The organism is Rhodobacter sp. NTK016B, assembly GCF_017303295.1.
Classification (GTDB): Bacteria; Pseudomonadota; Alphaproteobacteria; order Rhodobacterales; family Rhodobacteraceae; genus Pararhodobacter.
On record NZ_JAFKOK010000009.1, the window covers coordinates 1 to 51,177 of the forward strand.

General features: G+C 64.6%; 75 protein-coding genes, 1 tRNA gene and 1 pseudogene (1 of these 77 only partly in view). 25 read left to right on the plus strand and 52 right to left on the minus strand.

Annotated features, from left to right (window positions below; genetic code table 11):
• The 10 genes and pseudogenes from JI664_RS12570 to JI664_RS12615 form a co-directional block, all read right to left on the minus strand.
• A pseudogene (locus tag JI664_RS12570) lies at positions 1-1,177 on the minus strand (hypothetical protein); the annotation flags it as partial.
• Positions 1,178-1,199: 22 nt separating this feature from the next.
• Entirely contained in the window at positions 1,200-4,439 is a 3,240-nt protein-coding gene (locus JI664_RS12575) for a phage head spike fiber domain-containing protein (protein ID WP_207014106.1), read from the minus strand.
• On the minus strand, positions 4,436-4,822 hold the full coding sequence (locus JI664_RS12580; protein WP_207014107.1) for a DUF6950 family protein: 387 nt from the start codon (positions 4,820-4,822) through the stop codon (positions 4,436-4,438). The genes JI664_RS12575 and JI664_RS12580 overlap by 4 nt, the downstream gene beginning before the upstream one ends.
• Positions 4,819-5,397, minus strand: coding sequence for a hypothetical protein (locus JI664_RS12585; protein ID WP_207014108.1), 579 nt, complete (start codon positions 5,395-5,397; stop codon positions 4,819-4,821). The genes JI664_RS12580 and JI664_RS12585 overlap by 4 nt, the downstream gene beginning before the upstream one ends.
• Before the next feature lie 107 nt (positions 5,398-5,504).
• A complete protein-coding gene (locus JI664_RS12590) occupies positions 5,505-6,206 on the minus strand; it encodes a hypothetical protein (RefSeq protein ID WP_207014109.1) in 702 nt (233 codons plus the stop codon).
• On the minus strand, positions 6,203-8,575 hold the full coding sequence (locus JI664_RS12595; RefSeq protein ID WP_207014110.1) for a hypothetical protein: 2,373 nt from the start codon (positions 8,573-8,575) through the stop codon (positions 6,203-6,205). The genes JI664_RS12590 and JI664_RS12595 overlap by 4 nt, the downstream gene beginning before the upstream one ends.
• Positions 8,572-9,120 carry a gene transfer agent family protein gene (locus tag JI664_RS12600; protein WP_207014111.1) on the minus strand — a complete coding sequence of 183 codons (549 nt, stop codon included), beginning with the start codon at positions 9,118-9,120 and terminating at the stop codon, positions 8,572-8,574. Before JI664_RS12600 ends, JI664_RS12595 begins: the two co-directional genes overlap by 4 nt.
• On the minus strand, positions 9,102-9,545 hold the full coding sequence (locus tag JI664_RS12605; protein WP_207014112.1) for a hypothetical protein: 444 nt from the start codon (positions 9,543-9,545) through the stop codon (positions 9,102-9,104). Before JI664_RS12605 ends, JI664_RS12600 begins: the two co-directional genes overlap by 19 nt.
• Positions 9,538-9,699: a hypothetical protein gene (locus tag JI664_RS12610; RefSeq protein ID WP_207014113.1), complete on the minus strand. Its 162-nt coding sequence runs from the start codon at positions 9,697-9,699 to the stop codon at positions 9,538-9,540. Before JI664_RS12610 ends, JI664_RS12605 begins: the two co-directional genes overlap by 8 nt.
• A 17-nt stretch (positions 9,700-9,716) precedes the next feature.
• Positions 9,717-10,127: an HK97-gp10 family putative phage morphogenesis protein gene (locus JI664_RS12615; RefSeq protein ID WP_286174084.1), complete on the minus strand. Its 411-nt coding sequence runs from the start codon at positions 10,125-10,127 to the stop codon at positions 9,717-9,719.
• 86 nt (positions 10,128-10,213) lie between these two features.
• On the opposite strand from JI664_RS12615, the gene JI664_RS12620 reads away from it, so the two are divergent.
• Positions 10,214-10,702 (plus strand): hypothetical protein, encoded by a 489-nt coding sequence (locus tag JI664_RS12620; protein ID WP_207014115.1) that lies wholly within the window; start codon positions 10,214-10,216, stop codon positions 10,700-10,702.
• A 72-nt stretch (positions 10,703-10,774) separates the two neighbouring features.
• On the opposite strand, the gene JI664_RS12625 is transcribed toward JI664_RS12620, so the two are convergent.
• The 5 genes from JI664_RS12625 to JI664_RS12645 form a co-directional block, all read right to left on the minus strand.
• A complete protein-coding gene (locus tag JI664_RS12625; protein ID WP_207014116.1) occupies positions 10,775-11,173 on the minus strand; it encodes a hypothetical protein in 399 nt (132 codons plus the stop codon).
• 77 nt (positions 11,174-11,250) lie between these two features.
• Positions 11,251-11,676, minus strand: coding sequence for a hypothetical protein (locus JI664_RS12630; protein ID WP_207014117.1), 426 nt, complete (start codon positions 11,674-11,676; stop codon positions 11,251-11,253).
• Positions 11,673-12,734, minus strand: a complete 1,062-nt coding sequence (locus tag JI664_RS12635; RefSeq protein ID WP_207014118.1) for a DUF3102 domain-containing protein — start codon at positions 12,732-12,734, stop codon at positions 11,673-11,675. The genes JI664_RS12630 and JI664_RS12635 overlap by 4 nt, the downstream gene beginning before the upstream one ends.
• Complete coding sequence (locus JI664_RS12640) at positions 12,731-13,189, minus strand: hypothetical protein (RefSeq protein ID WP_207014119.1); 459 nt, start codon at positions 13,187-13,189, stop codon at positions 12,731-12,733. Before JI664_RS12640 ends, JI664_RS12635 begins: the two co-directional genes overlap by 4 nt.
• 44 nt (positions 13,190-13,233) lie before the next feature.
• Entirely contained in the window at positions 13,234-13,476 is a 243-nt protein-coding gene (locus tag JI664_RS12645) for a hypothetical protein (protein WP_207014120.1), read from the minus strand.
• A gap of 92 nt (positions 13,477-13,568) precedes the next feature.
• On the opposite strand from JI664_RS12645, the gene JI664_RS12650 reads away from it, so the two are divergent.
• Entirely contained in the window at positions 13,569-13,967 is a 399-nt protein-coding gene (locus JI664_RS12650) for a hypothetical protein (protein ID WP_207014121.1), read from the plus strand.
• 25 nt (positions 13,968-13,992) lie between these two features.
• Here JI664_RS12650 and JI664_RS12655 read toward each other — a convergent pair whose 3' ends face one another.
• The 31 genes from JI664_RS12655 to JI664_RS12805 form a co-directional block, all read right to left on the minus strand.
• The gene (locus JI664_RS12655) at positions 13,993-14,406 is read right to left on the minus strand and encodes a DUF3168 domain-containing protein (RefSeq protein ID WP_207014122.1); all 414 of its coding nucleotides are present in this window, start codon (positions 14,404-14,406) and stop codon (positions 13,993-13,995) included.
• Entirely contained in the window at positions 14,406-14,780 is a 375-nt protein-coding gene (locus tag JI664_RS12660; protein ID WP_207014123.1) for a phage head completion protein, read from the minus strand. Before JI664_RS12660 ends, JI664_RS12655 begins: the two co-directional genes overlap by 1 nt.
• A complete protein-coding gene (locus tag JI664_RS12665; RefSeq protein WP_207014124.1) occupies positions 14,777-15,274 on the minus strand; it encodes a class I SAM-dependent methyltransferase in 498 nt (165 codons plus the stop codon). Before JI664_RS12665 ends, JI664_RS12660 begins: the two co-directional genes overlap by 4 nt.
• Positions 15,275-15,320: 46 nt before the next feature.
• Positions 15,321-15,500 (minus strand): hypothetical protein, encoded by a 180-nt coding sequence (locus JI664_RS12670; RefSeq protein WP_207014125.1) that lies wholly within the window; start codon positions 15,498-15,500, stop codon positions 15,321-15,323.
• An 11-nt stretch (positions 15,501-15,511) separates the two neighbouring features.
• Positions 15,512-16,129 (minus strand): hypothetical protein, encoded by a 618-nt coding sequence (locus JI664_RS12675; RefSeq protein WP_207014126.1) that lies wholly within the window; start codon positions 16,127-16,129, stop codon positions 15,512-15,514.
• Positions 16,117-16,692 carry a hypothetical protein gene (locus tag JI664_RS12680; protein WP_286174074.1) on the minus strand — a complete coding sequence of 192 codons (576 nt, stop codon included), beginning with the start codon at positions 16,690-16,692 and terminating at the stop codon, positions 16,117-16,119. The genes JI664_RS12675 and JI664_RS12680 overlap by 13 nt, the downstream gene beginning before the upstream one ends.
• A 31-nt stretch (positions 16,693-16,723) precedes the next feature.
• Positions 16,724-17,053: a head-tail connector protein gene (locus tag JI664_RS12685; protein ID WP_286174086.1), complete on the minus strand. Its 330-nt coding sequence runs from the start codon at positions 17,051-17,053 to the stop codon at positions 16,724-16,726.
• On the minus strand, positions 17,053-17,961 hold the full coding sequence (locus JI664_RS12690) for a hypothetical protein (RefSeq protein ID WP_207014128.1): 909 nt from the start codon (positions 17,959-17,961) through the stop codon (positions 17,053-17,055). Before JI664_RS12690 ends, JI664_RS12685 begins: the two co-directional genes overlap by 1 nt.
• Positions 17,958-19,310, minus strand: coding sequence for a phage portal protein (locus JI664_RS12695; RefSeq protein WP_207014129.1), 1,353 nt, complete (start codon positions 19,308-19,310; stop codon positions 17,958-17,960). Before JI664_RS12695 ends, JI664_RS12690 begins: the two co-directional genes overlap by 4 nt.
• Positions 19,303-19,470 (minus strand): hypothetical protein, encoded by a 168-nt coding sequence (locus JI664_RS12700; protein ID WP_207014130.1) that lies wholly within the window; start codon positions 19,468-19,470, stop codon positions 19,303-19,305. Before JI664_RS12700 ends, JI664_RS12695 begins: the two co-directional genes overlap by 8 nt.
• Complete coding sequence (locus JI664_RS12705) at positions 19,470-19,706, minus strand: hypothetical protein (RefSeq protein ID WP_207014131.1); 237 nt, start codon at positions 19,704-19,706, stop codon at positions 19,470-19,472. Before JI664_RS12705 ends, JI664_RS12700 begins: the two co-directional genes overlap by 1 nt.
• A gap of 61 nt (positions 19,707-19,767) precedes the next feature.
• Entirely contained in the window at positions 19,768-21,168 is a 1,401-nt protein-coding gene (locus JI664_RS12710) for a phage major capsid protein (RefSeq protein ID WP_207014132.1), read from the minus strand.
• Positions 21,169-21,221: 53 nt separating this feature from the next.
• Positions 21,222-21,809, minus strand: a complete 588-nt coding sequence (locus JI664_RS12715; RefSeq protein WP_207014133.1) for an HK97 family phage prohead protease — start codon at positions 21,807-21,809, stop codon at positions 21,222-21,224.
• Between the two features lie 12 nt (positions 21,810-21,821).
• A complete protein-coding gene (locus tag JI664_RS12720; RefSeq protein WP_211201693.1) occupies positions 21,822-23,495 on the minus strand; it encodes a terminase large subunit in 1,674 nt (557 codons plus the stop codon).
• Positions 23,495-24,055: a hypothetical protein gene (locus tag JI664_RS12725; protein ID WP_207014134.1), complete on the minus strand. Its 561-nt coding sequence runs from the start codon at positions 24,053-24,055 to the stop codon at positions 23,495-23,497. Before JI664_RS12725 ends, JI664_RS12720 begins: the two co-directional genes overlap by 1 nt.
• A 154-nt stretch (positions 24,056-24,209) precedes the next feature.
• Positions 24,210-25,040: an AAA family ATPase gene (locus tag JI664_RS12730; RefSeq protein WP_207014135.1), complete on the minus strand. Its 831-nt coding sequence runs from the start codon at positions 25,038-25,040 to the stop codon at positions 24,210-24,212.
• 223 nt (positions 25,041-25,263) lie between these two features.
• Positions 25,264-25,854 carry a transcription termination/antitermination NusG family protein gene (locus JI664_RS12735; protein ID WP_207014136.1) on the minus strand — a complete coding sequence of 197 codons (591 nt, stop codon included), beginning with the start codon at positions 25,852-25,854 and terminating at the stop codon, positions 25,264-25,266.
• A gap of 45 nt (positions 25,855-25,899) precedes the next feature.
• Positions 25,900-26,367, minus strand: a complete 468-nt coding sequence (gene ssb, locus JI664_RS12740; protein ID WP_207014137.1) for a single-stranded DNA-binding protein — start codon at positions 26,365-26,367, stop codon at positions 25,900-25,902.
• The gene (locus JI664_RS12745) at positions 26,367-26,585 is read right to left on the minus strand and encodes a hypothetical protein (RefSeq protein ID WP_207014138.1); all 219 of its coding nucleotides are present in this window, start codon (positions 26,583-26,585) and stop codon (positions 26,367-26,369) included. Before JI664_RS12745 ends, ssb begins: the two co-directional genes overlap by 1 nt.
• A 370-nt stretch (positions 26,586-26,955) precedes the next feature.
• Complete coding sequence (locus tag JI664_RS12750) at positions 26,956-27,873, minus strand: toprim domain-containing protein (RefSeq protein WP_207014139.1); 918 nt, start codon at positions 27,871-27,873, stop codon at positions 26,956-26,958.
• The gene (locus JI664_RS12755; RefSeq protein ID WP_207014140.1) at positions 27,870-29,441 is read right to left on the minus strand and encodes a DEAD/DEAH box helicase; all 1,572 of its coding nucleotides are present in this window, start codon (positions 29,439-29,441) and stop codon (positions 27,870-27,872) included. Before JI664_RS12755 ends, JI664_RS12750 begins: the two co-directional genes overlap by 4 nt.
• A complete protein-coding gene (locus tag JI664_RS12760) occupies positions 29,434-29,685 on the minus strand; it encodes a hypothetical protein (protein ID WP_207014141.1) in 252 nt (83 codons plus the stop codon). The genes JI664_RS12755 and JI664_RS12760 overlap by 8 nt, the downstream gene beginning before the upstream one ends.
• Entirely contained in the window at positions 29,682-30,695 is a 1,014-nt protein-coding gene (locus JI664_RS12765) for a ParB N-terminal domain-containing protein (protein ID WP_207014142.1), read from the minus strand. Before JI664_RS12765 ends, JI664_RS12760 begins: the two co-directional genes overlap by 4 nt.
• Positions 30,692-31,024 carry a DUF1064 domain-containing protein gene (locus JI664_RS12770; RefSeq protein WP_207014143.1) on the minus strand — a complete coding sequence of 111 codons (333 nt, stop codon included), beginning with the start codon at positions 31,022-31,024 and terminating at the stop codon, positions 30,692-30,694. The genes JI664_RS12765 and JI664_RS12770 overlap by 4 nt, the downstream gene beginning before the upstream one ends.
• A complete protein-coding gene (locus tag JI664_RS12775) occupies positions 31,021-31,221 on the minus strand; it encodes a hypothetical protein (protein WP_207014144.1) in 201 nt (66 codons plus the stop codon). Before JI664_RS12775 ends, JI664_RS12770 begins: the two co-directional genes overlap by 4 nt.
• A gap of 733 nt (positions 31,222-31,954) precedes the next feature.
• Complete coding sequence (locus tag JI664_RS24020) at positions 31,955-32,257, minus strand: DUF2829 domain-containing protein (RefSeq protein ID WP_286174077.1); 303 nt, start codon at positions 32,255-32,257, stop codon at positions 31,955-31,957.
• Positions 32,258-32,443: 186 nt separating this feature from the next.
• On the minus strand, positions 32,444-32,797 hold the full coding sequence (locus JI664_RS12785) for a dATP/dGTP diphosphohydrolase domain-containing protein (protein WP_207014146.1): 354 nt from the start codon (positions 32,795-32,797) through the stop codon (positions 32,444-32,446).
• On the minus strand, positions 32,794-33,006 hold the full coding sequence (locus tag JI664_RS12790; protein ID WP_207014147.1) for a hypothetical protein: 213 nt from the start codon (positions 33,004-33,006) through the stop codon (positions 32,794-32,796). The genes JI664_RS12785 and JI664_RS12790 overlap by 4 nt, the downstream gene beginning before the upstream one ends.
• On the minus strand, positions 33,003-33,353 hold the full coding sequence (locus JI664_RS12795; RefSeq protein ID WP_207014148.1) for a hypothetical protein: 351 nt from the start codon (positions 33,351-33,353) through the stop codon (positions 33,003-33,005). The genes JI664_RS12790 and JI664_RS12795 overlap by 4 nt, the downstream gene beginning before the upstream one ends.
• The gene (locus tag JI664_RS12800) at positions 33,350-33,811 is read right to left on the minus strand and encodes a hypothetical protein (RefSeq protein ID WP_207014149.1); all 462 of its coding nucleotides are present in this window, start codon (positions 33,809-33,811) and stop codon (positions 33,350-33,352) included. Before JI664_RS12800 ends, JI664_RS12795 begins: the two co-directional genes overlap by 4 nt.
• Positions 33,812-33,856: 45 nt before the next feature.
• Positions 33,857-34,186, minus strand: coding sequence for a hypothetical protein (locus tag JI664_RS12805; protein WP_207014150.1), 330 nt, complete (start codon positions 34,184-34,186; stop codon positions 33,857-33,859).
• Here JI664_RS12805 and JI664_RS12810 point away from each other — a divergent pair.
• From JI664_RS12810 to JI664_RS12825, 4 genes are all read left to right on the plus strand, one after another.
• Positions 34,185-34,793, plus strand: coding sequence for a S24 family peptidase (locus tag JI664_RS12810; protein ID WP_207014151.1), 609 nt, complete (start codon positions 34,185-34,187; stop codon positions 34,791-34,793). The genes JI664_RS12805 and JI664_RS12810 overlap by 2 nt on opposite strands.
• Before the next feature lie 21 nt (positions 34,794-34,814).
• Positions 34,815-35,066, plus strand: coding sequence for a type II toxin-antitoxin system HicA family toxin (locus tag JI664_RS12815; protein ID WP_207014152.1), 252 nt, complete (start codon positions 34,815-34,817; stop codon positions 35,064-35,066).
• Positions 35,063-35,461 carry a type II toxin-antitoxin system HicB family antitoxin gene (locus tag JI664_RS12820; RefSeq protein ID WP_207014153.1) on the plus strand — a complete coding sequence of 133 codons (399 nt, stop codon included), beginning with the start codon at positions 35,063-35,065 and terminating at the stop codon, positions 35,459-35,461. The genes JI664_RS12815 and JI664_RS12820 overlap by 4 nt, the downstream gene beginning before the upstream one ends.
• A gap of 157 nt (positions 35,462-35,618) precedes the next feature.
• On the plus strand, positions 35,619-35,909 hold the full coding sequence (locus tag JI664_RS12825; protein WP_207014154.1) for a hypothetical protein: 291 nt from the start codon (positions 35,619-35,621) through the stop codon (positions 35,907-35,909).
• Here the strand turns inward: JI664_RS12825 and JI664_RS12830 are convergent.
• Positions 35,896-36,123, minus strand: coding sequence for a hypothetical protein (locus JI664_RS12830; RefSeq protein WP_207014155.1), 228 nt, complete (start codon positions 36,121-36,123; stop codon positions 35,896-35,898). The two genes, JI664_RS12825 and JI664_RS12830, sit on opposite strands and share 14 nt — an antisense overlap.
• A 187-nt stretch (positions 36,124-36,310) precedes the next feature.
• On the opposite strand from JI664_RS12830, the gene JI664_RS12835 reads away from it, so the two are divergent.
• The 17 genes from JI664_RS12835 (at position 36,311) to JI664_RS12915 (ending at position 43,594) form a co-directional block, all read left to right on the plus strand.
• Positions 36,311-36,604, plus strand: a complete 294-nt coding sequence (locus tag JI664_RS12835; protein WP_207014156.1) for a hypothetical protein — start codon at positions 36,311-36,313, stop codon at positions 36,602-36,604.
• The gene (locus JI664_RS12840) at positions 36,601-36,783 is read left to right on the plus strand and encodes a hypothetical protein (RefSeq protein ID WP_207014157.1); all 183 of its coding nucleotides are present in this window, start codon (positions 36,601-36,603) and stop codon (positions 36,781-36,783) included. Before JI664_RS12835 ends, JI664_RS12840 begins: the two co-directional genes overlap by 4 nt.
• The gene (locus JI664_RS12845; RefSeq protein ID WP_207014158.1) at positions 36,780-37,118 is read left to right on the plus strand and encodes a hypothetical protein; all 339 of its coding nucleotides are present in this window, start codon (positions 36,780-36,782) and stop codon (positions 37,116-37,118) included. Before JI664_RS12840 ends, JI664_RS12845 begins: the two co-directional genes overlap by 4 nt.
• Complete coding sequence (locus JI664_RS12850) at positions 37,115-37,252, plus strand: hypothetical protein (RefSeq protein WP_207014159.1); 138 nt, start codon at positions 37,115-37,117, stop codon at positions 37,250-37,252. Before JI664_RS12845 ends, JI664_RS12850 begins: the two co-directional genes overlap by 4 nt.
• Positions 37,252-37,443, plus strand: a complete 192-nt coding sequence (locus JI664_RS12855) for a hypothetical protein (protein WP_207014160.1) — start codon at positions 37,252-37,254, stop codon at positions 37,441-37,443. Before JI664_RS12850 ends, JI664_RS12855 begins: the two co-directional genes overlap by 1 nt.
• The gene (locus JI664_RS12860; protein WP_207014161.1) at positions 37,440-37,934 is read left to right on the plus strand and encodes a siphovirus Gp157 family protein; all 495 of its coding nucleotides are present in this window, start codon (positions 37,440-37,442) and stop codon (positions 37,932-37,934) included. Before JI664_RS12855 ends, JI664_RS12860 begins: the two co-directional genes overlap by 4 nt.
• Positions 37,934-38,629 carry an RAD52 family DNA repair protein gene (locus tag JI664_RS12865; RefSeq protein ID WP_207014162.1) on the plus strand — a complete coding sequence of 232 codons (696 nt, stop codon included), beginning with the start codon at positions 37,934-37,936 and terminating at the stop codon, positions 38,627-38,629. The genes JI664_RS12860 and JI664_RS12865 overlap by 1 nt, the downstream gene beginning before the upstream one ends.
• The gene (locus JI664_RS12870; protein ID WP_207014163.1) at positions 38,626-38,823 is read left to right on the plus strand and encodes a hypothetical protein; all 198 of its coding nucleotides are present in this window, start codon (positions 38,626-38,628) and stop codon (positions 38,821-38,823) included. The genes JI664_RS12865 and JI664_RS12870 overlap by 4 nt, the downstream gene beginning before the upstream one ends.
• Positions 38,823-39,287 carry a DUF1367 family protein gene (locus JI664_RS12875; protein ID WP_207014164.1) on the plus strand — a complete coding sequence of 155 codons (465 nt, stop codon included), beginning with the start codon at positions 38,823-38,825 and terminating at the stop codon, positions 39,285-39,287. The genes JI664_RS12870 and JI664_RS12875 overlap by 1 nt, the downstream gene beginning before the upstream one ends.
• Positions 39,284-39,694: a hypothetical protein gene (locus JI664_RS12880; protein ID WP_207014165.1), complete on the plus strand. Its 411-nt coding sequence runs from the start codon at positions 39,284-39,286 to the stop codon at positions 39,692-39,694. The genes JI664_RS12875 and JI664_RS12880 overlap by 4 nt, the downstream gene beginning before the upstream one ends.
• Positions 39,691-39,897 carry a hypothetical protein gene (locus JI664_RS12885; RefSeq protein ID WP_207014166.1) on the plus strand — a complete coding sequence of 69 codons (207 nt, stop codon included), beginning with the start codon at positions 39,691-39,693 and terminating at the stop codon, positions 39,895-39,897. Before JI664_RS12880 ends, JI664_RS12885 begins: the two co-directional genes overlap by 4 nt.
• The gene (locus tag JI664_RS12890) at positions 39,894-40,253 is read left to right on the plus strand and encodes an HNH endonuclease (protein WP_207014167.1); all 360 of its coding nucleotides are present in this window, start codon (positions 39,894-39,896) and stop codon (positions 40,251-40,253) included. The genes JI664_RS12885 and JI664_RS12890 overlap by 4 nt, the downstream gene beginning before the upstream one ends.
• 2 nt (positions 40,254-40,255) lie before the next feature.
• On the plus strand, positions 40,256-40,567 hold the full coding sequence (locus JI664_RS12895) for a hypothetical protein (protein ID WP_207014168.1): 312 nt from the start codon (positions 40,256-40,258) through the stop codon (positions 40,565-40,567).
• Positions 40,560-41,876: a hypothetical protein gene (locus tag JI664_RS12900; RefSeq protein ID WP_207014169.1), complete on the plus strand. Its 1,317-nt coding sequence runs from the start codon at positions 40,560-40,562 to the stop codon at positions 41,874-41,876. Before JI664_RS12895 ends, JI664_RS12900 begins: the two co-directional genes overlap by 8 nt.
• Positions 41,869-42,036, plus strand: a complete 168-nt coding sequence (locus tag JI664_RS12905; RefSeq protein WP_207014170.1) for a translation initiation factor IF-1 — start codon at positions 41,869-41,871, stop codon at positions 42,034-42,036. The genes JI664_RS12900 and JI664_RS12905 overlap by 8 nt, the downstream gene beginning before the upstream one ends.
• Positions 42,029-42,400, plus strand: coding sequence for a hypothetical protein (locus JI664_RS12910; protein WP_207014171.1), 372 nt, complete (start codon positions 42,029-42,031; stop codon positions 42,398-42,400). Before JI664_RS12905 ends, JI664_RS12910 begins: the two co-directional genes overlap by 8 nt.
• Before the next feature lie 147 nt (positions 42,401-42,547).
• The gene (locus JI664_RS12915; RefSeq protein WP_207014172.1) at positions 42,548-43,594 is read left to right on the plus strand and encodes a site-specific integrase; all 1,047 of its coding nucleotides are present in this window, start codon (positions 42,548-42,550) and stop codon (positions 43,592-43,594) included.
• Positions 43,595-43,638: 44 nt separating this feature from the next.
• On the opposite strand, the gene JI664_RS12920 is transcribed toward JI664_RS12915, so the two are convergent.
• The 3 genes from JI664_RS12920 to pheT form a co-directional block, all read right to left on the minus strand.
• A tRNA-Pro gene (locus JI664_RS12920) sits at positions 43,639-43,715 on the minus strand.
• A 56-nt stretch (positions 43,716-43,771) separates the two neighbouring features.
• Positions 43,772-44,791 carry a DMT family transporter gene (locus tag JI664_RS12925; protein WP_207014173.1) on the minus strand — a complete coding sequence of 340 codons (1,020 nt, stop codon included), beginning with the start codon at positions 44,789-44,791 and terminating at the stop codon, positions 43,772-43,774.
• A gap of 270 nt (positions 44,792-45,061) precedes the next feature.
• Complete coding sequence (pheT, locus tag JI664_RS12930) at positions 45,062-47,479, minus strand: phenylalanine--tRNA ligase subunit beta (RefSeq protein ID WP_207014174.1); 2,418 nt, start codon at positions 47,477-47,479, stop codon at positions 45,062-45,064.
• 235 nt (positions 47,480-47,714) lie between these two features.
• Between pheT and JI664_RS12935 the strand changes: the two genes are divergently transcribed.
• The gene (locus JI664_RS12935) at positions 47,715-48,098 is read left to right on the plus strand and encodes a hypothetical protein (protein ID WP_207014175.1); all 384 of its coding nucleotides are present in this window, start codon (positions 47,715-47,717) and stop codon (positions 48,096-48,098) included.
• Between the two features lie 57 nt (positions 48,099-48,155).
• On the opposite strand, the gene JI664_RS12940 is transcribed toward JI664_RS12935, so the two are convergent.
• Positions 48,156-48,938, minus strand: coding sequence for a DUF1013 domain-containing protein (locus JI664_RS12940; RefSeq protein ID WP_207014176.1), 783 nt, complete (start codon positions 48,936-48,938; stop codon positions 48,156-48,158).
• A 139-nt stretch (positions 48,939-49,077) separates the two neighbouring features.
• Between JI664_RS12940 and JI664_RS12945 the strand changes: the two genes are divergently transcribed.
• On the plus strand, positions 49,078-49,728 hold the full coding sequence (locus tag JI664_RS12945; RefSeq protein ID WP_286174078.1) for a ribonuclease T2 family protein: 651 nt from the start codon (positions 49,078-49,080) through the stop codon (positions 49,726-49,728).
• Between the two features lie 207 nt (positions 49,729-49,935).
• Here the strand turns inward: JI664_RS12945 and JI664_RS12950 are convergent, their stop codons facing one another.
• On the minus strand, positions 49,936-51,177 hold the 3' portion of the coding sequence (locus tag JI664_RS12950; protein WP_207014178.1) for an MORN repeat-containing protein. Its footprint extends 258 nt past the window's final position; the window shows 1,242 of its 1,500 coding nt (coding positions 259-1,500); the start codon falls outside the window, past its right edge — the gene reads right to left on this strand; the stop codon is at positions 49,936-49,938.

Genomic DNA, 51,177 nt, shown 5'->3' on the forward strand with positions numbered 1-51,177 from the left:
GCCGCGCACCGACCAGCGCCTCGGCCTCGAACGTGGCGGCCTGGGCGGTGCTGACGGGCTTGTCCACGTCGCGCGTGTTGTCGACCTCGCCGAGCCCGAGCTCCGACGCATTGACCACACCGATGAGCTTCAGCCGTGCGGGCGACGAGCTGTGCTGCACCATCCAGTACCAGCGGGCAGAACCGAGATCGCCGTCGGCCAGCGCGCCGCCGTTCTGGTTCAGGATCGTGTATTCCGTGGCACCGACCGTCAGCGTGGGGGCCGTGACAGTGTTCGCGGCGGGCCAGCGGACCAAGAACGGCGTGCCGTTGGTGATGCTGATCGACGCCTGTTCCGTCTCGACCGTGGCCACCGCCGCATCGCCGGTCCCGCTGATCACCGGGCGGATCAGGGCGTCAAACCCGCGCGCCGCTTCCAGATCACCGATCTGCCCCGCAATGGTGGCTGCGAAGTTCGGATCATCGCCAAGCGCGGCGGCGAGTTCGTTCAGCGTGTCGAGCGTGCCCGGCGCGGAATCGAGCAGAGCCGCGATGGCAGCTTGGACGAAGGCAGCCGTGGCGAGCTGCGTGGTATTCGTCCCGGGCGCTGCCGTCGGCGCGGTCGGGGTGTCGGTAAAGGCGGGCGATGACAGAGGGGCCTTGGCGTCAAGCGCGGCCTGCAGACCGTTGGTCTTGGCAATCGCAAACGAATTGTCCGGAACCACAGGCGCGCTGGAGAAGGTCTTCACGCCCTCAATGGTTTGCGCGCCGGTGGTCTGGACGAAGTCGCCAACATCCTGTGCCGCAGCAGTCCCGAAGGTCGGCTTATTGCTCAGGTCGTCATAATCGCCAGACTTCGCCACAGGAGAAAGGCTAGCATCCAGCGCGTCGACCGCTGCCAATGCCGAAGCCGCGTCCGAAAACGCCGCCGGAAGCTCGGAGGTTTTCGCCCAAGTCGATGCGCCCTTGAGGTAGACGCCGTTGTTCGCGGGCGTCGGGTCATCCAGAACGAACGCGTTATCACCAGCGGTCCCGGTCGGCAGGTCCGCAAGCTCATCCTCGAAGAACAGCGTGCCACCCAACGCGGCCTGCGCTTCAATTTCTTCGAGCTTTGCCCGGAGTTCGGCGTTGACGACTTGGTGATTTGGGTCAACAGGCGACCCTTCAAGGATCGCCCTAAGCGATTTGGCTACAGCCATCGTAATCTCCGAGATGAGGTGTTTATTCGCGACCGACGATGCGGCGGATGCGGGTACTGGCGAGGGTCGGCCAGAAGCCGGGGGAGACGGATTGAGCGGCGAGGGTCGCATTCGACCCGTCGCCATACCGAACCGACAGATCGAGCGTTGCCGTCACGCCCTGCATCGTCGGAACATCGGCCGACCGCGTGACGCTGGAGCCGAAGGTCTGGATATAGGTTGTCAATTTCGTGCCTGCCTCGATCTGGCCGCCCCAGGCATAGAAGGACCCGGCGGCGGCATTGTCGGAGCGAACCAGAAGCCGGGCCGAGCCGGTTCCTGTGGTGTAGGCCATCCAGACGCGGAACCAGCCGTTCCCGTAATCCTCGGTGCCATAGTCGGTGATCGTGCCAGCGGTCGCCGTGACCGTGCCGTCGGCCAGATTGACCCGGATGTGACGCCCGGCGCTGAGATCATCGCGCAGCAGGATGTGTGTGGTGCCGGTGTTGGCTTTGACGAAAATCGAGATCACCACAGCGGCGCCCGAGCCAAAGGTGACAGCCTGATAAGCCCCCTGCCCTGATCCCGTGACATTGATCCGGTCCCCGGATGCGAACCCGGTCGGGGCCGTGGTGGCATCTGCCGTGATCGTGGCCCCGCCGGTGGGCGTCCATGCCGCGTCGTTCAGAGCCTCGGATCGCAGGCACAGGTTCGTCGCCGAAGGCTCGACCAGCAGCGCACGAGTCCCGAGCAGGTAATCGAAGCGCGGAGCATCGATGGCCGCGCTGGCGATCAGACCATCCTCGCCCACATAGGTCGCGGCGCTGGCCCGGGTCAGGCTCAGCACGCCGGCCAGCGCGCCGGGAACCCGATCCGCTTGATATTCCGCATAGTCGAACAGCGCGACATAGCGGGCCGCCGTGACGATGGTGCCGGAGGAAACCCTGCGCCACCATTCCCCGTCCCCGATGACAAGCTGTATTCCGTCAGGCAGACCGGAGACGCTTCTCGAGATCCCGTTTTGCCCGGGGTCCTGAAGATCATCGATATCGATCGGTGTGATGGTCGCGGTGATGATGGTGATTGCCGACCAGTCCGTTGCGCGCCCCGCCGCCGTGATGGTCTGCCATTGCACGTCAAACTGGGCGCCAGCGTCCACGATGGCCGAGATCGCCCGCAGCTCGTCCATGTCGGTGGCGAAGTATTCGTAGGACGTGGTGCCGGTCGGCGCGTAGCGAAACCGGAATTCCCGGTCGACACGCTCGGGCGCATCGAATGTCGCTTCCAGCCTTGCTGCTTCGCCCGCCGCCGTCAGCACCGAGACCACGCTCAGGGTCACGTTCTGGGCGACCTCCAGCGTGTTGTCGATGTCGAGCGGCTCCGGGATCGCGGGCGGCGCGCCTTCCTCGCCCTCGTTCATGTCGTACCTGTCGGTCTGCATCGGCACCACGGCGAAGGTGGTTTCCAGCCCGTTCGCGCCCTCAATGACCGGCGTTATGATCTGGTAATCGCCCTGGAATTCGTCATCGAGGTCGAGGTCAATCGTCCGCTCACCCTTTGCCAGCACGCCCTTGATGGTGGTGCCAAGCGCGGCCTTGCGTGCCGGGCCGAAGACCAGCCCATAAGCTTTGGCCAGCCGAACGGCCTGATTGTGGTTCTGACAGCCCAAGACCATGATGCGGCGATAGTTCGGCGTGATCAGCGGGTTGTAGAAGTTGGGGTTGCGCCACGGCGCCGCCGGCTGCTTGGTGTAGCCGTGATCCGGGCTGATATACTCGACAATCACCCCGTCAATCTGGGCTTCACCGTCATCGACGGTCTGCGTCTGCTCGGAAAGGATGTCGCGCGCCGCGGAGAAGGTCAGCGTTGGCGCTTCGTAGATCCCGGCCCGGGGCCATGCCTTGCCGTCGTCGTCGTAGACCACGAAGCCGTCGAAGGTGTCGAGGATCTCGCGCTCGCATTCGTGCCGGGGCTTGTTGTCCGGGAAAGCGAAGGCGCCACGGTATCGCGGGATCGAAACCCCGGATCGGTCCAGAACGGTCTGGTCGCAGATATCGGCCTGCTCCGCGACCTTGGTCCAGTTGATCGCCGTCATCGGGCGATTGCGACCATAACGGTTGGTGCGCCACCACGCCCAGGTGATGACCGGGTTGCCATCGCCCGGCGTCCATGTCGACGGGTCATTGATGTCGTGGGCACCGTTGCGCGGGTCGTACATGCGGTTCCAGTTCGAAACCAGCGCCACGCCCGGCTCACCCAGCCCCATGAGGCCGCGCCAGCGGAAGGCGTTGCCGTAATGCTCGACCGGAATCGCCTTGCACCGGACGATGGTATAGGAGACCCCAGCCAGCAGGAAATCGGCCGGCAGATCAGGGAACGCCGCGGCGAATTCGGCGGGCCGGTCTCCGTAGACCTGCGAGGCAGTCGGCGTCACGGGGTAGAGCCGGAACCACGGTAGCCGAACACCCGCCCCCTCATACTGCTTGTAGCCGTTGGTGAGGCAGAAGGCATCCGTGAGGACATCGCCGATGGCGCGTTCGTTGCGACCGACCGACCAGATCATGTCAGCGGTCCCGACAAGCCCGGACGGATCGGTCACGCTGTAATAGACATCGGGCCCGCCGCCGAGCGGCGTTCCGCCCACGACGAAATAGTCGATCGCCGATCCGGCGGCCATGTCTGCGGCCCGCGTCCATGCGCCGGACGATGTCACCCAGATCCCGTTTTCGGAGGCGTCGTCTTGGTTGCGAACGAGCACCCTGTCGTTGCTGGTGACGGTCCCGAGAAGCTCGTTGACCACGACCTCGCCGTCCAGGTCGTAGTTCTCCGTTCCCAGAACCCAATCCACGGATTTCTCCACGGCGGCGGTTTCGGCCAGCGTCACCGGGATGTTGTCCAAGAAATACTGCGGGTCGCCCGTCATCTCGGCGTCACCATGCAGCACGAAGAACCAGAAATTCCCGTCAGCGTCATATTCCGCGAAGGCCCCGACATCGCCCCCGGAAATGGCGGTGCCCGCAAGCTGCCAGCGCACCGCGTCGACCAGCCGGGTATTCACCCGTGCCGCCTCGGGCGACGGGGTGTTGCTGCGCGAAATCCAGATCGAAAGCGCGCTGAAGCCGACCTGCAGAAGCACCGAGCCCAGGGTCGAGCTGAAGAAGACCACGACGCTTTTCGGGACCAGAGCCAAAAGAGCGTTGAAGAACGCCGAGACCGGCTCAGCCCGGGCTGGCGTGGGCGCCACAAGCATCAGGACCAGGGCCGCTGCATAGACCAGCTTCATAGAACCCACGCCTCCAGAACAGGGGCCCGCATGCAAATCACACCGCGTTCCTCCGCCAAGAACATGACCTTGCCGCCGGTATCGACGCCCGCGATCTCGTGGCCCATGACATCGCAGACCACGGGAAAACCGCGCTCCCGCTGGCCCACCTCAAACCCGGCCCGGGCCATGCCGTGGCGAAACAGCGCCAGCACCCCGCCGTGCTCCTCGTAGATCGCCCTCGCCCCGGCCTCGTCGGAATAAGAGCCACGCCAAGGTGCGGCCGGGTCGATCCCGGTTACGCGGAGGACATGGTCACAGGTCGCCAGAACACAGTCCAAGGTGCCCCATTCGAACGCGCTGCGCCGCCAGAGCGACAGGGTCTCGGCCACGGAATCGCTCATCTGTCACCCCCGATGACGAAGGTGCGCTGCGCGTTCCTCGCGATGAAGACGCAGCCGCTGTCCGAGGCGACCCCCAGCTGTGCGGCACGCTCGCGCTGCGCGGTGTCGGTATAGGTCGCGCCCGGGATGCGGGATCTGCCCTCTTCGCCGCTGGCAAGGAGGACGCGCGCCGAATATTCCATTTCCGGGCTGTCGGTCCTGCCGCTCATGCGCCGGGTAAATTCCACGCTCTTCATGGTCAGCCGGGCGGCAAACTGGATCGGCGTTTGCGGGCGCAGGCCCTCGCCCTTCCCGAAGATTGCCCGATAGATCACCAGGTCCCGGTCTTTGGCGAGCGCCTGATCCGCCTTCAGCGCCTCATAGGTTTCCAGATCGATATGCGGCAGGCCGAATTTCATGCGCGGGCTGGCGCCGTCCCGCGAATCCTGCAGCTGCGCGGCCTCATGCCGGTTGTTCCCCAGGGCATCATAGGTCCCGAGCCATTCGTTCGCCGCCAAGGTGCCGTCAGGCGTCACCATCGGATCGCCCGCGCCGATGGTCGTGGTGAGAACGCCTTGCCCCTCCCAGAGGCGCACTGGGAACCCGTCGAAATCGTAGAAAAAGCACCGGGCGACCATCGCGCGGATGTCGTGGGAATCGGTTGCCGATCCGGTGATCTCCAGAAGCCTCGTGCGAAAATCGCTCATACCAGCGCCTCGACGAACCGAGCCTGCCCAAACTGCATGCGGCGCCGATACTGGAAAGTGCCGACTACCTCGTCGGGGTTGATGCAGGTCGCGATGATCGTGGGCCGGAACCGCATCCTGTCGCCGATGGCGAGCGACCGGCGCAGAGGCGGCGCCACCGTCACCTCCGAGGTGCCGTCGCCATTCGGATCAATCTCCATGACGACATGCGCGAAATCGTAGCCGTCGATGTGGAAGCCGACCAAATGCCCGATCCTCAACGCCGAAGCCAATCCGTTGGTGCTCAGCGTGAAGGTTTCCGCTCCTTTGAGCGCAACCGCCGGAATGTAGGCGGACGGGTTCCACGCCCAATTTTCATAATTCGCCCATGGCTCGCCGTTCGCCCACGGGATGCCCGGCTCGTCGGAACCGGACAGATCACCGGCTGGAACCAACTGCACGGAACGGAAAATAGGGATCCGCATGAGTGCACCGGCCATGATACGACTGATCGTCCACGACGCGGCCTCGTTCTGCTCGACCGTGGCAAATGTCGCGAAATCCATCGTCAGCGCGATCCGGCCGCCCGGGCGCGGGTACTGCACCGAGGCGCCGCCCAGCGTCATGCCGCCCGCGTCGGACGATCCTCCAGCCCTTACCACCTGGTTCAGAGGGGCGCAGACTTTGCGCCAATCGTAGATCGTCGGCGCATAGGTCATAGAATCGTCCCGTGCTGACTGTATTCATTCTGCCAATTGGGAAGGCTGGACTTGACGACGCCAACAGCTGCCTGAGCCCCTTGACGAGCAGCCTGCGTGCCCATGCGCTTGACATAGGCCTGAACCTTCCCGTCATCGTCGACCGTGACACCGATCTCACCGGAAATGACGACTGGTCCAGTACCCCCCCGTGCGACCTCTGCGCGGCTGAGAACCCGCTCACCACGCTCAAGGATTGCCGGAACCTCGCCGGCCTTCAGTCCAGGCCAACCGCCATTGTGGAAGCGCTGCGCACCGGCGAATATGGCCGGGCTGACCGTGCGAGATGTTCCGCCTGATCCAACGATGCCGCCCGTATGCATGACCTTGGCCGAGGTTCCGCCGCCGAACAGGCCGAAAAGTCCACCGCCGCCGCCGAACAAACCGGCGAGCGGCCCGCTGCCGAACAGAGCCGCTTCGAGCGCGGCACGTGCCAGCGCGCGCGCGACGTTCTCCAGAGTGCCGGCGAGATCCTCTCCCGCCACGATTGCGTCCAGAATGCCATCCTTCAGGTCGCCCTGAATGTCTTCGAAGAACTGGGCGCGCTGGTTGGCCTGCTCCTGACGCTCGGTCAGGCGACCAATGGCCTCTGCCTGCCGATCGATCTGTTCCGCGAGCGTTTCGCCGGTCGCCGCCGAACGGGCGGTCAGATCGAGACCCCGCCGCCGGGCCTCGTTCAGCAGCTCCTGCCGGGCTTGCAGTTCGGCAATCTCGGCGGCGGTGCGACCGATCATGTCGAGTTCAAGCTCGGCGGCTTGCAATTGTTCGGCCATCGAGCGGGCGAAGGATTCCTCCTGGCGGCCTTGGCGCGCACCCGAGCGCCCGGCTTCTCGCTGATTGTCGCGATACTCGCGCAGCTGCTCGTTATATCGCGCCAAGGCTTCCGCATTTCCGATGAAAGTCGCGCGGTCGGCCTCCCATTGGCGCCGCGCGCCGTCCGACATCGGAGCATCGGGGCGAGTCGCGTCGAACTGTGCCGCTGCCAGGGCACCCGCGCGGCCAACCGGGTTATCCCGGAACTGCCATTCGATCTCTGCACGCTGCAGGTCGGTCACGCTTTGCGCGGCGAGTGCCGAGGCGGCATTCAGGGCCCGCGTCAGCTCGTCTGCCAAGCGCGCCGCCTGACCGGCTGCGCCCCCGAGCGCCCCGGCTGCACCATCTGCCGCACCTTTCAGGGCCGCCGCGCGCTCACCGGCCTCTTGGACCGATCGATAGAGCGCGCGCGCCTCGTCGTTCATCTCTGAATACGGCCCGAGCGACCGTTCGAGGGTATCAAGGAGTGCGCGGGCGGCAGTGACCGCTTGGTCAGGCGTGGCAGCCTCTGCGAGGTGCCGAAGCGCAGCGGCAACCGCCGGGGCGTCCTCTCGGGCGAGGCTGCCCAATTCCTCCCGGATCCGGCGCAGGGTTTCCTCGTAAGGGCTCTGAACCCACTCGGCATCGCCCATCGAGGTTTCGAATTCGCCAAATTGCGTGGCGATAGCAGCCAGTGTCGAGCGCAACCCTTCGAGGGCCGTGACCTGGTTGATTTCCATCAGGGCAGCGAGGAACTCGCGCGCCGCACCTGTGGCCGTGCCATATCGTTCGGCCAACTCAGCGGTTGGCAGGCGGGCGCGCTCGGCTGCATCGCGATACGCCTCGACGGCGGTTTTCAGATCGTCCAGCCGGTCTTCGAGCGTCCGCGCTTCCTCACCGCTGGAGACCATCATGGCGATCAAGGGCACGCCAATGGCAACCACCGCGCCGAGGATCCCGGCAAGCGCCGCAAACCGGCCGCCCATTGCCCCGAACGCGCCGAGCAGCTGCGGTGCCTGCTGAGCCAGCGCGCGGCTGGCATCAGTGCCTGACGCGACCTGTACGGCAAAGTCAGCCACCTGGTTCGACGCATTGTTCACCACAAAAGAGTGGCGCGTCAGAACGCCCGAAAGGCCACCGGCGGCGGCGGCCATTCCCGTCATGCGCGCAGCCGCGCCCTGCGCAGACATCGTCGAGGTCGCGTACTCGGCATTCAGCCGCTCAAGCGCGGCCTCGTGCTGCTTCGCCGTCAGCGCGCCCACGCGCTGCGCGGTATTCAGGCGGTCGAGCTCGCGCGAATACCGCTGCGAGGCGGCATAGAGCGGGTCGTATTTCGAGCGCAGCTTGTCCAGCTCCGAGGCCAAGGTACGGGACGCCCGCTCGCTGCCGTTTTCCACAGCTTTGTTCAGCCGGTCGAAGCGCGCCTGAATCGCGTTCGCATTTTCGTCGGCCACGCGGCGCCCCCGCCGCATCTGCGTCTCGAAGCGATTCATGCTCGCTTCCAGCATCACCAGCAGCTTGTCCTCGATGTCGCTCACTTCGCGTCCTCTTTGGCATAGTAAGCGGCCAGCATGTCTTCGAATTCAGCCTCGGACGGCGCGCGGCCAGCTGCTCCTGCGGCGCTGTAGCCCCGCATCAGGTTCAGTAGATCCGCAAAGGGCATCTGACGAAGATCCACCGGCGACAGGTTGAAGACCCGGCTGATCTGGCCGAGGTCCGAGAACAGCAGACGATCGGCCGGCTCGCCCTCGTCGCTTCCTTCGGATGGCTCGACCCCAGTCATGACGGCGATTACTATCTCGGCCGCCAATGCTGCGCTTTCGATCATCGGAATCCGACCGAAATGCGCATCGACCAGCGCTTTCGCCTGGAGTTTGTCCATGCCGCCGCCGATCAGGCCCAGGCGCAGGGCGTTCATCACGTCCCGCGCCCAGAACTGACCAGCGATCAGCCGGGCATAGATGACGCCGATGCCGGCATCACACCCCTGCTCGAGGTCCAGCACCTCGCCCGTCCGAAGCTGGAACAGACGATCCTTGCCAGCCCATTCGCGGATCACTTCCATCAGGAAGCGTCCGTCCATTCGCGGCGACCGGCGGCGACGATGGTTGCCTCGATCTCGGCAGTCGCGGCGTTGGTGCGCGTGACTGTCATCGTTTGCAGGATGGCCGGAAGCTGCCAGTATCCGCCGCCGCTGGCCGCGGCGACATCGAACATGGCGCGGCAGTTCTTGGGCTCGCCGCTGTCCGCCCATTCGCGCCACGTCGCCAGTGCTTCAAGCGAAAGACGTCCGGAAATCGACAGGCTGGTGTCCTGGCTCTCCGTCCAGCGCTGGATGGCAGGCACGACGTTCAGCGGGTCAGTGCAGTCGAGCGTCACCGCTTCGCCGGTGTTGTTGGTGGTCGTGATGGTGCTCACGTTGCCGCCGCAGGGGGCGGCGAAGGTTTCGCTCGACTCGCCGTTTCCGAGCAGAATCAGGACTTTGTTGGTCAGGGTGGCGTCAGCCATTTTCGTTCTCCTTGGCGGCCTTGGTGGGGACTTGCTTCGCCGCGCCCGAAGCGATGAGGGTCTGCGCGGTGGCGCGCGGAATATTCACGACCGATCCGGCCTTGAATGACTGCACAACGGCTGGCGCGTAGCGGAAATCCGCATCGCGAAGCATCTGGATTCTCATGGGCATCAAGCCTTTTTCAGGCCGCGTGAAATAGCGCGGCGGATGCGCCGGCGGATCTCGGGGCGCCACGCCCGATAGACCGGAAAGAAAAACGGGTTCGCGTTCATCTTCGTGGTGCCAAACTCTTGGAAGCGCGCGTAGAATGCGTCCCCACCGCCGGCGTAGATCGTGATCCGCATTGCGCCGTACTCGCTACCCCGGAAACTACCGATGGCGAGCGTTCCGGCAGGGGCGTCGCCCCAAGTCCAGCCGATTGACGCGGCAAGATCGCCGTCCTTATTGGGCGCAAGGCGCTGCATATCCGCGACGATCTCGGTCGCGATGGCCTCCATTTCCGCCGTGACCTCGGCCTTCACGACCTGCGGGATGCGCTCCCAGCGGCGCATGAGGTAACTTAGCCCTTGGACCTGCGTCATGAGGGTTGCCGCCCTTTCAGCCTTGAGCCCTTGATTGGGTGACGGTTTCAACCGATGGTCGAGCGGTTGTGTTTACGGAGATACCAATGTTGAAAGTGCTATCAGCAGCAGTTATTGCGGCTTCAGGATTGGGGGGATGCCAGTTCACGCAGACTGTCGAAGAACAAGCGCTCATCGCCTGCGAATCTGTTTTTTCTGAGCGTCTGCGATCCCCGTCGAGCTATCGCAGGATCTCTGCGACAACCGTGCGGGAAGCGCCCTTTACCTTTGAATGGTGGGACGAATACATGCGCAATCGCGGCGGGCCAGACTTTTCCAGAGGCACGGCAGAAGAGCGCGACCTGCACGCTCGCGGCGTGGAGATCGCTCGCCACCAGGAAGCTTCTGGCAGTTTCCGAGTTTTGTCCTCTGTCGTCCGTTATGAGGCGTCTAATGCCCTCGGGGTTTCCCTTGCAGGTCAGTTCTTTTGTGAAGCCGTCCACAGAAGTGGCGATGAAAACGACGAATTCGATACAGTGTTGGTCGACGGGCTCAGCGCATTTGACTACACACTCAGGCAGATCCGCGGCGGTTAAAAGCTTGCCGTTTCAGGGCAAGCGATTGCCCTGATCGTGCCTTTACGGGACGACGGTTTCTGTTTCCGCAGATCAGATGTACTCGCCATTCCCGCGCCACGGGGACGCGATGCCGGGCCGGGCGTGTACGAGACCGCGCAGGCCCGGGTTTTCATCGGACCAACGGTGCCCGGTTGCCCAGACACCCTCAGGGATCAAGCCGTTGCTGTCACAGCGAAACTCGAAACCAGTGATCGACACATCATCCGGGGAGCTGTCATTCAGCAGCTCCAAGATGCACTCGACGTGCGCCATGATCTCCGCCATCCAGTCGTCAGCAGGCACGGGCGTTTCGGCGGGAGCCGGGACCGGAACAGCCCCGGTCATCATCGCTGCCAGCCCGGCGGCAGGTGCCGCAGACAGTAGCTGTCGACGCGAAACCTGTTTTCCTTGGTTTTCTGCGGCGGCGAAGTTATGTTTGGCATAAGCCATTGCTTGATCCTCCAGAGATCGAAGTGGTGGACAAGGCCCTCGGTCAGCGCTGGTACCGCTGCCGGGGGCCGCTTCGTTTAGGTGTTCCCGGCCAAGAACGGTCCGCCGGAGTTTTTGAAGGCTGCCAGCATGTCATCAAGCGACATCGGGCTGTGATCCTTGGAAAACCGCGCCGCCTGACGGCAGTATTCAGAGAAGAACGGACCGCCATCGTCGGGGTGGCCGCTCATGTGATCCATCGCGCCGACCACAGCCTGGGCGATGGGATGCGGAACGATGGTGGCGATCTTGCTGCCGTTCCGCGCCGTAGTCGCGACCCTTCCGCCTTGATCAAAGCGCTGCGTGTTGCTCAGGAGACGGCGCGCAACGTCGCGCGGAACGAAAGCCCGGGCGAGCTCCTGCATATCGACCCACAGGAAGTCTGGCTCGTCATGCGGCGGCGTGAAAAACGACACCGGCCTGCCGTTGATGATGGCTTCTCCGATTTTCGTAGCGCGCTTCATGCCTGTGCTCCGTCGCGCTCATAGACAAGAACCGGGCCGCCAAGAGTATCCAGGGCCTGCGAGAAATCCCGGCACATCTTCGCCGTTTTCGAGATCAGCCGCTGCACGTCCTGCGGAGGCTCGTGTTCGAGGTCGCTCACCTCGACCATTGCGAGCGCCAGAACCCGGTTAACCCCTTCCAAGTGCTCGCGGATCGCCTTGGCCTCCAGCTCCCCGTTGGTGCGGGCGCGGAGGAATGCGTCGTGCTCCTCCGCTTGCTTGCGGAAACGCTCGGCGCGTTCCGACAACCGCTCGACGTTCTCTCGGGCCTTGGCCTCCTCTTGCTTGGCCTTGGCGGCGTCAGACTGGACCCTTGCCAGTTCGTCTGCCGCAAGCCTTTGAGCCTCCGCCTTTGCCTTCGCCATGGCGGCGGCTTCGGCCTTCTCGGTGGCTTTTGCGAGGATCGCCCGCTGATCGGCTAACTGGGATCGCGCCAACTCTGCCTCCGAGCGGGCTTTTGCCAGATCGGCAGCGGCCGCTTGTGCGGCCTCGCGCGCGGCCTGATCGCGGGCCGCATCGACGAGGCTCCGTTGCCCTTCTGCCAAGGTGTCCGCCTTCTCTCGCTGACGCTCTGCCTCAGCGGTCGCGTCGTTGGCGCGCTTGATCGCCTCTGCCGCCTCGCGCTTGAGACGTTGAACCTCAGCCACGCTGACACTTTCGCCGGAAGCCGCTTTGGCCTCGACCACTTGTCGCACCGGCTCAGGCGTCGAAGGGGCGGCGAGCTCATACAGGACGGTCGGGCTCAAATTCGACATAATGTCGATTTTGCCGCCGTAGGTATCCGCAACGCTGATGAAGCGCGCGGCGCTCCGGTCCGTCATCCCAAACTCGGCCTCGATCCACGGAAGAAATGCGCCATGCGGCAGCCGGTCCTTCGTGGCCTTGAGGTCTTGCCCGATGGCGATAATGTCCTCGACCGTTCTTTTCATCCGGTCGCGGATGCGGACAGCTGCGGCGCGGACCTCGACTTGGTCGGCAACCGACATACCCGCATAATCGAACGTGGTGATCTCTGTCACTGAGCGCGCCCTTCCCCGAAATAACCGCCCTTCGAGAAAACGGTCACGGTCGCCGCGATCTGGGCGGCATAACCCTTGACCGCGTCCTTGATTTCACGCCGGCTGCGACCCTTGGCCATACCTTCGTGGATGATGCTCGCCGCAGATCCCTCGATCAGGCGCAGGGCGTCCAGAACGATCACGTCCAAATCGTCCCGGCTTTCACGCTTGTCCTCGACCTGCTTCCGGTTCAGGCCGAAGGGTGCGTAGATGGACCGGGTGAAGTTCGAGAATGAGCGTTCAGGCGCGGTCGATGCGTTACCCTCCCCGTCCTCGTAGACATTGAAGTCCGCGATGGCGTCGGTGAATGAGACGCGAGCCTCTTTCCCAGCATCCCGGATCGCCAGCCAGTATTTGTTCCGGACGACAAGCCCCTTGCCTGCGGCCCCGGGTGCCGTCATATCGTGCTTGGACATGCTGATTTCCTTTCAAGCTGATCAGCGTGTTGATGTTTGCCGCGTTACCGCGCGGCGGCGTCACTACCGGCAGCGGGGGCTTGGTCGCCAAACGAACCCCCCGCTGCCTTCATCCCCAACGCATCGCTGAGGAGATTCTCGACCGTTTCCCGACGGCTCGTCATGCCTGCAGCAACGCCCCAGTCATCAACGCGACTGAGGAGATCGCTGGAGACCTCCACAACCAGACGCTGGGTCGATCGGGCAGCCTGCCGGTTCGCGGCATACAAGTTCCTTTGTGCATCCATGTTATCATCCTCATGACTAACCATGTGAACATATTGCTGCACATCGCATCAGTATGTCAATAGGTGTGCACAAGCAAATGCAGGGGCACATGATGAGCGAAGACAGCAATCAGGAATCATCAACAGTTAGAAAGGTTTACGTCTTCCCGAAGGATCTTGCGGACCGAATCTCTGCGTTTCAGAAAGCCAAAAAGCTACCTTCGGAGGTGGAGGCTGTGCGGCGGCTACTCGATGAAGCCCTGCTCCACCGAGACAACGACGACCTGCTGTTAGAGCGCCTAGTCGCGCGCCTGAACTCTGACGGGATGGTGACTAGCGCAGCAAAGGATGTTTTGGTTGGGCACCCGTTGGTGGCTTCAATATCCTTCCCGAGCATCGACGCCGTCGAGTTCAGAATGAAGAACGGGGCTGAATACAAGGTGTACGACGACGGGAGGGTCTTTGAGGTAGATGCTGGCGTATGGCGCAAGTATGAGGTCATTCCGTTCTGACCCCACCCCCTCCGGCGACTGACCCCTACCGCTCCTCGATCTCAGCCTCGACCGTCACCACCCCGTGCCCGGTGACGCCGTCGCGGTCCATGAAGGCGCGCACCGCTGTCACGCGCAGCAGTGCCAAGGCGTGGACATCGAGACTCAGGCTCACCAGATGCAGCGCGTCTTTCACAGCGTCGGCCAGCTCGCGCGCCGGGCTGATGCGAGACCCGTATTTGCCACGGAGCCAGCAGTCGATCTGCAGGCTTTCCGTCCTGCCATTGATGCAGTCCATGTCCTGCAGCGTATAGTCGCTCGGGCCGAAGGTGATGCAGGCCGTGAACTCTTCCGGCAAGCCGCCGTCGAAGATCCGGTCGCCAGCGATCGCGCCGACAGCCGCATCCGCCACCAGCGCGTTGTAGATCGCCGTCTGAAGCTCTACGGACGGGCTGGCCATCAGACTGCTACCCCGAGCTCGACGACGATATAGACCCATGCCGGATCGGTGATCGCGTCCACCTCGCGAATGTTGTAACGGTTCCCCGGCAAGGCGTCGTCGCCCAGCCCGGACGCCAGGCCCCGGCGCACGTCGCGCATCCGCCATCCTGCGGTGATTGCGCGGCTGGCGGCGCTGGACCGGATCTTCACCTTGTAGACCGAGCGTCCCTGCAACCGGGCGGCATCGATAGCTTCGGAACCGCGCGCGTAGATGAAATCTGCCCGCACATTGAGGCGCTGCTCCCACGACCTGATCTTGCCACCCGATCCGTCTGGCGTTTCCACGACTTCATCGAAGGCCACCCGCTCGCGGAGGAAGGTAGGCTTCTTCATTCGACCCTCGCAAACCATGTGAAATTGTCGCCCAGATCGACGGCGGAGAAATGAGCATCCACCGCGCGGCGAACGCCCGAGAAGTCGAAACGCGGGTCTTCATTGTCGATGTCGTGCCCACCGATCCACCCGCCCATCTTCACCTTGGGCAGCCACGCGGTGATGTCGGCCCGCACACCCGCTTCAGAATGATCGGCATCGAGAAACACCGCGTCGAAGTGCCGATCCGGGAACCTTGCGGCAACCTTCGCTGACCAGCCCTCGACGATTTCCGCCTGCCCTCGGTACCGGTCAGCAACGGCGCGGGCGTCCCGCTTATGCCGCTCGACGCGCGCGGCGTCGGTGTGCAACGCGTGATCGTCTCTCGTCGCGCGATAGGCCTCGGGCTGCTGATCGGTCGTCAGCCAATTGTCCACCATCGTCAGGTGCAGGCCCGGAGCCCGGCGCAGCAGGTAGTCGGACAGCTTGCCGCGCAGGACGCCAACCTCGGCCATCCGCGAACCTCTCGGCAGACGCCGCAGGATCGCTTGGCCACGCTGCTCAAGAGGCGGCAGCGACACGCATCAACTCCACAGATGCCCCATTGTCCGCCACGATGACACGCGTATCGGACCCAAGCTGACCACGGATGCCTTCGACAATCCGCGCGCGCTGCTCGTCGGATACCGGCCCCGGATAGCGCACCACAACCACGTCCATCATCGTAACAGGACTCGCCATATCAGCCTCCTTCACCAACCCACTTCCCAAGGTCGCGGCTTCCCATGGAAGGCAACCACGCGCGCGCCAGCGGGCACGCTTCCATTTCCGAACTCACGCCCCGGACGCATCGCCTTGCGGACGTGGACCTTGTAGCTCACCACCTGGCCGGGTATCGCGTCCTGCCATGTCGACCAAACCGCGCCGCAGTCCTCCAGAAAGGCCTGATCTCCGCCGCGCTGGTAGGTCCGCATCCAGCGCTCCGGATCATCCATCCAGCGAGTCCAGATCGCTTCTCTGTCAGCCTCTGGCAGGAACATGACCGACGATTGCAGACCAGCAGGCCGGTACACATCCCGCATGATCGTCAGGCGCCGCCGCGCGGCCATATCCCCAAGATCGCCCACGATACTGGTGTCCAGATCGAAGAACAGCAGGCCGCCCGCCAGACCGGGCCGAAACAGCTCCATTTTCGCCCACCAACCCGGCCAGTTGTGCACCAGGGGAAACACAGTCACCCCCGGCACCGGCTCGTCAGAGAGCGCCACGAATGGCAGGCCGCAGAACCTCGCGACCTGATCGCGCAGGCGGGCCACGTGCTCGGGCCCGTATTCACCACCACCGCGCAGAACGCAGATCACGCGAGGCAAAGCGCTTCCTCGAAATCCACCTTCCTGTACCGCGTCAGCGCCGACCCCGGCGAACAATTCAGAACCTCGACCCCTTGGGCGGCCGCGATCTTTGCCGCGGCATCTACTGCCCGGCGCCAGCGCGAGACGCTGCCCTGCCGAGGGTTGTTCAAGCCAACAGGGTGCGCTCCATGCCAATGCAGTCCGTTTGCCACGGTCATGTCATAGCCGACCAGAAGCACCCGCTTCACACCGAACTGAATGGCGAGGTTCAGGCAATGGAAGCCGCTGTTTCCGCCCCAGCCGACTGTCCCTTTCGGCTCCAGAAAAATCCGGTCGTCGGGCTTCATGCAGCGAACATATCCCAGCCCGAATTTCCGGCAGGCGCGCTCCTCGATGCATAGCTTCTGCCCGGGGAACTCCTCCCAGCCCTTCGTTTTATCCCACCAAGCGTAATCGCAAGCGAACAGCATGTCGGCCCAAGGCGCCAGCTGCCATGAGTTGTTGATCACGATGACCTTCGCCCGGCCCTTTGCAGCCTCGACCGGCACCTTTTTCGCGGAAGGCCCGGCGGCGACGATCACCAGCGTCTCGCCCTCCCATGAGGGCCACCATTCAGGTGCAGGTTGGATCGGCAAGGCGGTAAAGCAGCATTTCGGCGCGATGGGGCAGCCCGCCCCGCACTGCCTGTTCGTCGTCTTGCCCCTCGTACAGGTGCCGCGTCGTCAGGATCGCGGCCACGCGAACCGCAGCCGGAACAGTCGCCCCAGAAACCAGATCACCGCCGCTGTCCAGGTCGAGAAGCGCTTCGGCCCGCGTATCGAGATAGTCGATAACCGCCTCGCTTGCGGCGCCGATCAGGATCTCCAGCATATCGTCGTCGTCATCATAATCGATGACAGGCTGCGCGGCTTTGACATCCTCCAAGGTGCAAAGCTCCACCATCACGGCACCTTCTTCACGCTGGCATCGCGCCCGTCGCGGCCCTTCTTGACCGCGAGGCGCCAGCCGTCTCCCGAGCCCGGCTTGCCTGTCACGCCGTCTTCTTGGGCGAGCCAGAGCGATCCGCCATAGCTGACAGCGTCACCCTTCTCGTACGCCGCCGCCGCGTTGAACTGGCCGCGGTCGATGATGCCCGGCAGCGAAACCGTCTTCACCTCGCCGCCACGCGAGAACTTCGCCATCGGGCGCCCGGTCTCGCTGATCTCGAACGTCAGATCATCGAACCCAAGCCCATCGCGACCGTCCGATCCATTCTTGCCGTCCGCGCCGTCGCGACCATCCGCGCCGACGAAAACGCCGAGATCTTTGGTGCGCCCGTCGCTCATCACCGCGACGAGGCGTCCGCCTTCGGCCCGGAACAGGTCTTTCACGTCAAGCCCGTCGCGGCCCGGCTCGCCGCGCTCACCGGGAGCGCCGTCCTTGCCGTCAACCCCATCCTTCGGCGCGGGGATCGAAGCCAGATATTGATCAACGCGCTTTTCCAGTGAGGGCAGGACTTCCTCGACCGTCACGCTGATGCCATCCTTGCCGCTCTCGGGCTGGGGAAGCGCCTCAACAGCCTTGGCAACGGCATCCTCGATCATCGACGGGATATCCGGAAGCTCCGGCATCTCTGGGATCAAGTTCATAGCCTCTTGCATGGTATCCAGCGTGCCCTTGATCCGGTCGTGAACGATGGCCGCAACCGCCTCAGGGTCAGCGTCAGCGCCGTCGCGCCCATCACGGCCAGCCGCGGGCTCTGGCCGCTCCGCCAGTGCTTTCTCCAGCGCATCGATGCGGGCAATAAGGGGCGCTGTGGCTCCCTTTACGATTGCCGCCAGCTCCGCGCCGAATGCTTGAGGGTCGATCATGCTGCCTCCAAGGCTTTCCGCATCGAAAGCAGTGTTTCAGCGACGAACGCGCGCTCACTCGCTTGTTCGTCTGGTGCAAGCGTCGGCGCCGGCGCATTCGCCTGCTCAATAAGCTGCCGATCACGCGCGGCAATCGCCTCGATGCTGTGATCTTGCTGCTGCAAATAGACCGTCGCCCCGCCGGTGATCCCGGGGGCGTCCAGCTTGGCCCGGCGCTCATCGAGCGTCAGAACTGACTTCGACTTCTCGATCACTTCCATCTGGGTCAGGCTGTCCATCCGCCAGAGGTTGTCCGTGTCGAATTCTGTCCCGGCGCTGATCCCGTCGAAGCCCAAGCCCTCGTCAAGGCAGCTTTCCGCATCCTCGATCAGCGACTGGAGCGCATCCACATAGTAGCGGATATTCATCGACTGGACGGTCTCGCCGGTCGGCAGCTTCTCCAGACCGACCTTGGCGAGGGGAATGCCGTAGCTGGTGACAATGGTCTCCGCCGTCCATTTCAATTGCTCGACGAGCTGCGCATCGGTCGCCGTGACCGTGAGCTGCTCGAACTTGAGGCCGTCACCGACAACCGCGATCCGTCCCGCATTCTCGCCGGTGTAGCCGGTCTCGAAGGTTTCCTTGAGGCGCTTGGCCGTATCGTCGCTGATCTTCCCTGGTGCCGAAAGGATACCGCCCGGCCGCGCCTGGTTGGCAAAGAAACCCGCGGAGCTTTCGCTGATCTTCTGCGCCTGCGTTGCGGCCAGACCGTTTGCCCAGATAGGCGAGATCCCAACCAACGGATGAAACAGGCAATTCCAGCGGTCGTGGATGATTTCATCCGCCGGCACGACGAGGTCGTTTTCGAGGCCAGCAAGATTGTCAGACGAAAGACGGTAGAAGACATCGCCAGCATCGCTGACGAGAGGCTGAACGCGGCTCGGGTCGAGCACGAACAGGCGCGTGACCACGCGGCGATTGTCGCGCTGCTTCAGTGCGTAGGTGTTGCCCCGCGACAGCTTGGAAAGGAAGTAGCTTTCCCAGAACTGGTTGCGGGTCTGGAAATGGTTCGGCTTGCGCAGAACGACGCCGCGGGCGTCCGGCGTCTCCGTCTCGGACCAAATCTTGCCGCGCTTGGACACAAGCTTGACCCGCAGCTTGGCGATGTCGCGAGCGATCATGCTCTGCGAGCGGAAGATGTAGGGGTTCGCGAGGATCGCCTCGCGATCGACAGCCACGTTCTGCTGCCACGCGCCCGAGAATGACTCGTAGATGGGCAGCCAGCCGCCGCGCCCACCCGGCACCGACGAAAGGGCTTTGCCCCTGCCGCTGATGCCGCGCGAGAGGGCGGCCATGATCGAGTTAGCCATCGGTCATCGCCCCGCGCACCAGAATGCAGCCCGCCACAAACGCCCAGGCCGCGCCGCAGATCAGCGACCATGCGAACCCCGCAAGCAGCCAGACGCCAGCGGTCGATAGGCCGGCGGCGCCAAGCAGCAGGATCAATGCGAGGGCAGCCACGAATTTCATCAGGCCTTGGCCTCGGCCATCTTCGCGCGCAGGGTCTCGATGTCCCAGCCCATGAAGGGCCGCTTGCCCACGACCCGCTCGTATTCCTCACGGACGGAGGCGATGTCGTCAGCGGGCTCCTGCTCCACGGCAGGGCGCATGTCGCGACCTTCGTAGCCAAGCCGCCCGAGAATACGGGCGAAGCGCGGGTCGCGATGCCGCAAAGCGCGGGTCATGTAGCCGCTGTTCTTTTTCATGGCCTTGCCTCCGGATAGGGCCGTGGAAAGGCCGGGCGATCACCCGCCCGGCCCGGCTTCATTACGAGCTGGGCTGACCCCAGTTCACTTCGTCCAGAACGGCGACGGCCGAGGCCCGGCGCTTTTTCCAGTTCAGGATGCGCTCGGCCCGGAAGGCGACCGAGTTGGTCTGCCACATGGAGACCATCGACGTGGCCGTCGGCGTGGTCACGTCGTTCGTCGGGTTGTCGAGCATCTGCAGCGAGGCTTCGCGCGAGACATCGATCATCATGCCGCCTTCGTCACCGAAGTAGATGTCCGAGGCGTTCGCCAGCACGACGAAGCTGCCGGCCGAAACCGAAGGGACATATTCGCTCACGATGACCGGCATGCCCATGAAGGTGCCGCCCGCCATGGTGATGCCGGGGAATTCCGGCTGGCCGAGCGGGTTCAGCAGGAGCGAGAGGCCCAGTGCCGTGGTCGAGGACATGATCCAGACGCCCGTGGTCGGCGCGTTGTTCGCCGCGATGAAGGTCGCCATGATCTGGCGCACGTCTTCGCGGATCGCGTCGGCGTCGTTGCCGGTGGACGCGATGGCCGAAACGCCGTTGGTGATCGACGCGGGCGAGACACCAGCCGATGCCGCAATCGACGGATCGATGAAGGTCACGTCGATACGGGCCCGGACAGCGGCCGCGAGGCTGTCGCGCAGCACCATGTCGGCGGCAGGCGACGACTTCCGCAGCAGTTCCTCGGTCACGACCGCGATAGCCGCCGCCTTCAGCTCGTCCAGCGTGGTCCGGTCGAAGTCGAACGCCGTCAGGGGCTTCGGCTTGCCTTCACCCACCCAGTAGCCCGTGCCGCCGCCGGTCTGCGAGATCAGCGGAGTGCGGAACGGGATGTTCCGCAGCGACGGAATCGAGCCGGTGCCGAACTGGCCGACAATGGTCAACGGGCGCAAGTATTCCACGAAGTCAGCGAAGACCCCGGTTTCCGCCCCGACGAGATCGGCCGCCCAGGTGCCGGAAACCGACGATCCCGCAACAACATTGGCCTTGGTCAGCACGCCGACGACGGGCGAGTTGTCGCCATAGAGCCGCTTGGCGATTTCCAGGGGCTTCTCGTGGTCGAGATAGCCGAGGGCCTTGGCACGGGCGAGGCGGGCGAATTCGACGCCCGGGGCCGATTTCACCGGCATGGGCTGAGCGGCAACGGTCGTCGCGCGGGATTGTGCCGCGGCGGCCTTCCCCTCGCCGTTCACCGGCTTGGCGGTCGCTTCGTCCATCGCTTTGACCTTGCGCAGGCGCGACAGGTGCTTGTCGATGGCCTCGATTTCGCTTTCCAGCGTATCGAAGGTGTCCTGATCGTCCGCATCGAGCGTTTCACCGCCCTCCGCCGATTTGTCCATCAGGGATTTGAGTTCCGCCGCCTTCGCGGCGCGCGTGGCCTCATAGGCCGCGATCTGCTCGGCATAAGTCGCCATGGCAGGTAGTCCTTCTATGAATAGCCTTGCCTAAGGGCCGGGTGGGCAACCGTTCAGGTGTTGATCCGCTGGATCACGAACGGCTTTGCCCGGACGCGGGCGGGGCCATTCAGCTTGACGACCGGGAGTGATTTGCCAGACGCGGCGGGCTCCTGATCGGGCTGGATGGTCGCGGCCGCCTGTTCAGGCTTGGCCGCAAATTCTTTCACCGTGGCGATGCTCGCCTCGGCATTGGCTGGGATGGTGACTGCGCTCAGCTCCAGCCATTCCCATTCCTGGAACTCGACGCCCCACGAATTTTCGATCTGCGCGACCTTCAAGCCGCGGAAACCGATGCTCAGGCCGCGCACGAGGCCGGCCTTCATCAGCTTCCAGTATCGGTCGATCTCGTCGGTTACGCCGAGGGCGACGCGCGCGACGATCTGGATGCCCTTGTCGGTCACCGTCGCCTCGATGACCTCACCGATCGGGTCCGAATGGTTGTGCTGCCACAGCAACGGAATGGGGAGGCGATACTTCGCCCCACGGGGCAGAACGATGTCATCCATCCTGTCTGGCGAAGGGGTCGAAGCAATGCCGGTGATCGTACCGGCGTCCTCATCGACCGCCTTGATCTCCAGCGTGGAATAGGCGCGATCCATGTCGGCCTCCTCTCAAACGAAATGGACTTGGTATTCCGGCTCGCGCTGCGGCTCAGGGTTCTTGCTCATCACCTGCACGGCGTCGAAAAGTGCCATCGCAGGGTCGATCTTGGCGTCTCCGGCATTGGCCTTGGTCGCCCGGATCGCAGTCGCGGTCGGCTCGATCTTGATATTCCCGACGCACCACGCCATGAGCGCGGACCCGTCATGCTTCAGGGTGCCGTTGGCCAACTTCCGCTCGGCCGTCTTGATGGCGTTCATCATCCAGATGCCCTGAGACACCCCAATCAGAAGCCCGGTTTCCTGCGTCACCTCGATTTCGGCCAGCGCCTCAATCAGAGATCCGAGTCCCGCCGGATCGACGCCGACAGAGCCGAGGATACCCGCCTGCTTCACCCGCAGGATCGTGTCGACGATCTGCGCGATGTCCTCCAACTCGTCGCCCACGATTGTGAGGCTGCCCTCGCGCTCGAAATCGCGCAACCGCGGTGCGATGGCCTTGCGACGGTCCAGTACGCCCCTGTGACACCAGGCGTGATGCCAAGCCAGCCAGTTCCGGGTCTCGATCTCCCGCCCGACCACGGCCAGCCCGAACAAGTCATCAAGGCCGCCGCCGTCAATCCCGACAACTGCCACCTCACAACGCGACAGAAGCGCATCGAGATCAAGCCGCTTCTCCGCTCGGGATGCCCAGAAATCAGCACCGGTCCAGCGGTTCGCCCGCAGGTTCATCCCGATCTCGACGTTCAGGTGCTTGGCGAGAAAAGTCGCCCGCGTGCTGGCGTCCTTCGCCAGTTCCTTGCCCATCTCCCGCTCAAGCCACTCACGCGACACTGACCGCCCCATATTCGGGTTGGTCACATAGAAATTGTCCGGGTTCAGGAATGCGTCCGCATCGATCATCGCCTGCGGGAATTCGTAGATCACCGGCAGAAACTTGCGATCAAGGATCTTCCCGTCACGCACGTCACGCGCATAGTCCAGCTTGTCCTTGAACACGCCCGCCGGCGGCGCGTCCGACTGCGTCGTCAGGTAGATCACGAAGCCCTCCGGCCGCGAAACCAGCCCCCCTGTCGCCTCGCGCAGCATTGCGTCCGCGTTGGGGCGCTTCCCGAACACCCAGAGCTCATCGATCAAGATCCGGCCTGACTTCTTGCCAGAGACGGTGTCCGTGTCTGCCGCGACCACCTTCAGAGCCGCCTTGGTTGTTCGATGCGTGATCGTGCGCAGGTGATCCTGCACATGCAGGAGGGCGTCGAGTTCCGGATCGGCCCGGACCATTGCCGCGGCTGGCTTGAAGCTATTCCCCGCGACCTCAATCGTCGGGGCAAGTATAAGTAGCTCCTCCTCGTGCCGCCAGTTGACGATCAATGCCGTGAGCATGATCCCCGCGGCCAGGGTGGACTTCGTGTTCTTCTTCGAGATCGCGAGGAAGAACTCGCTGATCAACTGGTTGCCCGTGTCCGGATCGTTTGACCCGAAAATCGCCGCGACGAAATCCAAAACCCACTGTTCGCTGACCTCGCCAAATGTCGGCTGCCCCGGAAGGTCAGCGACCCGAAGGGCCTTGAACACGCCGAGCGCGTCGTTGGCCTGATCCGGGTACAGCGGGGCGAACGGAATCAGGCTCTGACGCCTGACAATCCGAGACTCCCAGTCTGGGCACGCCGTTGACCAGTCGAGCATCAGTCGTTGTTCACCGCGAGACGCGGGCCGCTACGGGGCGCGAATTTGCCGCCCGAGGCCACTTCTTCAGCAGCCGCCTGACGTTTCGCCTTCTTGCCGTCTGGCGCCTTGTTTTCGTTCCAGGTCTTGAACGCAGTCGCCAGCGCCTTCACCACATTGGCCCGGCCGGGCAGATCGATCGCCTTCAGCATCGCTGCCTTGCGCCGCGGATCTTCCTCGTTGGCCTCGATCAGATCAGCCAGTTCGCCTTGATGCGTCGTCGCAGCGTCCAGCTCGTCGAGCAGCCGGAAGATCAGGTTGTGGCCGCGCCCGACAATCTGGTCCGGGTCTGTCGCGTCCACACCCGCCATCTTGACCGGCTCACTGCCTGCCGCCCGGTTTGCGCGAACCTTCGCGGTTGCGCTTTTGGGCCTGCTTGGCCAGTTCTCAGCTTTGGCGCGCTTGCGGATTGCCGTATCCGAAACCTGGTACCACTCCGCTATGCGCTTGATGCTCCAATCGGATTTCTCCCAGTCGTTCCGGATGGCCTTCCAGTCGATGGGTGTTTTTTTCTCGGTCATGGGCGGTTCGCGCGATGGTTCGCGCCCTCCAACTCCCCGGCGGGGAAAAAATCTCTGTATGTTGGGGGCGCGCGGGTAGGCAAATTCGGCCTGCTGCGGCGCAGCATACCCCCCCCCGCGTGTTGCATTTTTGCAACGCCCGCTGGAACCTCGGTCAGACCAGCCTCTCATCCCCAATGCGCCGGTCGTAGTCGGCCCACCACCGCATGATGCCTGCCTCGGTCACGTCGATGTCGCGACCGTCCGCTGCTGCCCGCCTCATGCACTCGGCCTCGTCCGCCTCCAGCACGACGATGCGCTGAGGCTTGAGGGTCGTGGCCCACCAGTCGCGGTGCCGTGCCTTGGGCTCGCTGACCACCAGCCAGGCGGCGGGGTGGTGCGCCGGGCGAGACAGGCTGCCCAGCATGTCGTTGCGGCGCCAGAGCGCCGCGTTAAGCCAGCGTTCACGCGACCAGCCGTGCAGCGGCTCTCCTGATATGTCCGAGGCGATGCGATCGAGATCGATCACCAAGTCGCGCGGGGCAGCGTGCGCGTCGGCCCATGTCGTCTTGCCCGAGCATGGCGGGCCGCAGACGATAGTGAGCGGAATGACCGAGGGCTGCAGCCACTTGGGGTGGATAGCGGCTACCTGGTCGGCGCGCTCCTGCGCCTGCTTGATGCTGTCGTGCCATTCCTTCGACACGACTTGAAGGTTGTCGGGATCCCAGAACAGGTCTGGGTCTCCACGATGCGGCTTGATGTGGTCCACCACCGGGCTATCCGGCGACGGGTGCTTGCCTGTGAGGACTCGGCCGGTCTTGGCGCAGGTATATGATGCGGCTACGAGAGCTTCCTCCCTGAGCCGCTTCCAGCGCGCCGTGCTGTACCACTTGCGCCATTCCCGATCATCGTCCCGCGTTGCGAGGCGCTTCCGCTCTTTGGCGGCTCTGGCCAGAGGGGGCGATGATCTTGCCAAGGCAGGACGCACGGTCCTGAGCTTGGCCATGTCGTTCTCCACTGTCAGTGGATGAGAAAACCGCGCGCGGCGTACCGGGCGGGGAGCGTGTCAATCTAACGGCTGGGCGCAATTTCTCCGTTGTGGCGCTGCATGATGCAGGGCCTCGGCTTTGTCCCTCGGTGCCGCAACGCTGACTCGTATATCGAGGGCGCCCCGGCTACCGACCGTCACCGGGTGCGCCCAAGATACCATAGGTTGACCATCGCGCAAGTCATTGTTGCTTCGAAAGGCGTCCGACCTGCATCTCGGTCTCGCGGTCGCCCATCAGTGGGACGATGAAGCGGGCGATGCCAGCGTGGATGCTGCGGACCTCGACCACCCACCCTTCCATCGCGCCGTCCCGGATGCGCACCCGATCGCCGGGGCGGATCGTGCGCCGCTCTTCCTCTCGGGCGCGGATCTCTGCCAGTCGAGCAGGCACCTGTTCCATTGCAGCCAGGGTCTCGTCGGTGATCGGAAGGGGAACGCCGTCAATACCGACAACGCCGGTCAGCCACCGGCTGGCTTTCAGCAGGTCCCATTGAGGCCGGCCAGTGAACCGGGCGAAGATGTACCGAGGGACGAGGACCGCCTCGTATTCCTTCCGCTTGATCTTGCCTTTGGCGATCTTGCGCCAGCGGGTTTCGGTCGGATACCACGCCTCGACGCCCTTCTTTTCCAACCACGCTTTGGCCGAACCTTCTTTCTGGGGTGTGGTGAGGAAGGCGTACCAAGTGGGCGTGCCGATGTCCCCGACTTGGATCGGGCGTGTGGGTTCCGGCTGGATCACCTGCCCGATGAAATAGCTGCTGTGCATGGTCATGTGTCCCTCGCTTTGTGCGGGTGTGATGGCGTGTTGCTGTCAATTTTAGAACGGGATCTCGTCGTCCATGTCAGACGCGCCGCCGAACCCGCCCGATTGCTCGCCGCCGCGCTGGTCGCCATAGCCGCCTTGGCCGCGATCGCCGTCACCGCCGCTATCCCGCTTGCCGTCAAGCAGCGTCAGCTCGCCGCGATAGGGGCGCAGCACGATCTCGGTCGTGTAGCGGTCCTGGCCCTGCTGGTCCTGCCACTTGCGGGCTTCAAGCTGGCCTTCGATGTAGACCTTCGAGCCCTTGCGCAGATATTGCTCGGCAATCTTGACCAGACCTTCTGCGAAGATCGCGACCGAATGCCATTCCGTGCGCTCGCGCCGTTCGCCTGACTGCTTGTCGCGCCACGCCTCCGAAGTGGCGATGCGCAGGTTGCACACCTTGCCGCCGTTCTGGAAACTGCGGACCTCGGGGTCGCGGCCCAGGTTGCCGACCAGAATCACCTTGTTGACCGAACCTGCCATCACTGCACCTCACGCCGTTTCATCGAAGCAAAGTTGCGGACATAGGCACAAGCGTCAGCGCGGCTGGCGAAAGCTTGCTGCACGGAACCCGCCGCGCTCACTTTGCGAAGCTCGGTCGCGAACTGCTCGTAGGTGAGCGTATCGGGCAGTGCTTCGTGCCCTTGTTTCACCAGCCAAGCATTCGCGATTAATCGCGCGCTCAGGTTGTTCATCTTCATCTCTATACCCTACCGTTTCTCTGTTCTGCCCACTTGAGAGCTCGTTGTGACGGTCAGAAAGCGGGTTACTGCGACAGGGAATGAAACCCCGCCTCCCGCCCTGACCGCCGCGATCTTGACCTGCCCACCCGAGCCGCCCGCCGCTTAGGCCAGACCTTGCCTTTCCACCGGCTCGGTCCGCTCCCCCATGTTCGCCGTCTCGGTGGTGACAGCGGGGCCTTGAGGCTTGGGGAGACCCCTTGCGGGGAATAGCTGCCTCTGGATCGTGGCCCGTTACCCGGTTGATCCTCTCGGCGGCGGCCCCGGCTAACCCGTGAATGCCTGTTCCGCAGCCAACCCCGCTGTTCCGGCGCACGGGGCCTCCCGATGCTCACCCCATGCCGATCCCCCGAAGGTGCAGCGCCACGGCCCGCAGGCCCTCGCTCTGGTGGTAATCGTTGAAATCCCCGAGCGCGGGCGGCATCGCCCAGCGGTGCCCGGTCTGGCGCGCGTAGAACTCGCCGGTTCCGAGACCGCCCAGCTGCTCAAGCGGCCTGTCGTGATCCGCTGCAATGATCGCGCCCGGAATAGCCTTTGCCACCTTCGCGACGTTGTTCGCGGAGAACGCTGAAAGGACGGTCACGCGAGCGCCCAGAAGGCGCAGGGCCGCCCTAACGCTGAGCGCGGTGGCGATGCCCTCGCAGACCCATGTCTGCGGCCCCACGGCGATCCTGTGGACGGCGCCCATCATGGCGCCGCCGAGGATATTCTTCTTGGTTCCGTCTTCGGCAATGAACTGGATGGTCGTCACAGCGCCGCGGATTCGGCCCGGCACCACCAGCAGGGGGCCGTTGGTTTCGGGCAGCGCCCGTGCCATGGCCTCGCCCAGATCATCGCGCGGGAACAGATGGCGCGGATCCTCGATAACCAGCCCGCGCTCGTCGGGGAATCCCTTCCGCGCGAAATACGGATGCGGCTCCATGGCGCAGGCTTTCACGATGCGCTCGCAGGTCTTCGCGACCTCGGCCCGGCGCTCGGCTTGCGCGCGCTCTGCGGCATGATCCCGTGCCGGCCGCTTTCCGCGCTTCGCGCCACCGGCGCCTTCTGTGGTGAACTGCAGCTTTTCGCCCGTCACCCAATTCCAGCACACTCCGCTTTCCCCGTCAGGGTTCAGCTTGACGCGGCCCGAGCCATTGCCCCTGCCCTTTCCCTCGACCGGGGTCGGAACCCAGCGGCCCGGCATCACACGCGTGGGCGGCACGATGCCAACGGCGCGGCAGGCATCGGTCATGGCGTCGTGGATGCTCATGCTGCCCTCCCGCGCTTGCGGAAGCGTTTGACCTCGCGGTCCACAAGGGAATAGGCGCTCATGTCGACCAGCGCCGGGCGTGCCGCATCGAACCAGCCGCGGGGCAGCTTCGCGTCGGGATAGATCCCGCGCCAGATGCCATATCCCCAGCGCCGGGTCTTGCTTTCGTCGCCACGAGCATTGTCGAAGCAATAGGCAATGATCGCGTCCCAGACCTTGCGCGGATCGCCCAGGCACTCGGCCCGCAATCCGTCGCGCGCGGTCAGGGTGAACTTGCTGGCATCAAACGCCTGCAATTCCCCATCCACCGAAACGATCCCGGAGCGCGCCGGGCGCTCCCATCCGCAGCAGATACAAACAGGCCCGCGCATCGCACCGCTGCATTCGGGGCAGACTGCAGCCTCTCGGGTCTGCTGGTTGCGCTCACGCGCCTTGCTGTCCCGCTTCTCGGCGGTGTCCAATTCACCGGCGCCGTTCGCCCACACGTCGAACATATCACCGGCGAACCGCTCGACATTGCCCGAATGGCACAGCCACAGCGCCTTGTCCTTTCCGGGGGCCGAGCGCATCACCCGTCCGATCTCCTGCATATGGCTCGACAGGCTCTTGCGGTACGGCTTGCAGCTGATCCCGACGAGGCAATCCGGAACGTCGAAACCCTTGGTCAGTACGCCACACGACACCAGTCCGGTGATCACGCTGTCCGGGCGGCGGAACTCGGCGATCCTCTCGGCCCGCTCCTCGTCGCTGCGGTCCATGTAGCTGATCTGCTGGAAATTATGACCGGCTGCTGCAAAAGCTGCGCAAAGCTCGCGCCCATGCTCGACAGTAGGCGAAAACACGATGGTCTTCACTGGACCACCGAAGTGCTCTTGCACCTTGCGCTCCCATTCCGAGACCACATCCCCGATGATCTTGATCCCAGCGCTGGTCGCGCTGTCATCCGAGAACTCGCCATAGCTGTTCAGGCCAAGCTCGACATCCTCGGGGCTGCGCGCGACGTAGATCGTCGGCTCGACAAGGTGCCCGTCCTCGATCAGCAGCCGGGTGGACCGGACGTTGACGATGCTGTCCCAATCGTTGCCCATTCCCTTGGTAAACGGGGTGGCAGTGAGGCCGATGCAGACCGCGTCCGGGTTCTCGCCCATCAGCGCAATGGTGCCCTTGTGCCGGCAGTGGGCCTCATCCACCACGATCAGGCTCGGCTTACGCGGAAGCTGGCGGCGGGCGAGCGTTTGGGCGCTGCAAACCTGCACATTCTCGCGCGGCGCCCAGCGGGGATGGCTACCTTGCACCACGCCGTGCTGGATGCCGTATTCATCGAAAACCGCGCTGGTCTGATCGACCAAGGCGACACGATCCACGACAAACAGGCTATAGCTTCCCTTGCGATCCGCTTCCTGAAGCAGCTTGCCGCTGGTCAGGGTTTTGCCTGCCCCGGTCCCGGCACAGAGAACGAGACGGCGCTTGCCCTCCCGGATTGCTGAACGCAGCGCCTCGATAGCATCGGCCTGATAGGGCCTAAGCGTGATCTCTTTGGCGCTGTCGCTCCGAAACAGGTCATACATTGCCCATCACCTCCCGATACGCTTCTGCTTCTGCATCAACTCGCGCTTGCCCGCCGTCGAACTCACGGATTGCGGCGCGCTCTGCCCATGCGTCGAACTCGGGCCAGACCTCGGCCCGGACTGCTGTCCAGTTATCCCGCAGCCACGCCAGCGCGTCGTCGGTCAGCCGCCCACGGCGCAGCGAAAACCGCCAGCCGTCGCGCATAACCTCAGCACCATGGGCGCGGATGCGGTCGATGATCATGCCGCGCCGTCCATCGGGATGATCTGGGCCTCGAGCTTCGCTTGCAGCTCGTCACGGGCCTTCTGCATCGCGTTCGCGCGGCGGGTCTCGCGCGCCAGCTGCGTCTGAGTTTCCTTCATCCGGCCTTTGGTCTTGTCGATCTCTGCCAGCGCACGACCCAGCTTGGCGCCCATGTCATGGCCATCTTCGAACACCGCGATCTTCTCTTTCAGGTCCGCAGCCCTCTGCTCAGCTTCCCGGCGCTTCCCGCGCTCATCGGCAAGCGCCGCCCGCAGGCCCAGCACCTCATCGATCAGCGCCTCGGGCGTCAGGCGGGCAAGCTCGCGCCGGGCCTTGGCCTCGGCGGGGTCTGCGGGTTCTTGACCGACCACGGGCGCGGCGGCTTCGGGTGCTGACGTATCGGCCCTGTCGAGCGTGCGATCGCTCGCGAAATCAGCAGCTTCGGCCCGTTCAGGGGTGCTGACCTTCTGTTGATCGGGCTTGGATCCGGCCCCGATGTTGGTGGTGTTCATGGTAGCCGTGGTGCCGTGCTTGGTCGTATATGTGCGAGCAGCGTTTTCGGCGTCACTGCGCGAAAACGCAGTGAAACCCGCGCGAACATCAGCAACAAGGTGATCAGAGACCGCGCAGCGCCGGGCAATCTCGCGGTTCGACCACGCCGACCACTCGTCATCCTCCAGCAGGGTCAGCACCGCGCGGCGCTTGTCTTCGTTCGTTCGGCGCAGACCATGGGCGCTGTTTGCGGAGACAGAATGCAAGATCGCCCGGCGGCGGTCGCCCTGGCGAATGTCGGTCGGAATCTCGGTCCGCCCGATCCGCTCCCATGCCGCGACACGATGGAAGCCGTCAGCGAGCCAGTAATCGGTCCCGTCCTGATAGACGACCACCGGCGGGAATACGGTGTTAGGGTCGGACATCGCCTCGGCGTACTCGGCAACCGTCGCCTCGTTCAGCCCGGCCCGCGACTGCGTGCCGCCATTGCGGCGGATCTGGTCGATCCTCAAACTCATGTCTCGATAACCTCGATGCCCATCGCCTGCGCCACGGCGCGGCGAACCTCATAGTCGCGCGTCACCGCGCCCTTGCTGTCCTCGTAGACGGTCGCCCAATTCAGACGGCGGTCCTCGTAGACAAAATCCACGGTCAACTTCATGACCTTCCCGGTGCGGGTCAGGAGCGGCCCGTCGCGGCCTTGGAGCTGGATGGCGACCTGCCGGTGGAGATCTCGGATCTCGCCCGCCCTCTCCAGCAAACGGAGCTCGCCCCAACGGCGGGCTTCCTTCATGCTGTCGAAGCGGATCCCGTCCACGACAGTTGCTATGGCGCCGAACTTGTTCATGCGCGCACCGGCCCGGCTTGCAGGCGAGCCAAGCCCTTCTCGATGCTCTGGCGAATGTCCGCCGTCGCCTGCGATTTCGAGCCCTTGCAGGGGCACGGCTGCAAAGCGATGCGGAAGCTGTGAACCTGTGAAAGCGGGATGCGGATCACGGCCATATCGCCTTCGCGCTTGATCGATCCTCCCAGAAGCTCAGTCATGCGGCCCTCGCTGGGAAAAGCGCCGGGACCGAAGCCCCGGCAAGTTGGGGGGACAATCCGAGCGATGCGAGCGGCCAAGCAGCCCCTGTTTTCACTCGATAGCTGCGCCCGTCATGGGTCGCAGATCCGGCAACAGCGCCGAATGGGTTGGGTGCGGGCGGGCCGTTAACTCCGCCACCTCTTGGGGCACCAAGGAACCGAGACTCCCAGTCAGCTAGCAGGGTCATCCGCCGCGCCCGGCGTATTCCAGCGTAGGGACTGGGTCTCGTGCCTGCCGGATCACAGGCTTCCGCACCCACGGCGACAGGCTGCGAGCCTGCCAGCGAAGAGGCGGTGGCGGGCCGGGTGCGCGGCCCGGCCCCTTTGAACCCCGCCAAGCGGTCAGGCAGAGCCTCCGCACCCATGCCGCAGCGGGGAGCAGCATGGGCAGACAGTTCGAGCGCGACACATGCGCGGGCATTGGCGCAGCTTGACGCGCACTGACCAATCAAACCGCCCGCGCCGACCAGTCCAGATGCGGTTGGGGGTTGATGGGGTGCCGCGCTCGGGGCGCATGGGGCGGCGGGGGATTGCCCAGCCCTTGAGAGACGGCCAGCGATGGCTAGCCCGTTCCCCATGCGTCCGGAAAGCGGCAGAAAAGCTGGGGCGACCTGAGCCGCCCCAGAGTTGAACAGGGAGGATTGCGCGAAACCGCCCTCGCGCCGGGCAATGCCCCAACCCGAGGCAATCGGGGTCAGACGGTCATCCAGTCCTCGGCCAGCAAGTCGGTCTGCGAGGCCAGCCAGCCGATGACCATCGAGCCATCCGCCGCGCGCATGTCGATGTGCGGCAGGAGCGTGATGTTGTGCCCGACTTGCGGCTCCATCTCGCGCGCGCGGTGCTTCGACGCATGGCCGTCCTTGGCGTGCTGCGCCGGGAACTCGCTGCCCGGCGTGAGGGCGACCCACATACCCTTTCCGTTCCATCCCGCGCGCGCGACACGGCCGCCCCGCTTGATGACCCGCAGCGCGGTCGAGAAATCGAACCTGTCGTCCATTGTCGTCTCCTTGGTTTGGAACCGGGGCCTCGACGGCAGCGCCGCCCCGGATAGCGCACCACGAGCGCCCGTCGCAGGGACAACGCTCTGCCGTCGAATAGGTGCCAGCCCGGCCAACGGGAGGAAACGCCGGGCTGGCGAGCCGCGCGAGGGAGGAGGGGCGCGCGGCATGAGAGGGGGCGGAGGTCATGGGCGGTCATCCTCGCCAGTCCCGCGCGCCTCAAAGGCAACGAGAAACGCAAGGCAGCAAAGCGCGTGCCACAGGTGCGAATATCCGGTCTCAGGGTCGTTGCCTCGGCGCGCCCACCACGCCCACAGATGCCGCATAAGGGCCGAAAAAACCCGGCCCCAGCGGAACCCGTTTTCCCAATTCCGGGGCGAGTACTTCCGCGCGCCGAACGTCAGCACGGCTGCGAGGGCTTCGACGGCCTCGACAGGGATCAAGTCGTGTTGCGCTTTGCTCTCGTCGTGCTTAACGGCCGCTTGCCGCAAAATCGTCGCGTCCTGCCAGTCTGCGTCAGAGGCGTTCCAATCGCTCATGCCGCACCTCCAGAAACGCGCAGCCGCCCGCGCCCCTTGCCAGCCGGGTTGTAGAACTCGACATGGCCGAGATCCCGCAGAGCGTTCCACGTTGATCGTGTGAACGGCGCGCTCTCACCCATCGCAAGCGCGACGCCGTTACGATCGAAGATGGCATCTCCGCCGTGATCGGTGAGCCACTTCAGCGCCTCTTGCTGGGCCTTGGTCATGCCGCGTCTCCCTTTGGCGTGGGCATGTCGGCCCATGAGGCAACAGCTTCCCGCAACGCGGCCAGCAGCCCGGCCTGATTGTCGATCCCGCCGCGATAGGTCACCGGCATCAGAAGTTCCCACTGCGCGCTGCATTCGGCTTCAGAGCGACCCGTGGCGCGGGCAGCACGGTCCAGACCACCCGGCCCGGCGCAGATGGCCTCGACCAGCGCCAGCGACGTGGTGAGGGTCCAGCCGTTCTGCACGGCGACGTTTGCGACCCGGCGGCGGATGCGCTCAGGCTCCCACTGCGGAATGGCGGTGAGGCCGATAGGCGCGCGGGAGGCGTTGAAGGCTTGAGCGTTCATTTGACCACCCCGCGCACCGGAACGAAGGTCTCGGGCGAAGCGGCGGCGGCCTGCAATAGCCCAAGCGACTCCTGCGCAAGACCCCGGAGGGCGGCGCGCTCGCGGTGATCCACGAACCCGTCTTCGAGCGCCAAGGCGAGTGAGGCGTTGAACTGGCACAGGCCACTGAGCAGCTTCCTGTCCTCAGGCTCACACGGGTCCGCAGACTGAGCGGTCATGCCAGCCGGGGCGAGAATGTCGCTGGTGAAGCTCGGGCCCAGCACCGACATGAGGCTGAGAAGCGCGTTCAGGCCGGGCGTGGCGCCCTGCATATAGCTCTCGATGGTGCGGGGCGCGATGCCCGTGGCATCTGCCAGCGCGGCGACACTGTACCGCTTGCCGCGACCGACCCGGAGGCGGAGCGCATCATCAATGATGCGGGCCGCATGATCATGGGAAATGATGGGGGCTTTACTCATTGGTTGCGCCGTCAACTCGTTGCATTGTTACAGTGTGAAGGAAGTTCAGGAGGCGGCTTTGAGGCCGGGAAAGAAATGCTCGGGTTTCAGCGGAATCCCTCGCTCTTGTGCAGCCAGCAAAAGTGGCTCTTGGCAGTCCGTCGGGATCAGCCCGCCGGTGCCGCCCTTCTCTTTGGTGTAGGTCCAGCGGCGGACGCGGATCTCGCTGCGCCCGGTCATCTTGGCTACCGCTTCGAAGCCGCCGCATAGGCGAATGATGGAGTGGGCTGGTTCAAGCATGTCCACATATTGCGATAATCGCAATGTTTGGTCAAGCGGCTTTATTGCGAATTTCGGCAATATCGGCTGCTGTGGTTTTCGCAATAATCGCGGCATGGAAGCCATCGATGGGAAATGGATCGTCCGGCACCTGACCGGGCGGCGCGGGGAAAAGGCGCAGCTCGCCCGAGCGATCGGGACGAAGCCGGACAACATCTCGAAGATCATCTCCGGGGTGAGAGCGGTGCAACCCGAAGAGGTCCCAAAGGTCTTGGAGTTCTTCGGCTATGAAGTCCGCCCGTCAGCGCAGGGCGAAGAGCCGCCGAGGTCCACAACTGCGCAGCCGGTCAAGCTGATCTCGTGGGTGAGCGCCGGCCAACTGGTCGATCACCCGGCCATCGACAGCTTCGAAGATTTCCCGAGCATCTACGCCGCAGACCTGCCGCCGGGGCGCTGGATTGCGCTGCGCGTGGATGGCACGTCCATGAACAAGCTCAGCCCGCCCGAAAGCATCGTCATCGTCAATCTGGACGATACGCGGCTGGTGCCAGGACGATGCTATGTCGTGGCCGACGAAACCGGGGCCGCGACCTACAAGGCGTATGACCCAAACGCGGAGCCGCAGTTTCAGCCGCGGTCGTACATCGAGAACACCCCAGCCCCGGTCTTCGTTGGCGCGGTGCGTGTGGTGGGCCGCGTCTACCGGACGATGCTGGATATGTGAGGGGTGATGGCGAAACGGACTATGTACGACAAGATGTCCGATGGCCCGAACCGCGGTTGGACGATCGACGACGTTGAAACGCTGGCAAAGCAGGAAGGCATGGAGCTGCGACGGCCGAAGCGTGGCAGCCACTACACGCTTTGCAGCGAACATCTGCGTGACATCTGTACGGTGCCATACAAACGGCCGATTAAGGTGATATATATAAAACAAGTGCTCGGTTACGCGCGCGCCCATCGTACGCGCGAGAACTCAGGGGAGCAGAGCGAATGAAGTATCCGTTTTTTGTTGAGCCACTATCAGTTGAGGATGGAGGCGGTTTCGTCGTCACTTTCCCGGATCTGCCCGGATGCATGGCCGATGGTGATTCGGTCGAAGAAGCTGTCGTGAATGCCGCTGATGCGCTCGAGTGTTGGCTTGAAGCTCAGGAAGATCGCGGCGCACAAGTGGACGAGCCATTCGCCAGCTTCAAGTATGCGGCGGAGAGCATGGAGGATTTTGAGGGCCAGATCGAGCGCCGTGACGACGAGATCGCGGATCTGAAGGCGGTCGTCGAGCGCTTGGAAACCGAACTGAGCCTTGCCAAATCCTCCCGCTCTGTTGTGCAAGCGCGGTGGGCCTTTGAACGGCGTCCATCCTCAAGTGGCGCCATCAGGAATAGAGCTTAAGCAAGGCTCCTTAAGTGCTTGTTAAGCCCCGCCCCGCGCGGGGCTTTTTCCATGCGCGCCACCATGGCGCTGTCGCAGAGATTGCCGGGACTCGACATGAGCCCCGGCGCCCCTCCATCATTCGGCTTCCAGACCAAGAATGAGAGAGGGATTCGATATGGCGATGTACACCGTCGATAATGTGCATGTTGTCTCTGTGGAGGCGGTCACGCTTCGGAGCTTCGGTCGATGCCTGAAGGTGCATCTCGCATTTTCGCTACCAAACGGCATTGACGGCGAAGAAATCATGCTTGAAACAACACGCACTGTGATCCTCTCCAAGCATGACGAGGCAGACGCGATCAGGCTGGCAAGATTCTGGTTTCTCAGAATGTGCGAACTCGGCGCTGAAGCCATGGAGCCATTCCGTCTGTCCGAAGCGGAGCTTGCCGCCGCTACGAAGGCTTAGCGCCCCGGCGCAGGTTTCCCAACGCATCCACCCACAAGGCCTCGCTCTTCGGCGGGGCCTTTTCATGCGGCACATGGAAGGTCGCTGTGACCGTGCTGCCGCCACGCTCGCTGTCAACGACACAGCGCTTCTGGCCCGGTAGAACCTTGCCGCTTGCATCGGCCAGCCATGCGCCGCCACGCTCCGTAACCACCTTCAGAAAATCGTCAGGCATGGGCCTCTCCTGCTTCGCGCCACCACGGCGCCGGTGAGGGCAGGATAGCAGGCCCTTAACTTGCGTGGAACAACAAACTGCGATTATCGCAATATTAGGGCTTGCACCTATGTTGCGAATATCGCAATATCTCCCCATCACCCGCCGAAGACGCCACCGGCTGATCGCGGAACATGGGAGAGAACAGATGACCTTCGACACCGCCGACATCATGCGCAAAGCCCACGCCGCGGCTCGTAGCTGCGCTGAGGCTCGTGACGCCGGGAACACCTTCTATACCGGCCAGACCTACGCTTCCTTCTTCGCTGCCCACCTGCGCCGCCTGTGGCGTCAGGCGAAGATGCTGACGCCCGTTGCCGTTGCCGCGCCTGAGGGCCTGCGCCGCGACATCCTTTCGCTCGAGGCCAAGGATCGAATGTCGGTCGAAGAACAGCGCGACCTGAGCGCGCTGCGCTCGAAGCTGGCGGGGGTGGCGGCATGATCAATCGCAGCGACATCATCACCACCGCCTTCGATGCGGCTGGCTACGTGGAAGAGGCGCAGACCGCCCTTCGCTGGGCCTCGACATACGGGGACGCCAGCAAGGTCACTGTGGCCCGTCAGCGTCTCAGCAGGGCGATGGAGCTTCTGGACGAAATCAGCGTGGAGGACGCCGCATGACCCGCGCTATTCGCCACGGCATCGCCGCCATGCTCTCGCCTGAGACCCGCGCAACCATCGTCGCCCGCATGGTCTCTGGACAATCTGCCGACACCGACCGCACCGGCATGGATACAGCCGATATGTTTGGCGACCCCGGTCTGTGTCGGGCTGATCTGCGCCCGGATGAGCCGGTGTTTCGCAGCACCCGCACCGGCCCCGCGCTCTATGGCCCTTCCGTCTCCCTGCCCCGTGTCGCGGCGATGATCCGCATGATGGGCGGGAATGACCCGGCGAAGGTCCGCGATTACGGCGACCTTGCGACACACATGGCCGTGCAGGGGTGTGAGCAATGACCGCCTCCCGCCACTTCGCCCTTTTCGCGGCCATCGTCGCGGCCCTGCTGGGCGCGAACATGGTCCAGCGCGGTGTGGCCGAAGCCGCCTATGACCGCGCCAACTTCCGCCACGTCGATACAGGGGCGAACTGATGGGCTACTTCGACCGCCTCATTGACCAGATGGCCCGCGAAGCCGCTGACCACGCCCCCGGTTCTTTCGAGCATGAATGGCGCCGCCGCGCCGCGTGGAAATACGCGCTGTTGGCCGATGGCGTCCCCGCTGACGAATGGACCGAATGCCCGGACTGGTTCTGGGCTGAGACCGAAAGGAACGCCGCATGAGCTACCGCATTGACCTGCCGTTGATCGAACGCATCGCCGCCGAACTGGCGCCCTACCGCGACGACGAGGACGTGTTTCTGGACACGCTCGACGGCGAAACCGACGCGCTGACGATCCTTGACCGGGAAATCGAGGCCGAGCAGGCGGATCTGACCATGGCCGAGGCCATCGAGACGCGGATCGCTACGCTCAAGGCCCGCGCCGACCGGGTGAAGATGCGCGCCGCCGCGCACCGGACCGCACAGAAACTGGTCATGGAGGCCATCGGCCAGAAGAAGGTCGAGCGCCCGCTTGCCACGCTGTCCCTTCTGGCTGGCTCAATCTCGGTGAAGATCACCAACGAGGCCGACATTCCGTCGCAGCTCTGCACGGTCAAGGCCATCACCACCCCCGACAAGAAGGCCATTCGCGCGCAGATCGAAGCGGGCGAGGCCGTGCCCGGCGCCGAACTGGTGCGGGGCGAAGAAACCCTTTCCGTGAGGACGAAGTGATGGACTGGAACCTTGCCGCCGCCGATCTGTCCAAGAAGCTGGACCCGGCGCACATCAAGCCCGCCAAGCAATACGGCCCCAAGGGCGACTATATCGAGGGCTGGCACGCCATGGCCGAGGCCAACCGGATCTTCGGTTTCGGCGGCTGGTCGTACACCGTCGAGGAATGCACCTGCGTGCACCAAGGCTCGCGCGAGATCGGCCAGGCGAAGAAGCCGGGCTTCGGCGTGACCTATACGGCCAAGGTCCGCGCCGTTGTCGATGGCGTCGTGCGCGAGGACTTCGGCGCCGGCCATGGCTATGACGTGGATTGCGGGCTGGCCCATGAGAGCGCCGTCAAGGAAGCCGTCACGGACGCGCTCAAGCGCGCTCTGCGCAGCTTCGGCAACCCCTTCGGGCTGGCGCTCTACGACAAGGCGCGCGCGAATGTCGGGCATGACTTCGACCCCGCACCGTTCGTCACCGCCATCGAGGCAGCGAAAACCGGCCGCGAATTGCTTGCCGCTATTCCGGGCGATCACGCGGACAACCCCGCCATCCGCGCCGCCATCATCGACACGCTCGATGCCATCGTGAAGGGCGCGCAGAACGTGGCCCAGATCGACGCCATGCAGAAGGCGTTTGCGCCGGTCTGGGAGGAAGTCGCCGCCGCCGCCGATAGCCGCCGTGCCGAGCTTGGGAGGGAGGCCGCATGAGCGCAGCGCTGGAAGCCCGTGCCCTGACCGCTCTCCGCACCGCCCGAGATCTCGGGGGCTATGACGACGAGGGCCGGGCCTGCGCTTTTGCCGAGGGCTGGATGCTGGCGAAGGTCACGGCGAAACCGGGGGCCGTTCGCCGGGCCGTGGCGAAGGTCTGGGCGCGGGACTTCCACGTCGCGGGGGCCGTGTGATGCCGACAATCTGGGGCCAGCGTAGGGGCAGTGTCTTCGTCCCATACCAGAAGTTCGGCGCGGCTTTCGAGGAAATCCCCGAGGGCGCTCGGCTCAAGGTCAAGATCGACCGCGACCGCAACGGCAAATTCTCGGCGCTGTTCCACGTCGCCCTTGGGCTTCTGGTCGCGGCCATCAATCGCGGCCCGGCCAGCACCAGCATAGACGCCCTCAAGCAGTGGGTGAAGCTCAAGAAGGGCTGGTACGACGTTGTCGAGCTTCCGCACCCGGCACCGGACGGCCAAACCCACGCCATTGCTTACCGCTCCACCAGCTTCGCCACCATGGGCGAGGCCGAGTTCCACGCATTCTGCACCGACGCTTGCGAGCTGATCCGCGCCGAGCTGGCCCCTTGGGTGTCCAGCGCGCCGGAATGGGCCGAGGTGCGGGCAATCATCGACAGCATCGCGCCGGAGGAAGCATGAGCTTTCAGACCTACACAGCCGTCAAGGCCGGGCGCAAAGCCCACCGCTGCGATTACTGCGGCGGGACGATCCCGAAAGGCGAGCCGAGCCGCATCGAGTCTGGCATCTGGGACGGGGATTTCTACAGCCACCGTGGCCACCTGGACTGCATCGAGATGTGGAACCTTGCGTTCCACGACCACGGCGACCCGTGGGATGGAATGGCAATCGACCTTCTGGAAGCCATCGGTGACGGCGCCTCAAGCGACGACCTTCAGCACGAGCTGGACCTGTACCGTGGCCACTTCCCTCACGTCGTTTGCCGCCTCGAACTCCGTGAGCAGCGCGGTCACATCAGGTGGCGCGATCACTGCCGTGGCCTCGGAATTGAACCCGACCCCGAGGACTGCCCGGAGGTCTACGGATGACCCACCCCTCCCGCCACGTCGAGCGCCCCAACCCCGCCGCCGCCCAATGCTGGGGCAAGGAGTCCTTCGATAGCTGGGACGCCGCGCAACGGATCATCACCCGCAAGCGCACCGCTCAGCGCCTCCGGGGCGAGAACATGGCCTCCATGACCGTCTATCGCTGCCAGCGGTGCAAGCGGTTCCATATCGCGGGGGTGTCATGACCCGACGCCGTTCAGAGTTCCCCGGCAAGATCCGCGTTGCCGCTTTTGAGCGCGCCAAGGGCTGCTGCGAAGAGTGCGGCGTCTCCATCCGCCCCGGCAATGGCCCTGAATACGATCACCGCATCCCGGACGCGCTCGGGGGAGAGCCGACGCTCGATAACTGCACAGTTCTTTGCCGTTCCTGTCATGGCGCGAAGACCACGAAAGAGGACGTGCCCCGCATCGCCAAGGCCAAGCGCGTCCAGCGCGGGCACATCAACGCGAAGACCAAGCCCACGCGGCCCATCCCCGGCAGCCGCAACCATCACCTGAAACGCAAGATAGGCGGCGGTGTCGAACCGCGCTGGAAGGATTGAACATGACCTTTCGTTACAAACTGGCCGACTGGATCTCGGGCGGGGCACTGACCTCCATGATGCTCCAAGCATCGGCGAGCGAGGTGCAAGCCCGTGTTGCCAAAGATCGGGCAACGAAGGAAGGCCGCGCTCGGGAGGACGCCGACCGGTTTCTCCACATCGTTGCATCCCGGCGCGACCACTACAAGGCCGCCCTCACTCGCATCGCCGCCATGGGCACCCCCGGCATGGCGCATATCGGCAAGCGCATGGCGAAGGAAGCGCGGGAAGCGCTGGGAGACACCCCCGCAGAACAGGAGGCCACCCATGCTTGACCACCTCAAAACCCGCCTCCGGGCCAGCACCGACCCGCTCGCCACCGAGGCCCTGCACGCCATCGAAGACCTGACCGATGCGCCGCTCGACTTCATCCCTGCCGCGCGCAAGGTCGAGCTGGACGAGGAAATCGGGGCAGCGCCTTCGAACGAACGCCTTCTGCGCGATCTGCGCCATGATATCCGGGCGCTTGAACGGGCCGTCCGTGTGGCGAACAAAGCCCAAAAGATGGCGCAGGAGGAAGTCGCGGTGGCGAATGGCCGGTCATCTGCGCTGATCGCGGACTATCTCCGTGCGCCACATTCCACAGCGAAAGCCGAGTGCGATGCAAGGGCGCGCGAATTCCTTGCCGGGAATGGCGATCCTTGGATTGTGGCTCTTGAAGCCCGCGCCACCGCCGCCGAGGCCCAGCTTGCCGCCGCTATGGAAGGGGCGGTGAGGGTGCGCGAGTTGGTGTGGCGTGAGGATGGAAACGACAACGATCTGCACGTGGCTGATAGCGTCCTCGGCCTGTATTTCATTCGGTTCGACCCTCGCGCCAATGACGACACCGCATGGATGCTTTTCCTGTCAGGCAAATGGGTTTGTTTCGGGACCATCGAAGCCGCCAAAGCCGCCGCGCAGGCCGACTACGAGCGCCGCATCCTCGCCGCCCTCGAACCCAACCCCGCCGCGCTGGCCAACGATGCCGCATGGCTGATCGACCTGATCGGGGATCTTGGCCGGGCCGCGTTCGACATTGCCGACAACATGGAGGAGGAGGCAGAGACTGGGGTGCTCACCGCGTGGCGTCCCTCTTTCGATGCCTTGTCCGCTGTGTTGGGCCAGATCGAAGAGAAGACACCCGATCAGGACGGACACGGCAATTACTTGGGGATCGGCGCGCGCCTGCAATCTGCGCTTAGGGTGGTTCTCCCTAACCAGCCGCAGGCCGAGCGTGACGCCCTGATCGCGGCGACGTTGGAGAGGGCGATTGGTGTAATGGAGGATCAGGTACGCGCCTCAAAAGCCAAAATGAACGAAGCTAGGTTGCTGGGTTCAGGTTCGCGCGAGTGGGCTATGATTTCCGCTCACCTTGAGCAGTCGCTTGACTACATCCGCGCCCTCGCCACCCAGCCCCAGACCGACGCCCTCGCAGCCCGTGACAGGGCCAAGATGGTCGAGGGGATGCGGATCGCTGCTGGCATCGCGTTTGACAGGCGCGGAACCCAGAGCGGCGATACATGGGATGCAGGATGGTATCAGGCCTGCGCGACAGTGCGCCACGAAATTCTCGACGCAGCTGAGAAGGAGGCCGGGGATGCGTGACCAGCAATACATCGACGGGCGCCGCAACGGGGTGAAAGCCTGCATCGCATGGCTTCACAAGCGCGCCGATGAAATGAACGACCCGCACGCGAAAGCGATCCTGAACTCGGCGGCTTTCGGAATGGGTGTGGACATGAAGAAAGAGGCCGGGGATGACTGAGGCACCGCGCGAGATCTGGGCCACCGTCAACGGGGTCCGCACGACGATGCCCGGGAAGTGCACGGTCGAGATTGGCGGCTGGGAAGCTGCGCCGAAGGGCTCGCCGCGCGAGGTCCGCTACATCCGCGCCGATCTGGTGCAGGAGCTGATCGAGGCGCTGACCGAATGCACCGAGATCACTCACAAAGCCTACGTCTCTGCGACGATGGAGGCCGTGAACGCCGGGCCACATCACCCGGTCGCAAAGCAGATGGACGTATGGCGCGCTCGATGCATGAGAGCGGAGGAGATGGCCCGCGCCGCCCTGCGCAAGATCGGGGCCGCCCGCGCCAGCATCACCAAGGAGGGCCTTGACGATGGGTAGAATGCTCTGGACCATGAAGGACGCCGAGCGCGAGACAGGTCTTCCCGCCGCTGCCTTCCAGAAGGTAGCGGAGGAAAAGGGCCTTCTGATCCGTGCGGGGCGTTACCCGCGATTCGACCCCGACGACCTCAAGGAGCTTTGGAAGCGATGCCAAGACCGTCCAAAGGCGCGCGCCTATACCGGCGAAAAGACACCGGACAATTCAGCATCCTCGACGGGAAGGTCGAGCGTCGAACGGGCACGGCAAGCCGCGAAGAAGCTGAAGCAGCGCTCGCAGAATACATCCGCGACCGGGGGCGCCCAAGTGGTCCCGTTGACCAAGACAAGCTGAAGATCGCGGACGTGCTGGCAATCTACCTCGAAGAACACGCCCCGCATACCGCCGACCCCTTGCGGATCGCCTATGCCGTGGATGCGCTTCTGCCGTTCTGGGGTGAGCTGAATGTCTCAGCCATCACCAAGAACACATGCCGCCGGTATGCCGCGACCCGATTCCGCAAGGATCGGAACGGGCAACGCCACCAGATCGGGGACGGCACGATTCGGCGTGAGCTTGGCGCGCTGGGGGCCGCACTCCGGTACTGCGTGGGTGAAGGGAGGCTTCTGACCGCGCCGCTCGTGCATATGCCAGAGAAACCGGCACCGAAAGAGCGTTGGCTGACACGGGCAGAGGCGGCGGCGCTTCTGCGGGCCGCGCGCAGCAGCCGCCACCTCGCCTACTTCATCCTGATCGGTCTCTACACCGGGACACGGAAGGAGGCGATTCTGTCGATGGCCTTCCGGCCCAACACCAAGGGCGGCTGGATCGACTGCGAAAGCGGGGTGATGTACCGCGCCGCCGAAGACATGCGGAAGACCAAGAAGCGGCGGCCGCCAGTCAGGATGCCGCGAAAGCTGCTCGGCCACATGCGGAGGCTCGAGAATTCCGGTCAGCGCTGGCCTGTCCAATTCCAGGGCGTCAGTGTCGCCAGCGTCAAGACCGCGTGGCGCCGTGCCTGCAAGGACGCCGGGCTGGAAGGGGTGACGCCGCACACGCTGCGCCATACGGCGATCACATGGGCGATGCAGCGCGGTGTTCCGCTGTCCGATGCGGCGGGCTTCTTCGGGGTGACGGTCGAGGTGTTGGAGAGGGTCTATTTCCACCATCACCCGGACTTTCAAGCCGCCACCGCAGAAGCGATGAACAGGGCTTGAAATGGGGGTTTCTTGCGGGTTTCTTGGCAATGCGCAGCAATATTTGGTCGGAGTGAGAGGATTCGAACCTCCGGCCCCTGCCTCCCGAAGACAGTGCTCTACCAAGCTGAGCTACACTCCGACCGTGGGCGCGGATTACCTTGCCCGCGCGGCCTTTGCAAGAGGCGAAAACAGCCTTTATGCCGCCGCCTGCTCATGCGGCGGCGCGGCGCCCTCTTCCGGCTCGGTCTGCAGCTCTTCCATCAGCATCGGCGCGGGCGCGGCGACCGATTCCCCGCGCAGCCGGGTCTGCAGAACCGGCTGGTTCTCGGACACGTTGCGCCGCGATTCCCGGAACACGATGTAGAGGCCCGAGGCGACGATCAGCCCGGCGCCGACAATCGTCCATAAGTCGGGCGATTCGCCGAACAACACCGCGCCGAACAACGTGGCCCAGATGATCTGCGAATATTGCATCGGCGCAACCAGAGCCGCCTCCGAGCGACGATAAGCGCCGATCGACAGCAGCATCGCGGCGAAGGCGAGCGCGGCCACCACAACCACCATCGCCAGATGCGGCAATTCTATGGGCACATAGACCACCGGCAACAGGCACGCCATGACCCCGACATTGGCCAGCATCGGATACAAAAGCAGCACCGCAGACCGCTCATCCGCGCCGATCTTGCGCACGATGACACTGTTGAGCGCGGCCAGCGCTGCCGCGCCCAGAGCCGCCAGATGCCCCAGCCCCAGCTCGGTTCCGCCGGGCCTGAGCACGACGATCACGCCCAGAAGCCCGACGATCACCGCCGCACCACGATGCAGCCCCACCTTTTCGCCCAGAAGCGGAATAGACAGCAGCGTGATCAGCAGCGGCGAGGCGAAAAGCATCGCGTAAACCTGAGCCAGCGGCAACGTGGTGAAGGCATAGAACGCGCCCCCGGCCGAGGCCACGACACAGAATGTCCGCGTCAGCGACCAATAGGGATGCACCGCCCGCAGCGTCCCCGGTTCGGGATCACGGATCAGCATCAGCACCAGAAAGGGAAAGCTCAGCAACCCCATGAAAAACATGATCTGAAAGACCGAATAGCTTTCGCCCAGAATCCGGATCAGCACGTCATGCGTGGCATAGAGCGCGAAACTCAGCAGCGCCATCAGCGGTCCCACAGGACCGGCGGCGCGGGCGGAAAAAGAAGTCTCGGTCTGGGTCATGTCTGGGTCCCGTTGCTGTCTCTTCCGATCAAGCCTAGGGCGATGCTGCAATGCGGCAACCTTTGCGCCGGCCTGTCGGAGCCCCGTATCCCCGATCGCCCCTCATTCCCCCCACAGAGCCGCGAGGCGCATAAGAAAAGGGCGCCTCGCGGGCGCCCCTCTTTAATCCACAAATATCCTCCAGGGGGTTCCGGGGGATGGAAAATCCCCCGCGGGGCCGAGGGGGCTCGATGCCCCCGAGGGCCCGCCCCACGCGCCACTGCAATCGGCTCAGCCGCGCAGAACGCCGCCGGTGGCCTTGCCCACCTTGTCGACGATCTTGGCAGAAACCGCCTCGATATCCTTCTCGGTCAGCGTCTTGCCCTGCGGTTGCAGGCGCACGCTGATGGCCAGCGATTTCTTGCCCGCGCCCATCTGGCTTTCGGCTTTCTCGCCCGAGAATTCGTCGAACACGCGAACCGAGTCGATCAGGCCCTTGTCGGCGCCCTGTGCGGCGTTGGTCACCGCCAGCGCCTCGACGCCCTTGTCGACGACGAACGCGAAGTCGCGCTCGACCGCCTGCAGGTCGTTGAGCACCAGAGCCGCGCGCGTCGCGCCCGATTTCTTAGGCATCGGCGCTGCAGCCAGCGGCAGCGTAAAGGCCACCGCCGCGCCCTTGATCCCGTAGGCTTTCAGCACCTTGGGGTGCACCTCGCCGAACGTGGCCAGCGCGTTCTTGCCCAGCGTCAGACGCCCGGCGCGGCCCGGATGGAACCACCCGGCCACGTTGCGGTCGCTCTGGGTCTTCGCGGGCGCTCCGATCGCCGCCAGCACCGCCTCGGCATCGCCTTTGGCGTCGAACAGATCGACCGCGCGGCGGGCATGGTGCGGATCGCGCGGGACATTGGCGCCGACCAGAAGGCCGGTGGCCTGGATCTGCTGCTCGCCCGGCTCGCCGCCATGGAAGACCGGCCCCAGTTCGAACAGCGCCAGATCCATGAAGCCGCGCGCCTGATTGCGGGCGGCCGCCTGCAGCAGGCCCGGCAGCAGGTCGGGGCGCATATGCGTCATCTCGCTGGAAATCGGGTTTTCCAGCTTCACCGCGTCATCGCCGCCGCCGAACAGCGCGGCCGAGGCGCTGTCGATGAAGGAATAGGTCACGCATTCATGGTAGCCCAGCGAGGCCAGCGTGCGCCGCATCAGCCGCTCGCGCTTTTGCAGCGGCGTCAGGATCGGCTCGGGCACGCCCGTTTGCGGCCGCGCCATCGGCTTGCCTTCCAGCTTGGTCAGCGAGGCGACGCGCGCCACCTCTTCGACCAGATCGGCATCGCCCAGCACGTCGGGCCGCCAGCTGGGCGGTGTCGCCTTGTCGCCGTCCAGCACGAAGCCGAGAGCGTCCAGAATGCGCCTCTGCTCGGCCTCGGGGATATCCATCCCCACAAGGCTGGAACACCGCGCCGCATCGAAACGGTATTGCCGCGTCGTGTCGGGCACCGCGCCGTCCGTCACCACCTCGGACGCCTCGCCACCGCACAGATCAAGGATCATCCGCGTGGCCAGTTCCAGCCCCGGCAGGGTGAATTCGGGGTCCACGCCCCGCTCGAAGCGATAGCGCGCATCCGAGTTGATCTTCAGCGCCCGCCCGGCCGAGGCCACGGTGATCGGGTCCCAATAGGCGCTTTCAAGGAACACGTCGGTGGTCTCGTCGGTGCAGCCCGAATGCTCGCCGCCCATGATACCGGCGATGCTTTCGACGCCCGTGGCATCGGAAATCGCCATCATCCCCGGCTGCAGGCGGTAATCCTTGCCATCGAGCGCAAGGATCTCTTCCCCGCCCTCAGCCGGATGGATGCGCAGCGTGCCGCCCGCGACCTTGGCGACATCGAAGACGTGCAGCGGACGGTTCAACCCGATGGTGAAGAAGTTCGTCACATCGACCAGCGCCGAGATCGGACGCAGCCCCACCGCCACCAGCCGCTGCTGCAGCCATTTCGGCGACGGGCCGTTCTTCACGCCCCGGATCACCCGCCCGGCGAAGACCGGACAGCCCTTGTCCTTCAGCGCCGGGTCGATGCTGACCGACACCGGGCTGGGGAAACCACCCGCGACCGGCACCACGTCGAGCGCCTTCAAGGCACCCAGACCGCGCGCTGCCAGATCGCGCGCGATGCCGCGCACGCCCAGCGCATCGGGACGGTTGGGGGTAATCTTGATATAGATCATCGGGTCGTTGAGACCCGCGTAATCGATATAGCGCATGCCCAGCGGCGCGTCGGACGGCAGCTCGATGATGCCGTCGTGATCTTCCGACAGCTCCAGCTCGCGCTCGGAACACATCATGCCGTTCGACGCCTGCCCCCGGATCACGCCCGGCTTCAGGTCCACGCCCGTGCCCGGAATATGCGTGCCCACCGGCGCAAACACCCCGACAAGGCCGGTCTTGGCATTGGGCGCCCCGCAGACGACCTGCACCTCTTCGACGGCACCGCCGGGGCCGTCCATGACCTCGACCCGGCACAGGTTCAGCTTGTCGGCATCGGGATGCTTCACCGCTTCGGCGATGCGCGCGATGCGAAACGCGCCCAGAGTGGCGGCGGGATCGGCCACCTCCTCGACTTCGAGGCCCAGATCGGTCAACGCCTCGACGATCTCGTCGAGCGTGGCCTCGGTTTCCAGGTGCTCCTTGAGCCAGGACAGGGTGAATTTCATCGCCAGACCTTCGGGTTCAGATATACGCGCGTCCTGTTAGCCGATCCCACGGGATAAGGAAAGCCGAACCACCGGCGCCTTGGCTTCGCGTGCGCGGGTCCGCCTTGCACGCACGCCCAAACCTGCCAGCCGCATTTGCCGCTTGGCAGCCGCGCCCGTTTGCAGCAGTGTTAACCTTAATGCGGCGTCTGGTTTCCTGCGCCCTGCCCCGCCAGCACCCGGAGGCCCGCCCGCCGTGAAACACCCCGCCGTCCCGATCATCGTGGCCGCCCTGTGGATCGTCATCAGCGAATTCGTCCGCAACGAATTCCTGCTTAAATCCTACTGGGAACGGCATTATTCGGATATGGGGCTGGCCTTCCCCGACGCGGCGCTGAACGGCGCGACCTGGGCGCTGTGGTCGCTCTGCCTGTCGGTGCTTTTGTGGATGCTGCTCAAACGCTTCGCGCTGATCGAAGGCATCGGCGTCGCGTGGTTTGCGGGTTTCCTGATGATGTGGGTGGTGACCGGCAATCTGGGCGTCCTGCCCTTCGCGCTCTTGCTCTACGCGGTGCCGCTCAGCCTGCTCGAAGTCGCGGGCGCGGCGCTGATCCAGCATTTCTGGCCGCGCGAGCGCTAGGCACAACGCAAAAGGCGCGCCCCGCAGGGCGCGCCTTTCTAATTTCGGGGAAACCGATCAGCGACGGGGATCGTCGCTGTCCTCGTCCTCGTCATCCTTCTCGGCATCGGGAAGGTTGAAGAAGCTGTCCGCGTTCGAATAATCGCGCGCCGAGGCCGCTTCTTCCTCGTCTTCCGCGTCCTTGCTACCGCCCAGCGTGAAGGTCTCCAGCCCGGCAATATTGCGCGGCAGACGGGGCTCGGGCTCCATCTCCAGCGACTGCTCGGTCGAGACCAGCTTGCGACGCTCGTCATCGGTCATGACCGAGCCCTCGGCAGCCTTCTTGGCGGCGGCCTTCTGGACCTCGCTGTCCAGCTCCGACTGGCGGCACAGGCCCAGCGCGACCGGGTCGATCGGCTGGATGTTCTGGATGTTCCAGTGCGTCCGCTCGCGGATCGCCTGAATCGACGGGTTGGTCGTGCCCACCAGCTTGCGGATCTGCGCATCGGCCAGCTCGGGGTGGAACTTGACCAGCCAAAGAATCGCGGCGGGACGGTCCTGACGCTTGGACAGCGGCGTATAGCGCGGGCCCCGGCGCTTTTCCTCACCGACCGAGGCCGGGTTGAATTTCAGCTTCAGCTTGTAGAGCGGATCGGCCTCGCCCTTCTTTATCTCGACTTCCTCGAGCTGGTTATGCGCGATCGGGTCGAAACCCTTCACGCCGGTCGCCACATCGCCATCGGCGATGCCCTGCACCTCGAGCTCGTGAAGACCGCAGAAATCCGCCACCTGTTTGAAGGTCAGCGTGGTATTGTCAACGAGCCAGACGGCGGTCGCCTTGGCCATCAGGGGTTTTGCCATCGTCAATCGTCCTTCAACCTGCGAGAACCGCATGGCGCGGCGCTCGCCGGGGCGACCCGGCCACGGCCGCGGGCCGTGCATCCTCGATTTCGGGGAATGGGCCGTATATAAGCGTGCTGCCGCCCCGAGGAAAGAGAAAATGCAGCGCCTGACCCTTGCCCTGACCGCCCTCCTGCCGATTTTCGCCGCCCAGACCGCAAGCGCCCAGCACCGCGCGGGCGTGTTCGACAGCTACCTGCTGGCACTCAGCTGGATCCCCGCCTATTGCGCCATGGATGGCGACGACCGCGACGACCCGCGCTGCGATGATGGCAGCGCGATCGGCTGGGCCGTGCACGGGCTCTGGCCACAATACGAAGACGGCGATTGGCCAGAATATTGCAACACCACCGAACGCCGCCCCTCGCGCCGCGAGACCGAGGCGCAGGCGGCTTTGTTCGGCACTTCGGGCTCGGCATGGCATCAATGGAACAAACACGGCCGCTGCACCGGGCTGTCGGCCACGAATTACTATCGGCTGGTGCAGGAAGCCGTCGACCGGATCGCCCTGCCGGAAATCTTCGACGGTATAGACCGCGAATTCCGCATCGATCCCGATATCGTCGAAGCCGCCTTTATCGAGGCCAACCCGACCCTCACCCGCGACCAGATGATCACCACCTGCCCGCGCGGCGAGATCGTCGAACTGCGCCTGTGCCTGACCCGCGCGCTCGAACCCACCGATTGCGCCCCGGCGCTGACAAGCCGCGAATGCAACCGCGCCGCCACCACCCTGTTGCCGCTGCGCTGACAAACCGCCGCGCGAGGCCGCATCTTTGATCCGAAAATATCCTCGGGGGGTGAGGCCGAAGGCCGAGGGGGGCAGACAGCCCCCCTTCTTATTGCCCCCGACGCGGTGCCCGCATCCTGCCGCCGGGGGCGCTGCCCCCGGACCCCCGGAGTATTTTCGACAAAGTGAAAGGGGCGGGTACCGAAAGGGCGTGAGGGGGGCGCGACGTCAGCCGTCGTTTTCTGCGGGGGCGGAAAGGTCGGGTTCGACCAGCACGCCCTGCTCCCAGCGGCCGCTGGAAACCTGACCCGTGGCGTAAGTCAGTGTGCCCTGCCCGACGCGCTGGCCATCGACGAACGCGCCCTCATAGACATCGCCGGAGGGATAGGTGGCAATGCCCTGCCCCTCGATCCGGCCCGCGCGCCATTCGCCGGTATAGGTAAAGCCGTCGGCCATGGTGATCGTGCCCTGTCCCTCGCGCTCGCCGGCAACGAAACCGCCCTCGTAGCGGGTGGCGTCGGGATAGGTCATCACCCCCTGCCCTTCGCGCACGCCGTTAACGAAATCCCCCACGTAGATCCGGCCGTCGGGGTATTGCATCCGGCCCTGCCCATGCGGCTGGCCGGCGCGGAAATTGCCCTCATAGATCAGGCCCTCGGCCAACCGTGCGCGGCCCTGCCCCTCGACGCGGCCCTGCCGCCACTGGCCGTTATAGCCGGTGCCGTCGGCATAGGTGATGATCCCCTCGCCATCGGGCACCCCGTCCGAGAAGCCGCCATCGTAGCGCGCGCCGTCGGGTGCGGTCATCACGCCCGCGCCGTTGATCCGGTCGCCCTGCCATTCGCCCGAATAGACATAGCCCGATGCGGTGGACAGCCGCCCGCGCCCTTCGCGCTGGTCGTTGACGAAATCGCCCTCATAGACCGAGCCGTCGGCCATGATCAGCCGCCCCACGCCCTGCAACATGCCCTGCGCGAAGGTGCCTTCGCGGCGGTCGCCATTGGGCAGGGTCAGCACGCCCGCGCCGTGGAGCATCCCCTCGGACCATTCGCCGGCATAGGTGGTGCCGTCGGGCCGGCTCAGCGTCCCTTCGCCGTGGCGCTGGTCGTTATGCATGGCGCCGGTATAGGTCGAGCCATCGGGATAGGTGATCGTGCCCTGCCCTTCGCGCAGGCCGTTCTGCCACTCGCCCTCGTAGGTCAGGCCGCCGGGCCGGGTCATCGTGCCGGTGCCGTCCGGCTGGCTGTCGTCAAAGCTGCCGGTATAGACCACGCCGGTCACGTAGCGCCGCGTGCCCTGCCCCATGATGCGCCCGGCATCCCAGTTGCCCTCGTAAGAAGAGCCATCGGCAAAGACCATCCGTCCCTGCCCGTGCGGGCGCCCGTCCTCGAACGCACCGGTATAGACCGAGCCATTTGGATAGCGCGCGGTGCCGGTGCCGGTGATCTGGCCCTGCACCCATTCGCCGGA

Bases quoted from the DNA above. Each gene is read 5' to 3' on its own strand.
- JI664_RS12770 (WP_207014143.1), bottom strand. From the start codon at position 31,024: ATGAACAAGTTCGGCGCCATAGCAACTGTCGTGGACGGGATCCGCTTC.
- JI664_RS12705 (WP_207014131.1), bottom strand. From the start codon at position 19,706: ATGAAAAAGAACAGCGGCTACATGACCCGCGCTTTGCGGCATCGCGAC.
- JI664_RS12695 (WP_207014129.1), bottom strand. From the start codon at position 19,310: ATGGCTAACTCGATCATGGCCGCCCTCTCGCGCGGCATCAGCGGCAGG.
- JI664_RS12625 (WP_207014116.1), bottom strand. From the start codon at position 11,173: ATGGCTTATGCCAAACATAACTTCGCCGCCGCAGAAAACCAAGGAAAA.
- JI664_RS12810 (WP_207014151.1), top strand. From the start codon at position 34,185: ATGGAAGCCATCGATGGGAAATGGATCGTCCGGCACCTGACCGGGCGG.
- JI664_RS12660 (WP_207014123.1), bottom strand. From the start codon at position 14,780: ATGAAGAAGCCTACCTTCCTCCGCGAGCGGGTGGCCTTCGATGAAGTC.
- JI664_RS12600 (WP_207014111.1), bottom strand. From the start codon at position 9,120: ATGGACGGACGCTTCCTGATGGAAGTGATCCGCGAATGGGCTGGCAAG.
- JI664_RS12715 (WP_207014133.1), bottom strand. From the start codon at position 21,809: ATGGATCGCGCCTATTCCACGCTGGAGATCAAGGCGGTCGATGAGGAC.
- JI664_RS12840 (WP_207014157.1), top strand. From the start codon at position 36,601: ATGATCAATCGCAGCGACATCATCACCACCGCCTTCGATGCGGCTGGC.
- JI664_RS12700 (WP_207014130.1), bottom strand. From the start codon at position 19,470: ATGAAATTCGTGGCTGCCCTCGCATTGATCCTGCTGCTTGGCGCCGCC.
- JI664_RS12875 (WP_207014164.1), top strand. From the start codon at position 38,823: ATGCCGACAATCTGGGGCCAGCGTAGGGGCAGTGTCTTCGTCCCATAC.
- JI664_RS12785 (WP_207014146.1), bottom strand. From the start codon at position 32,797: ATGAGCGATTGGAACGCCTCTGACGCAGACTGGCAGGACGCGACGATT.
- JI664_RS12775 (WP_207014144.1), bottom strand. From the start codon at position 31,221: ATGACTGAGCTTCTGGGAGGATCGATCAAGCGCGAAGGCGATATGGCC.
- JI664_RS12750 (WP_207014139.1), bottom strand. From the start codon at position 27,873: ATGAGCATCCACGACGCCATGACCGATGCCTGCCGCGCCGTTGGCATC.
- JI664_RS12830 (WP_207014155.1), bottom strand. From the start codon at position 36,123: ATGCCTGACGATTTTCTGAAGGTGGTTACGGAGCGTGGCGGCGCATGG.
- JI664_RS12910 (WP_207014171.1), top strand. From the start codon at position 42,029: ATGACTGAGGCACCGCGCGAGATCTGGGCCACCGTCAACGGGGTCCGC.
- JI664_RS12630 (WP_207014117.1), bottom strand. From the start codon at position 11,676: ATGAAGCGCGCTACGAAAATCGGAGAAGCCATCATCAACGGCAGGCCG.
- JI664_RS12795 (WP_207014148.1), bottom strand. From the start codon at position 33,353: ATGAACGCTCAAGCCTTCAACGCCTCCCGCGCGCCTATCGGCCTCACC.
- JI664_RS12610 (WP_207014113.1), bottom strand. From the start codon at position 9,699: ATGCTTCGCGATGCGGATTTCCGCTACGCGCCAGCCGTTGTGCAGTCA.
- JI664_RS12815 (WP_207014152.1), top strand. From the start codon at position 34,815: ATGTACGACAAGATGTCCGATGGCCCGAACCGCGGTTGGACGATCGAC.
- JI664_RS12900 (WP_207014169.1), top strand. From the start codon at position 40,560: ATGCTTGACCACCTCAAAACCCGCCTCCGGGCCAGCACCGACCCGCTC.
- JI664_RS12850 (WP_207014159.1), top strand. From the start codon at position 37,115: ATGACCGCCTCCCGCCACTTCGCCCTTTTCGCGGCCATCGTCGCGGCC.
- JI664_RS12915 (WP_207014172.1), top strand. From the start codon at position 42,548: ATGCCAAGACCGTCCAAAGGCGCGCGCCTATACCGGCGAAAAGACACC.
- JI664_RS12645 (WP_207014120.1), bottom strand. From the start codon at position 13,476: ATGGATGCACAAAGGAACTTGTATGCCGCGAACCGGCAGGCTGCCCGA.
- JI664_RS12760 (WP_207014141.1), bottom strand. From the start codon at position 29,685: ATGATCATCGACCGCATCCGCGCCCATGGTGCTGAGGTTATGCGCGAC.
- JI664_RS12590 (WP_207014109.1), bottom strand. From the start codon at position 6,206: ATGACCTATGCGCCGACGATCTACGATTGGCGCAAAGTCTGCGCCCCT.
- JI664_RS12650 (WP_207014121.1), top strand. From the start codon at position 13,569: ATGAGCGAAGACAGCAATCAGGAATCATCAACAGTTAGAAAGGTTTAC.
- pheT (WP_207014174.1), bottom strand. From the start codon at position 47,479: ATGAAATTCACCCTGTCCTGGCTCAAGGAGCACCTGGAAACCGAGGCC.
- JI664_RS24020 (WP_286174077.1), bottom strand. From the start codon at position 32,257: ATGGACGACAGGTTCGATTTCTCGACCGCGCTGCGGGTCATCAAGCGG.
- JI664_RS12825 (WP_207014154.1), top strand. From the start codon at position 35,619: ATGGCGATGTACACCGTCGATAATGTGCATGTTGTCTCTGTGGAGGCG.
- JI664_RS12765 (WP_207014142.1), bottom strand. From the start codon at position 30,695: ATGAGTTTGAGGATCGACCAGATCCGCCGCAATGGCGGCACGCAGTCG.
- JI664_RS12905 (WP_207014170.1), top strand. From the start codon at position 41,869: ATGCGTGACCAGCAATACATCGACGGGCGCCGCAACGGGGTGAAAGCC.
- JI664_RS12880 (WP_207014165.1), top strand. From the start codon at position 39,284: ATGAGCTTTCAGACCTACACAGCCGTCAAGGCCGGGCGCAAAGCCCAC.
- JI664_RS12620 (WP_207014115.1), top strand. From the start codon at position 10,214: ATGTTGAAAGTGCTATCAGCAGCAGTTATTGCGGCTTCAGGATTGGGG.
- JI664_RS12685 (WP_286174086.1), bottom strand. From the start codon at position 17,053: ATGGTGGAGCTTTGCACCTTGGAGGATGTCAAAGCCGCGCAGCCTGTC.
- JI664_RS12615 (WP_286174084.1), bottom strand. From the start codon at position 10,127: ATGACGCAGGTCCAAGGGCTAAGTTACCTCATGCGCCGCTGGGAGCGC.
- JI664_RS12940 (WP_207014176.1), bottom strand. From the start codon at position 48,938: ATGGCAAAACCCCTGATGGCCAAGGCGACCGCCGTCTGGCTCGTTGAC.
- JI664_RS12860 (WP_207014161.1), top strand. From the start codon at position 37,440: ATGAGCTACCGCATTGACCTGCCGTTGATCGAACGCATCGCCGCCGAA.
- JI664_RS12710 (WP_207014132.1), bottom strand. From the start codon at position 21,168: ATGGCGACTTATGCCGAGCAGATCGCGGCCTATGAGGCCACGCGCGCC.
- JI664_RS12805 (WP_207014150.1), bottom strand. From the start codon at position 34,186: ATGCCGCGATTATTGCGAAAACCACAGCAGCCGATATTGCCGAAATTC.
- JI664_RS12735 (WP_207014136.1), bottom strand. From the start codon at position 25,854: ATGACCATGCACAGCAGCTATTTCATCGGGCAGGTGATCCAGCCGGAA.
- JI664_RS12835 (WP_207014156.1), top strand. From the start codon at position 36,311: ATGACCTTCGACACCGCCGACATCATGCGCAAAGCCCACGCCGCGGCT.
- JI664_RS12890 (WP_207014167.1), top strand. From the start codon at position 39,894: ATGACCCGACGCCGTTCAGAGTTCCCCGGCAAGATCCGCGTTGCCGCT.
- JI664_RS12845 (WP_207014158.1), top strand. From the start codon at position 36,780: ATGACCCGCGCTATTCGCCACGGCATCGCCGCCATGCTCTCGCCTGAG.
- JI664_RS12720 (WP_211201693.1), bottom strand. From the start codon at position 23,495: ATGCTCGACTGGTCAACGGCGTGCCCAGACTGGGAGTCTCGGATTGTC.
- JI664_RS12670 (WP_207014125.1), bottom strand. From the start codon at position 15,500: ATGGCGAGTCCTGTTACGATGATGGACGTGGTTGTGGTGCGCTATCCG.
- JI664_RS12895 (WP_207014168.1), top strand. From the start codon at position 40,256: ATGACCTTTCGTTACAAACTGGCCGACTGGATCTCGGGCGGGGCACTG.
- JI664_RS12790 (WP_207014147.1), bottom strand. From the start codon at position 33,006: ATGACCAAGGCCCAGCAAGAGGCGCTGAAGTGGCTCACCGATCACGGC.
- JI664_RS12755 (WP_207014140.1), bottom strand. From the start codon at position 29,441: ATGTATGACCTGTTTCGGAGCGACAGCGCCAAAGAGATCACGCTTAGG.
- JI664_RS12885 (WP_207014166.1), top strand. From the start codon at position 39,691: ATGACCCACCCCTCCCGCCACGTCGAGCGCCCCAACCCCGCCGCCGCC.
- JI664_RS12690 (WP_207014128.1), bottom strand. From the start codon at position 17,961: ATGATCGACCCTCAAGCATTCGGCGCGGAGCTGGCGGCAATCGTAAAG.
- JI664_RS12800 (WP_207014149.1), bottom strand. From the start codon at position 33,811: ATGAGTAAAGCCCCCATCATTTCCCATGATCATGCGGCCCGCATCATT.
- JI664_RS12725 (WP_207014134.1), bottom strand. From the start codon at position 24,055: ATGACCGAGAAAAAAACACCCATCGACTGGAAGGCCATCCGGAACGAC.
- JI664_RS12575 (WP_207014106.1), bottom strand. From the start codon at position 4,439: ATGAAGCTGGTCTATGCAGCGGCCCTGGTCCTGATGCTTGTGGCGCCC.
- JI664_RS12605 (WP_207014112.1), bottom strand. From the start codon at position 9,545: ATGGCTGACGCCACCCTGACCAACAAAGTCCTGATTCTGCTCGGAAAC.
- JI664_RS12870 (WP_207014163.1), top strand. From the start codon at position 38,626: ATGAGCGCAGCGCTGGAAGCCCGTGCCCTGACCGCTCTCCGCACCGCC.
- JI664_RS12945 (WP_286174078.1), top strand. From the start codon at position 49,078: ATGCAGCGCCTGACCCTTGCCCTGACCGCCCTCCTGCCGATTTTCGCC.
- JI664_RS12745 (WP_207014138.1), bottom strand. From the start codon at position 26,585: ATGAAGATGAACAACCTGAGCGCGCGATTAATCGCGAATGCTTGGCTG.
- JI664_RS12925 (WP_207014173.1), bottom strand. From the start codon at position 44,791: ATGACCCAGACCGAGACTTCTTTTTCCGCCCGCGCCGCCGGTCCTGTG.
- JI664_RS12665 (WP_207014124.1), bottom strand. From the start codon at position 15,274: ATGGCCGAGGTTGGCGTCCTGCGCGGCAAGCTGTCCGACTACCTGCTG.
- JI664_RS12855 (WP_207014160.1), top strand. From the start codon at position 37,252: ATGGGCTACTTCGACCGCCTCATTGACCAGATGGCCCGCGAAGCCGCT.
- JI664_RS12580 (WP_207014107.1), bottom strand. From the start codon at position 4,822: ATGAGCGATTCCGTGGCCGAGACCCTGTCGCTCTGGCGGCGCAGCGCG.
- JI664_RS12820 (WP_207014153.1), top strand. From the start codon at position 35,063: ATGAAGTATCCGTTTTTTGTTGAGCCACTATCAGTTGAGGATGGAGGC.
- JI664_RS12730 (WP_207014135.1), bottom strand. From the start codon at position 25,040: ATGGCCAAGCTCAGGACCGTGCGTCCTGCCTTGGCAAGATCATCGCCC.
- JI664_RS12655 (WP_207014122.1), bottom strand. From the start codon at position 14,406: ATGGCCAGCCCGTCCGTAGAGCTTCAGACGGCGATCTACAACGCGCTG.
- ssb (WP_207014137.1), bottom strand. From the start codon at position 26,367: ATGGCAGGTTCGGTCAACAAGGTGATTCTGGTCGGCAACCTGGGCCGC.
- JI664_RS12865 (WP_207014162.1), top strand. From the start codon at position 37,934: ATGGACTGGAACCTTGCCGCCGCCGATCTGTCCAAGAAGCTGGACCCG.
- JI664_RS12640 (WP_207014119.1), bottom strand. From the start codon at position 13,189: ATGTCCAAGCACGATATGACGGCACCCGGGGCCGCAGGCAAGGGGCTT.